Source organism: Rhizobium yanglingense (assembly GCF_977109285.1).
This window is the reverse complement of the sequence record NZ_CDSAWY010000005.1, coordinates 2054836-2109152: the sequence shown is the minus strand read 5'-3', so window position 1 is coordinate 2109152 and position 54317 is coordinate 2054836. Positions and strand designations below refer to the sequence as shown.

The 54317-nt window shown below is 62.4% G+C and carries 56 protein-coding genes and 10 pseudogenes (2 of these 66 only partly in view); 32 read left to right on the top strand and 34 right to left on the bottom strand.

Going from position 1 to position 54317, the window contains the following annotated elements; genetic code table 11:
* A pseudogene (locus ACW4PC_RS20290) lies at positions 1-637 on the bottom strand (phospholipase D-like domain-containing protein); its annotated part reaches 104 nt to the left of the window's first position; the annotation flags it as partial.
* Positions 638-1103: 466 nt separating this feature from the next.
* On the opposite strand from ACW4PC_RS20290, the gene ACW4PC_RS20285 reads away from it, so the two are divergent.
* Complete coding sequence (locus ACW4PC_RS20285; protein WP_455874961.1) at positions 1104-1598, top strand: N-acetyltransferase family protein; 495 nt, start codon at positions 1104-1106, stop codon at positions 1596-1598.
* Between the two features lie 34 nt (positions 1599-1632).
* A complete protein-coding gene (locus ACW4PC_RS20280; protein ID WP_183924932.1) occupies positions 1633-2211 on the top strand; it encodes a type 1 glutamine amidotransferase family protein in 579 nt (192 codons plus the stop codon).
* 3 nt (positions 2212-2214) lie between these two features.
* On the opposite strand, the gene ACW4PC_RS20275 is transcribed toward ACW4PC_RS20280, so the two are convergent.
* From ACW4PC_RS20275 to ACW4PC_RS20260, 4 genes are all read right to left on the bottom strand, one after another.
* Positions 2215-2547 (bottom strand): toxin-antitoxin system HicB family antitoxin, encoded by a 333-nt coding sequence (locus tag ACW4PC_RS20275; RefSeq protein ID WP_455874960.1) that lies wholly within the window; start codon positions 2545-2547, stop codon positions 2215-2217.
* A 76-nt stretch (positions 2548-2623) separates the two neighbouring features.
* Entirely contained in the window at positions 2624-3538 is a 915-nt protein-coding gene (locus tag ACW4PC_RS20270) for a c-type cytochrome (RefSeq protein ID WP_455874959.1), read from the bottom strand.
* Between the two features lie 102 nt (positions 3539-3640).
* A complete protein-coding gene (locus ACW4PC_RS20265) occupies positions 3641-4087 on the bottom strand; it encodes a c-type cytochrome (protein WP_455874958.1) in 447 nt (148 codons plus the stop codon).
* A 313-nt stretch (positions 4088-4400) separates the two neighbouring features.
* Positions 4401-5039: a LysE family translocator gene (locus ACW4PC_RS20260; RefSeq protein ID WP_455874957.1), complete on the bottom strand. Its 639-nt coding sequence runs from the start codon at positions 5037-5039 to the stop codon at positions 4401-4403.
* Positions 5040-5166: 127 nt separating this feature from the next.
* Between ACW4PC_RS20260 and ACW4PC_RS20255 the strand changes: the two genes are divergently transcribed.
* On the top strand, positions 5167-5868 hold the full coding sequence (locus ACW4PC_RS20255; RefSeq protein WP_455874956.1) for a helix-turn-helix transcriptional regulator: 702 nt from the start codon (positions 5167-5169) through the stop codon (positions 5866-5868).
* Between the two features lie 35 nt (positions 5869-5903).
* Here ACW4PC_RS20255 and ACW4PC_RS20250 read toward each other — a convergent pair whose 3' ends face one another.
* From ACW4PC_RS20250 to ACW4PC_RS20240, 3 genes are all read right to left on the bottom strand, one after another.
* Entirely contained in the window at positions 5904-6395 is a 492-nt protein-coding gene (locus ACW4PC_RS20250; protein ID WP_455874955.1) for an anthrone oxygenase family protein, read from the bottom strand.
* A gap of 80 nt (positions 6396-6475) precedes the next feature.
* The gene (locus ACW4PC_RS20245; RefSeq protein WP_455874954.1) at positions 6476-7321 is read right to left on the bottom strand and encodes a metallophosphoesterase; all 846 of its coding nucleotides are present in this window, start codon (positions 7319-7321) and stop codon (positions 6476-6478) included.
* Between the two features lie 104 nt (positions 7322-7425).
* On the bottom strand, positions 7426-8028 hold the full coding sequence (locus tag ACW4PC_RS20240) for a superoxide dismutase (RefSeq protein ID WP_022714481.1): 603 nt from the start codon (positions 8026-8028) through the stop codon (positions 7426-7428).
* 211 nt (positions 8029-8239) lie between these two features.
* Here ACW4PC_RS20240 and ACW4PC_RS20235 point away from each other — a divergent pair, with 211 nt between their 5' ends.
* The 3 genes from ACW4PC_RS20235 to ACW4PC_RS20225 all read left to right on the top strand — a co-directional run bounded on the left by ACW4PC_RS20235 (position 8240) and on the right by ACW4PC_RS20225 (position 10787).
* Complete coding sequence (locus ACW4PC_RS20235; protein WP_455874953.1) at positions 8240-8569, top strand: hypothetical protein; 330 nt, start codon at positions 8240-8242, stop codon at positions 8567-8569.
* A gap of 116 nt (positions 8570-8685) precedes the next feature.
* Entirely contained in the window at positions 8686-9987 is a 1302-nt protein-coding gene (locus tag ACW4PC_RS20230; RefSeq protein ID WP_455874952.1) for a hypothetical protein, read from the top strand.
* The gene (locus tag ACW4PC_RS20225) at positions 9984-10787 is read left to right on the top strand and encodes a hypothetical protein (protein ID WP_455874951.1); all 804 of its coding nucleotides are present in this window, start codon (positions 9984-9986) and stop codon (positions 10785-10787) included. Before ACW4PC_RS20230 ends, ACW4PC_RS20225 begins: the two co-directional genes overlap by 4 nt.
* A 61-nt stretch (positions 10788-10848) precedes the next feature.
* On the opposite strand, the gene ACW4PC_RS20220 is transcribed toward ACW4PC_RS20225, so the two are convergent.
* The 3 genes from ACW4PC_RS20220 to ACW4PC_RS20210 all read right to left on the bottom strand — a co-directional run bounded on the left by ACW4PC_RS20220 (position 10849) and on the right by ACW4PC_RS20210 (position 11826).
* The gene (locus ACW4PC_RS20220) at positions 10849-11169 is read right to left on the bottom strand and encodes a GCG_CRPN prefix-to-repeats domain-containing protein (protein WP_039844293.1); all 321 of its coding nucleotides are present in this window, start codon (positions 11167-11169) and stop codon (positions 10849-10851) included.
* A 74-nt stretch (positions 11170-11243) separates the two neighbouring features.
* A complete protein-coding gene (locus ACW4PC_RS20215) occupies positions 11244-11393 on the bottom strand; it encodes a hypothetical protein (RefSeq protein ID WP_022714476.1) in 150 nt (49 codons plus the stop codon).
* Positions 11394-11652: 259 nt separating this feature from the next.
* The gene (locus ACW4PC_RS20210; RefSeq protein ID WP_455874950.1) at positions 11653-11826 is read right to left on the bottom strand and encodes a hypothetical protein; all 174 of its coding nucleotides are present in this window, start codon (positions 11824-11826) and stop codon (positions 11653-11655) included.
* 290 nt (positions 11827-12116) lie between these two features.
* Here ACW4PC_RS20210 and ACW4PC_RS20205 point away from each other — a divergent pair, with 290 nt between their 5' ends.
* The gene (locus ACW4PC_RS20205; protein ID WP_455874949.1) at positions 12117-12848 is read left to right on the top strand and encodes a sulfite exporter TauE/SafE family protein; all 732 of its coding nucleotides are present in this window, start codon (positions 12117-12119) and stop codon (positions 12846-12848) included.
* Positions 12849-13197: 349 nt separating this feature from the next.
* On the opposite strand, the gene ACW4PC_RS20200 is transcribed toward ACW4PC_RS20205, so the two are convergent.
* Positions 13198-13539 carry a nuclear transport factor 2 family protein gene (locus ACW4PC_RS20200; RefSeq protein WP_455874948.1) on the bottom strand — a complete coding sequence of 114 codons (342 nt, stop codon included), beginning with the start codon at positions 13537-13539 and terminating at the stop codon, positions 13198-13200.
* A gap of 167 nt (positions 13540-13706) precedes the next feature.
* Here ACW4PC_RS20200 and ACW4PC_RS20195 point away from each other — a divergent pair, with 167 nt between their 5' ends.
* Complete coding sequence (locus tag ACW4PC_RS20195) at positions 13707-14936, top strand: multidrug efflux MFS transporter (RefSeq protein WP_455874947.1); 1230 nt, start codon at positions 13707-13709, stop codon at positions 14934-14936.
* A gap of 153 nt (positions 14937-15089) precedes the next feature.
* Here the strand turns inward: ACW4PC_RS20195 and ACW4PC_RS20190 are convergent, their stop codons facing one another.
* Complete coding sequence (locus ACW4PC_RS20190; protein ID WP_455874946.1) at positions 15090-17183, bottom strand: catalase; 2094 nt, start codon at positions 17181-17183, stop codon at positions 15090-15092.
* A gap of 446 nt (positions 17184-17629) precedes the next feature.
* Between ACW4PC_RS20190 and ACW4PC_RS20185 the strand changes: the two genes are divergently transcribed.
* Together ACW4PC_RS20185 and ACW4PC_RS20180 are read left to right on the top strand one after the other, a co-directional pair.
* Complete coding sequence (locus ACW4PC_RS20185) at positions 17630-18913, top strand: adenylate/guanylate cyclase domain-containing protein (RefSeq protein ID WP_455874945.1); 1284 nt, start codon at positions 17630-17632, stop codon at positions 18911-18913.
* A 24-nt stretch (positions 18914-18937) separates the two neighbouring features.
* The gene (locus tag ACW4PC_RS20180) at positions 18938-19516 is read left to right on the top strand and encodes a hypothetical protein (protein ID WP_455874944.1); all 579 of its coding nucleotides are present in this window, start codon (positions 18938-18940) and stop codon (positions 19514-19516) included.
* Between the two features lie 37 nt (positions 19517-19553).
* Here ACW4PC_RS20180 and ACW4PC_RS20175 read toward each other — a convergent pair whose 3' ends face one another.
* Entirely contained in the window at positions 19554-20447 is an 894-nt protein-coding gene (locus tag ACW4PC_RS20175; RefSeq protein ID WP_455874943.1) for a branched-chain amino acid aminotransferase, read from the bottom strand.
* A 250-nt stretch (positions 20448-20697) separates the two neighbouring features.
* Between ACW4PC_RS20175 and ACW4PC_RS20170 the strand changes: the two genes are divergently transcribed.
* The 3 genes from ACW4PC_RS20170 (at position 20698) to ACW4PC_RS20160 (ending at position 22847) form a co-directional block, all read left to right on the top strand.
* Positions 20698-21738, top strand: coding sequence for a zinc-dependent alcohol dehydrogenase family protein (locus tag ACW4PC_RS20170; protein WP_455874942.1), 1041 nt, complete (start codon positions 20698-20700; stop codon positions 21736-21738).
* Between the two features lie 13 nt (positions 21739-21751).
* Positions 21752-22483: a phosphodiesterase gene (locus tag ACW4PC_RS20165; protein WP_455874941.1), complete on the top strand. Its 732-nt coding sequence runs from the start codon at positions 21752-21754 to the stop codon at positions 22481-22483.
* A gap of 142 nt (positions 22484-22625) precedes the next feature.
* Positions 22626-22847: a hypothetical protein gene (locus tag ACW4PC_RS20160; protein WP_455874940.1), complete on the top strand. Its 222-nt coding sequence runs from the start codon at positions 22626-22628 to the stop codon at positions 22845-22847.
* A 24-nt stretch (positions 22848-22871) separates the two neighbouring features.
* Here ACW4PC_RS20160 and ACW4PC_RS20155 read toward each other — a convergent pair whose 3' ends face one another.
* The gene (locus ACW4PC_RS20155) at positions 22872-23534 is read right to left on the bottom strand and encodes an EF-hand domain-containing protein (RefSeq protein ID WP_455874939.1); all 663 of its coding nucleotides are present in this window, start codon (positions 23532-23534) and stop codon (positions 22872-22874) included.
* Positions 23535-23695: 161 nt separating this feature from the next.
* Here ACW4PC_RS20155 and tam point away from each other — a divergent pair.
* From tam to ACW4PC_RS20130, 5 genes and pseudogenes are all read left to right on the top strand, one after another.
* A pseudogene (tam, locus tag ACW4PC_RS20150) lies at positions 23696-24472 on the top strand (trans-aconitate 2-methyltransferase).
* Between the two features lie 400 nt (positions 24473-24872).
* Positions 24873-25235 (top strand): annotated as a pseudogene (locus ACW4PC_RS20145) (glucose-6-phosphate dehydrogenase); the annotation flags it as partial.
* A gap of 240 nt (positions 25236-25475) precedes the next feature.
* The gene (locus tag ACW4PC_RS20140; protein ID WP_455874938.1) at positions 25476-25607 is read left to right on the top strand and encodes a hypothetical protein; all 132 of its coding nucleotides are present in this window, start codon (positions 25476-25478) and stop codon (positions 25605-25607) included.
* Positions 25546-25863: pseudogene (locus ACW4PC_RS20135) on the top strand (hypothetical protein); the annotation flags it as partial. The gene ACW4PC_RS20140 and the pseudogene ACW4PC_RS20135, both read left to right, overlap by 62 nt.
* A 58-nt stretch (positions 25864-25921) precedes the next feature.
* Positions 25922-26395, top strand: coding sequence for a hypothetical protein (locus ACW4PC_RS20130; RefSeq protein WP_455874937.1), 474 nt, complete (start codon positions 25922-25924; stop codon positions 26393-26395).
* Positions 26396-26450: 55 nt separating this feature from the next.
* Here the strand turns inward: ACW4PC_RS20130 and ACW4PC_RS20125 are convergent.
* Positions 26451-26847, bottom strand: a pseudogene (locus ACW4PC_RS20125) (hypothetical protein).
* Positions 26848-27202: 355 nt separating this feature from the next.
* Between ACW4PC_RS20125 and ACW4PC_RS20120 the strand changes: the two are divergent.
* The 4 genes and pseudogenes from ACW4PC_RS20120 to ACW4PC_RS20105 all read left to right on the top strand — a co-directional run bounded on the left by ACW4PC_RS20120 (position 27203) and on the right by ACW4PC_RS20105 (position 28775).
* The gene (locus ACW4PC_RS20120; RefSeq protein ID WP_455874936.1) at positions 27203-27655 is read left to right on the top strand and encodes a helicase HerA-like domain-containing protein; all 453 of its coding nucleotides are present in this window, start codon (positions 27203-27205) and stop codon (positions 27653-27655) included.
* Positions 27550-27777, top strand: coding sequence for a helicase HerA-like domain-containing protein (locus ACW4PC_RS20115; protein WP_455875074.1), 228 nt, complete (start codon positions 27550-27552; stop codon positions 27775-27777). The genes ACW4PC_RS20120 and ACW4PC_RS20115 overlap by 106 nt, the downstream gene beginning before the upstream one ends.
* Positions 27761-27820 (top strand): annotated as a pseudogene (locus ACW4PC_RS20110) (hypothetical protein); the annotation flags it as partial. The gene ACW4PC_RS20115 and the pseudogene ACW4PC_RS20110, both read left to right, overlap by 17 nt.
* 61 nt (positions 27821-27881) lie before the next feature.
* Positions 27882-28775, top strand: coding sequence for a helicase HerA-like domain-containing protein (locus ACW4PC_RS20105; RefSeq protein ID WP_455874935.1), 894 nt, complete (start codon positions 27882-27884; stop codon positions 28773-28775).
* 27 nt (positions 28776-28802) lie between these two features.
* Here the strand turns inward: ACW4PC_RS20105 and ACW4PC_RS20100 are convergent.
* Positions 28803-29104, bottom strand: a pseudogene (locus ACW4PC_RS20100) (alkylphosphonate utilization protein).
* Positions 29105-29527: 423 nt separating this feature from the next.
* On the opposite strand from ACW4PC_RS20100, the pseudogene ACW4PC_RS20095 reads away from it, so the two are divergent.
* The 3 genes and pseudogenes from ACW4PC_RS20095 to ACW4PC_RS20085 all read left to right on the top strand — a co-directional run bounded on the left by ACW4PC_RS20095 (position 29528) and on the right by ACW4PC_RS20085 (position 32853).
* Positions 29528-31090: pseudogene (locus tag ACW4PC_RS20095) on the top strand (ABC-F family ATP-binding cassette domain-containing protein).
* A gap of 243 nt (positions 31091-31333) precedes the next feature.
* Positions 31334-31831: a transglutaminase-like cysteine peptidase gene (locus ACW4PC_RS20090; protein WP_455874934.1), complete on the top strand. Its 498-nt coding sequence runs from the start codon at positions 31334-31336 to the stop codon at positions 31829-31831.
* Positions 31832-32241: 410 nt separating this feature from the next.
* Entirely contained in the window at positions 32242-32853 is a 612-nt protein-coding gene (locus tag ACW4PC_RS20085) for a GGDEF domain-containing protein (RefSeq protein WP_455874933.1), read from the top strand.
* 71 nt (positions 32854-32924) lie between these two features.
* Here the strand turns inward: ACW4PC_RS20085 and ACW4PC_RS20080 are convergent, their stop codons facing one another.
* The 4 genes from ACW4PC_RS20080 to ACW4PC_RS20065 all read right to left on the bottom strand — a co-directional run bounded on the left by ACW4PC_RS20080 (position 32925) and on the right by ACW4PC_RS20065 (position 35865).
* Positions 32925-33590 (bottom strand): calcium-binding protein, encoded by a 666-nt coding sequence (locus ACW4PC_RS20080; RefSeq protein ID WP_455874932.1) that lies wholly within the window; start codon positions 33588-33590, stop codon positions 32925-32927.
* 217 nt (positions 33591-33807) lie between these two features.
* Positions 33808-34596, bottom strand: a complete 789-nt coding sequence (locus tag ACW4PC_RS20075) for a VOC family protein (RefSeq protein ID WP_455874931.1) — start codon at positions 34594-34596, stop codon at positions 33808-33810.
* A gap of 44 nt (positions 34597-34640) precedes the next feature.
* The gene (locus tag ACW4PC_RS20070) at positions 34641-35108 is read right to left on the bottom strand and encodes a DUF1579 domain-containing protein (protein ID WP_455874930.1); all 468 of its coding nucleotides are present in this window, start codon (positions 35106-35108) and stop codon (positions 34641-34643) included.
* Positions 35109-35139: 31 nt separating this feature from the next.
* Positions 35140-35865: a DUF899 domain-containing protein gene (locus tag ACW4PC_RS20065; RefSeq protein WP_455874929.1), complete on the bottom strand. Its 726-nt coding sequence runs from the start codon at positions 35863-35865 to the stop codon at positions 35140-35142.
* A gap of 89 nt (positions 35866-35954) precedes the next feature.
* Between ACW4PC_RS20065 and ACW4PC_RS20060 the strand changes: the two genes are divergently transcribed.
* Positions 35955-36401, top strand: a complete 447-nt coding sequence (locus tag ACW4PC_RS20060) for a MarR family winged helix-turn-helix transcriptional regulator (RefSeq protein WP_455874928.1) — start codon at positions 35955-35957, stop codon at positions 36399-36401.
* Here the strand turns inward: ACW4PC_RS20060 and ACW4PC_RS20055 are convergent, their stop codons facing one another.
* From ACW4PC_RS20055 to ACW4PC_RS20045, 3 genes and pseudogenes are all read right to left on the bottom strand, one after another.
* Entirely contained in the window at positions 36402-37154 is a 753-nt protein-coding gene (locus ACW4PC_RS20055; RefSeq protein WP_455874927.1) for an RES family NAD+ phosphorylase, read from the bottom strand.
* Complete coding sequence (locus tag ACW4PC_RS20050) at positions 37114-37497, bottom strand: antitoxin Xre/MbcA/ParS toxin-binding domain-containing protein (protein WP_455874926.1); 384 nt, start codon at positions 37495-37497, stop codon at positions 37114-37116. Before ACW4PC_RS20050 ends, ACW4PC_RS20055 begins: the two co-directional genes overlap by 41 nt.
* Before the next feature lie 223 nt (positions 37498-37720).
* Positions 37721-38144: pseudogene (locus tag ACW4PC_RS20045) on the bottom strand (organic hydroperoxide resistance protein).
* Between the two features lie 125 nt (positions 38145-38269).
* Between ACW4PC_RS20045 and ACW4PC_RS20040 the strand changes: the two are divergent.
* Positions 38270-38737 carry a MarR family winged helix-turn-helix transcriptional regulator gene (locus ACW4PC_RS20040; protein WP_455874925.1) on the top strand — a complete coding sequence of 156 codons (468 nt, stop codon included), beginning with the start codon at positions 38270-38272 and terminating at the stop codon, positions 38735-38737.
* Between the two features lie 39 nt (positions 38738-38776).
* Here ACW4PC_RS20040 and ACW4PC_RS20035 read toward each other — a convergent pair whose 3' ends face one another.
* Positions 38777-40177, bottom strand: a complete 1401-nt coding sequence (locus tag ACW4PC_RS20035; RefSeq protein WP_455874924.1) for an MFS transporter — start codon at positions 40175-40177, stop codon at positions 38777-38779.
* 116 nt (positions 40178-40293) lie between these two features.
* Here ACW4PC_RS20035 and ACW4PC_RS20030 point away from each other — a divergent pair, with 116 nt between their 5' ends.
* Positions 40294-41259, top strand: coding sequence for a LysR family transcriptional regulator (locus ACW4PC_RS20030; RefSeq protein WP_455874923.1), 966 nt, complete (start codon positions 40294-40296; stop codon positions 41257-41259).
* A gap of 151 nt (positions 41260-41410) precedes the next feature.
* Positions 41411-42283: a cell wall hydrolase gene (locus tag ACW4PC_RS20025; protein WP_455874922.1), complete on the top strand. Its 873-nt coding sequence runs from the start codon at positions 41411-41413 to the stop codon at positions 42281-42283.
* 51 nt (positions 42284-42334) lie between these two features.
* On the opposite strand, the pseudogene ACW4PC_RS20020 reads toward ACW4PC_RS20025, so the two are convergent.
* The 6 genes and pseudogenes from ACW4PC_RS20020 to ACW4PC_RS19995 all read right to left on the bottom strand — a co-directional run bounded on the left by ACW4PC_RS20020 (position 42335) and on the right by ACW4PC_RS19995 (position 48313).
* Positions 42335-43049 (bottom strand): annotated as a pseudogene (locus tag ACW4PC_RS20020) (L,D-transpeptidase).
* A 176-nt stretch (positions 43050-43225) separates the two neighbouring features.
* Positions 43226-44032 carry a L,D-transpeptidase gene (locus ACW4PC_RS20015; protein WP_074066993.1) on the bottom strand — a complete coding sequence of 269 codons (807 nt, stop codon included), beginning with the start codon at positions 44030-44032 and terminating at the stop codon, positions 43226-43228.
* Between the two features lie 116 nt (positions 44033-44148).
* Positions 44149-44370: a hypothetical protein gene (locus ACW4PC_RS20010; RefSeq protein WP_039846664.1), complete on the bottom strand. Its 222-nt coding sequence runs from the start codon at positions 44368-44370 to the stop codon at positions 44149-44151.
* 41 nt (positions 44371-44411) lie between these two features.
* Positions 44412-45338 carry an alpha/beta hydrolase family protein gene (locus ACW4PC_RS20005; protein WP_455874921.1) on the bottom strand — a complete coding sequence of 309 codons (927 nt, stop codon included), beginning with the start codon at positions 45336-45338 and terminating at the stop codon, positions 44412-44414.
* Positions 45339-45431: 93 nt separating this feature from the next.
* Complete coding sequence (locus ACW4PC_RS20000) at positions 45432-47078, bottom strand: cisplatin damage response ATP-dependent DNA ligase (protein WP_455874920.1); 1647 nt, start codon at positions 47076-47078, stop codon at positions 45432-45434.
* Between the two features lie 224 nt (positions 47079-47302).
* Complete coding sequence (locus ACW4PC_RS19995) at positions 47303-48313, bottom strand: ligase-associated DNA damage response exonuclease (protein ID WP_455875073.1); 1011 nt, start codon at positions 48311-48313, stop codon at positions 47303-47305.
* Positions 48314-48448: 135 nt separating this feature from the next.
* On the opposite strand from ACW4PC_RS19995, the gene ACW4PC_RS19990 reads away from it, so the two are divergent.
* From ACW4PC_RS19990 to ACW4PC_RS19980, 3 genes are all read left to right on the top strand, one after another.
* Positions 48449-49423: a glycerophosphodiester phosphodiesterase family protein gene (locus ACW4PC_RS19990; protein WP_455874919.1), complete on the top strand. Its 975-nt coding sequence runs from the start codon at positions 48449-48451 to the stop codon at positions 49421-49423.
* Between the two features lie 92 nt (positions 49424-49515).
* Positions 49516-50841, top strand: a complete 1326-nt coding sequence (locus tag ACW4PC_RS19985; protein ID WP_455874918.1) for a TIGR03808 family TAT-translocated repetitive protein — start codon at positions 49516-49518, stop codon at positions 50839-50841.
* 96 nt (positions 50842-50937) lie between these two features.
* Positions 50938-51597 (top strand): glutathione S-transferase family protein, encoded by a 660-nt coding sequence (locus ACW4PC_RS19980; RefSeq protein WP_455874917.1) that lies wholly within the window; start codon positions 50938-50940, stop codon positions 51595-51597.
* Between the two features lie 21 nt (positions 51598-51618).
* On the opposite strand, the gene nadC is transcribed toward ACW4PC_RS19980, so the two are convergent.
* The 3 genes in view from nadC to nadA are tightly spaced (at most 1 nt apart) and all read right to left on the bottom strand, a layout consistent with a single transcriptional unit that may run on beyond the window.
* Positions 51619-52482: a carboxylating nicotinate-nucleotide diphosphorylase gene (gene nadC, locus ACW4PC_RS19975; RefSeq protein ID WP_455874916.1), complete on the bottom strand. Its 864-nt coding sequence runs from the start codon at positions 52480-52482 to the stop codon at positions 51619-51621.
* Between the two features lies 1 nt (position 52483).
* Positions 52484-54022, bottom strand: coding sequence for an L-aspartate oxidase (locus ACW4PC_RS19970; RefSeq protein WP_455874915.1), 1539 nt, complete (start codon positions 54020-54022; stop codon positions 52484-52486).
* Positions 54019-54317, bottom strand: partial view of a quinolinate synthase NadA gene (nadA, locus tag ACW4PC_RS19965; RefSeq protein WP_455874914.1) — the 3' end only. It continues 673 nt past the right edge of the window; only the last 299 of its 972 coding nucleotides appear in the window; its start codon lies beyond the right edge, outside the window; the stop codon is at positions 54019-54021. Before nadA ends, ACW4PC_RS19970 begins: the two co-directional genes overlap by 4 nt.

Genomic DNA, 54317 nt, shown 5'->3' with positions numbered 1-54317 from the left:
TGTTCGGATTGTTTTCGCGCCAGCGGGCAATCGCCGTCGCCGGAAGCCCGGCGTCTTTGACCATAGCCTTGTTGTCCTCGCGCGGAAAGCTCGGATGGAACTTTCCCTTGCTGTCGGTGCGTTCGTTGTTCTTCGCGTCGAGGACGAGCTTTACCACGACGCCGCGATCGATGGCGGCCTTCAGGCGCTCGGCGACAGGCAAATAGCGGAATTCGTAGAAGCATCCGAGGAGCGTGTCGCCGGCCTGCGCCTGATCGATGAACCTGAAAAGCGCCTCGTCGAGGTCGCGGCTCAGCCATTGCAACGCTTCAAGACGCTTCTCCGCCGGCTGCAGATCGTCAGGCTTTTCGTTGCCGAAGCGGCGTTGATAGGCCTGGCTGCTGGCAACGCCGCGGTTGAAGAAGATATCGTGCTCAAGCTCCGTAAAGAGCGGCTCAGTCCTGACCACGATCTTCACCGGCGGCGCGCTGCGGTCGATGTTCTTCGGCTTGCCTTTCAGCGGATAGAAGAAATACTCGTATCGCCGGTCCGGCTTTGCCGTGAAGTCGTCCCAGACGAAACTCTGCACCGGGTGATCGTAGGTCGTGACGACCGTTTTTTCGTCCGGCTGCGGGATGACGCTTGCGAAGACCTTCATGCCATGGACGAAATAGCGCTGGCTTTCCGTGGGGTCGCAGCGCTCGACCGCGAAACCGAGCAGGCCTTTCGTATCGGCATTTTGGTAATCGACGGCAAACGAGACGGTGTTGACACCGGTGACCGCGAAAATGCGATATCCTTCAACTTCCTTGGAAACGAAACGCATGATGCCCCTCCGTAAAAGCGTTCGTCTGGAATTATGGGATTTTCTACATAAGGCTGCAGCGCCACACTACGCAACTTAACAGATAGTATCCACGGAAGATGACGCCCCATTGACAAATCGCGCGTTCTGGAGAATCTATCGCGCATGATCAACAACGCGCACATCACCAGCACGTATTTTTGGCTGTACCTGTAAAGGGCGGCCGGACAGATCATATTGTCAACAAGCCGCCGTCAGGCGGCTTTGTTGTAATCGGCAGCGTCCTGACGGCAGAATACCAAACAAGGACGCGAAAGCCATGATTGCAATCGAAGACAGCGAAATTTCATTGATCCGTCCCCCGGTGGTGACGATCCGCACGGCGAAACCGCGGGACCTGCCGGCACTCAACGAGATGATCGCCCTGCTTGCCGCCCATCACGGCGATGCGGCGATCGCCACGCCCGAGCAGTTGGAACGCGACCTTTTCGGCCCGGTTCCATGGATCACGGCGCTAGTCGCCGAAACCGGCGACGGGCTGATCGGTTACGCCATCCTGGTGCCGCTCTACAGGGCGCAGGAAGGCAAGCGTGGCATGGACCTGCACCACCTCTTCGTGCGCGACGGCCATCGCGGCCACGGCATCGGTCATCACCTCGTCAACCGCGCCCGCGAAACCGCGAGGAATGCCGGTTGCGATTACCTTTCAGTGAGTGCGGCGACCGGAAACATCCAGGCACACCGTTTCTATCAACATATGGACTTCACCCCTCGCCCGGTCACCGGCATGCGCTATATGCAGGCGCTGGCTTGAGCGCCTGCCGCTCCAACGGACGAGGGAGAGACAAATGACACGGCTTGCTGTGGTTCTGACGGAGGCTTTCGCGGACTGGGAGGTCGGGCAGCTGACGGCTTCCGCCCGCACCGAATTCGGCTTCGACGTGGTGACGGCGGCGCCCGGTGGCGCCGAGGTGCGGTCCATGGGCGGCCTGCGCGTGACGCCTGATACGGCGGCCGAAGCACTGCGGGCGGAGGCGTTCGACGGTCTGGTGCTTTGCGGCGGCATGATCTGGGAGACTGAGAAGGCGCCGGATCTAAAGCCCGTCATCGACGATTTCATGGCCCGCGGCAAACTGGTTGCGGGGATCTGCGGCGCAACGCTGGCGCTTGCCAAGGCGGGCGCGCTGAACAATGCGGCGCATACCAGCAATGCCTTGCGTTTCATCGCCGACCTGCCCGGTTATTCCGGGCATGCGCATTACAAGGACGCGCCGGCGGCGGTGCGCGACGGGATGCTGGTCACCGCCCCCGGTTCCGCCCCGACCACCTTTGCCGCCGAAATCTACCGGGCGCTCGACTTCCGCAATGAGGATCTCGACCAGTATCTTTTGATGTTTGGCGCGGAGCACCAGCCGAAGGCTGCGTGAGGCTCAGGCGGCCAACTTTCCGGCCGCTCTCGACAGTATCACTTCCGCCCATTGGTCGAGGCTCTCGACGCGGAACATCGTTTTGCCGGAATATGACTTATGCGGTTTCTTGCCCGGCTTACGGCAGGTTTCGATATAGTCGTCGGCGGCCGGCGTGCGTCCTTGATCTGACCGCGCTTCGCCTCCTTCGCCAGATGCGGTCGATGGAAGAATGACAACTGACCGTCTTTCTCGAAGGGACGCGCGCGAACCGTTGCCTTCGATGACCACGCATCCGACTGCGACAGGTAGGCTCTCGGCATCGGCCAAGGCGATCGTGGCCAGGGACCAGGTCACGAAAGACCGCTTCCACGGTCTTGCGCTGGCGATCGTTCATGCTGGCATGACGAGATGCTATCACGTTTTGCAAGCATCATCGGCTCGGCACCGCCTTCAAATACGCGGCGATCGCTTCGAGATCGCCTTTCGGCAGATGCGCGAGACTCCGCTGGACCTCGGCCATCGAGCCGCCGGCGGTGTCGAAGTCCGGGGTGAAGCCGGTTTCGAGGTAGTTGGTGATATCGGCCTCGCTCCAGGAACTGATGTCCTTGGAGCCCGGGGTGATGTTCGGGATACGGCCACGACCTTCCGGATTCGGAGCGCCTGCGAGCCACATATTGGGCTCGAAGCCGCCGAGCGCGTCACGCGGCGTATGGCACTCGCCGCAATGGCCGGGGCCCTCGACGAGATACCGGCCGCGCTTCAGCTTGTCGTCGGCGTTGGCGAGCACGATACGGGGCGCGTCGTTGAAATAGAGGAGCTTCCAGCCGCCAAGTGCGAGCCGGATATCATAGGGGAACGGCAGTTGGTGCGGCGGCGCGACATTGCCGCTCTTGGGCAACGTCTTGATGTAGCCGAAAAGATCGTTGACGTCCTTGTCGCTCATGCGCGCATAGGAGCCATAGGGGAAGGACGGATAGAGGTGCTGGCCGGCGGGGGTGATGCCGCGCTTCATGGCATTGCCGAATTCGGCGAGCGTCCAGGAGCCGATGCCCGCCTTCTCGTCCGGCGAGATATTCGGAACATGGAAAATGCCGAAGGGGCTCTTCAGCGCAAGACCGCCGGATAGGGTGAGCTTGGCATCGCCTTCGGAACCGGGAGCGGCATGACAGCCGACGCAGCCGCCCGCCCAGAACACCGTTTCGCCGTTCTTGACATCCGGCGTGCCGAGGTTGGCCCAATGGCTTTCCGGCAGCGGGTTCGGCGCGGTGACAAGATAAAAGGCCGCACCGCCGAGGGCGACAATGCCGACAAGACAAAGCACAAACCGGATGAACCTGCGGACCATGCCGCTCCCCTTTTCAGCGACTGCAACGCTCTAGGATAAACCGGTCCACACCTACGGCAAGGCAGGCGCGGACCGATGGATTCGGATGGGGACGGCTAGCGCTTAATCCGTCTTTATGCGGTAATTCTCATGACAGCCGCCGCAATTGGTACCGAGCGTTTTCAACGCACCGCCGACACCGGCAGCGTCGGCCGGAAGCTGCGCGAGGATCTTCTCGGCGTCGCTACTCAGCTTTGCGGCGCGCGCCTTGAAGTCATCCATGTTTTCCCAGATCTTCGGGCTCGCCGCCTTGTCGCCGGTTTCCGTGCCCGGCTTGAACTGGTCGGGGAAGACCTTGGCGGTTTCAGAGATCGTCGTCAGCGCTGCCTTCACCACCTCGGCATCATAGGGCTTTTCGCCCTTGGCGATTGCCGTCATGGCGCCAGCCGAGCCGCCGACCTTCTTCATCAGCGCTTCGCGCGCTTCATGCGTGCCCTCCTGCTGGGCGAAGACCGCCGTCACCCCCATGCCGGCAACGAGCACAGCCGCCGCAATTGTTTTGAAATTCATATGTCCACTCCTCTCGATACCGAGGCCTCTCCGAGCCCGGCGCCTGATATTCGCGGCCGCATGATGGCAAAATTATACGGGGCGCGAAGTAACAAGTGGGTGATATGGCAAGGAATTCAAAATGGTAATGAACCCGCAATCCTCATCCCGGTGCCTGTCGCAGGGTTCCAGCAGCACCATGTCCATGGCGCGGGAAACTCATTTTAAGAAGGAGAGGTCATTCACGGCGCGTCCGCGCCGTGGCTGGACTTCCGTGACAGGCACAGGAATGAGATGCGATCGGTCAAGTCTCGCTACCTATCTGCTCCTCGCACTAGGCCACCGCCTTCCAGCCATGCCAGGCAGTCAGTAGCGAGACGGCGATCAACAGTGCTCCGGCGGCGCGGCCGACGATGATGGTAGCGCCGGGATTGGAGATCAGCAGCGTTCGACTTCGCGCAGCGGTGAGCGCCACTGCGCCGTAGATCGCGAATTGGGTCGCAAGCGTCATGGCGCCCATGATAAGGCCCTGCAGCCAGATCGGCCCGTAGACGGGTTTGAGGAACTGCGGATAGACAGCGAGCATGAAGAGGTAGGCCTTCGGATTGATGAGGCAGGTGATCGCGCCCTGCCGGAAGGCGCGCCAGCCGGAGCGCAGGCTCCCCTCGCCGACCGTATCCACGGTGATCGAGCTGCGGATCAGCGTGAAGCCGATCCAGATCATGTAGGCAGCGCCCAGGAAAAGCAGCGGGTTGAAGAGCGAGGGAAGCAGGCTCGCGAGGATGCCAACGCCGATTGCGCCGTAGAGCGAATGCACCGCGCCGCCCGCCATGATGCCTGCCGTTGCCGCCATGCCGCGGCTCCTGCCACCGGTCAGGGAATTGGCGAGCACGAAGAGCATGTCCATGCCCGGCACGATGATGATGCCGAAGAGAAGGGTGAAGTAGAGCCAGAGGTTTTCCGTGTAAGTCATGTCAGGTGTCTGCCTTCGAGCCGGCGGCCATTTTGGCGGACCGCCTTGGATTTCAATTCGATAGGCAGTGCTATACCAAAGCCCAACTGACAGTGTATTGTCAGGAGCCTTGGAGGAAACCGGCAAAATGCGCAAGGCATCACGCCTTTTCGAGATCATCCAGATCCTGCGGTTGGCAAAGAAACCGGTGACGGCGCAGGCGATGGCGGACGCTCTGGAAGTGACGGTGCGCTCCATCTATCGCGATATCGCCGCACTGCAGGGGATGCACGTGCCGATCGAGGGCGGGCGCGGCATCGGCTATATCATGCGCCCCGGTTTCGACCTGCCGCCGCTGATGTTTTCTATCGAGGAATTGGAGGCGGTCGTGTTGTCGCTCGCGCTTTTGGAGCGTACCGGCGACGCGGAGCTGAAGCAGGCGGCAAAGCGGGTGAATCAGAAGATCGCAGGCGCGGTGCCGGTACCGCTGCGACAGGCGATGGAGAACAAGGCGCTCTTTGCCTGGGGCACCGTCGCGCAGCCGCCTGCGGGCTTTGATCTCGGCATGGTGCGCCGGGCGATCCGCGACGAGCAGAAGCTGGCGCTTAACTACCGCGACGAACTGGGACGTGCCACCGAGCGCACCATCCGCCCGATCGCGCTGATCTACTATTCACACTACGCCAATATCGTCGGCTGGTGCGAACTGCGCCAGGCCATCCGCAATTTCCGCAGCGACCGCGTCGAGCATTGCGAAGCGGCCGGCGCCTTCTTCCGGGGCGAAGGCGACGGGTTGCGCGAAGAATGGATGAACGGCTGGGCGGAAAGACCGCTTGCCGTCTCATCCTAACGCTGAAACACGGCTGGGCTCTGCCGGGCGATGTGTCAGGCGGCGACGGCGGCGACGAGCAGGATCAGGCTGACCAGGCCGAAGGCGGCGCGCAGAAGGTGGGAGCGCTCCCAGCGGTCGCGCAGGACGGTCCAGTCCGGCGCTTCGGCGTCCCCATGGGACCTGAAGCTGAAAAAGCGTTTCCCAGCTCCTTCCGGCTGATTTTCCTTAAGCCAGAAATTGTTTACCGGATGCGTCACCATCCAATAGATCACGTGCATGGCGAGCAGCGCCACGAAAGCGCCGGCGGTCAGCCAGTAGGTGCCGCTGAAAGGCGGCATCATCACGATCAGCGCCAAGATCATGATCAGGCCGAGCGGCTCGGCGACGCCGCCGAAGGTAAAGCCGGGATAATAGATGGGCTGCACGGCAAGGTACTGCTCCTTCGACAGCCGCATCTTGCCCGGAAGCTCGAGCGCATGGGCAAGGGCCAGTGCCATCGCGACGGCGACGACGAGAACAGTCAGTATTTCAAGAGCCTGGAACATCGGTATGGCCTCCTGAAGGGTCTCATGCCTAACTTTTCAGGAGCAGCATCGGTTCCATCCGGGGGATAACCATGGCGGCTCTACAGCGCCAGCGTGCGGCTTTCCTCGCGGCCGAAACCGCGGATTTCGAGGCGGCCGTCGAAGACCTCGACGATGGCGAAGGTGTTTTCCGTTTCGGTGTCGACCATGCCCTTGAAATTGACGAAGTGGCAGCCGCCGGTCTTGCCGTAGTTCCCGACGTGGTTGTGACCGCAAAAATAGGCAACGGCGTTGTCATGGCCGGAAATGAGATCGATGATGCGTTCCCGGTCCCACATGTCGTGCTCGTTCGGCGGATAGACGGGATAGTGGTTCATCACGATCACACGCTCGCGTGCGGCTTCTGCCGCATCCAGTTGGGCCGCAAGCCATGCGAACTGCTCATCGCTCAGTGATGCATTCCAGCGATGGGCGTTGATCGCGCCAGTTGCCGCCAGCGCCGCCAGACGCTCGGTTGCGAGTTCGCGGTACGGATGCCCTTCCGGCGGCGCGGACGTGCTGACTTCGTTGCCGTTCAAAACGACGAAACGCCAGCCACGGCACGAGAAGGCGTAATAGGGCGACGGCAGACCGACGCGCGCGGAAACAGAGGCAAGATGCTCCGCCGGGACCGCGAAATCGTGATTGCCGAGCAGGAAGAGGTTCTCGTGGCGGAGCTTTTCGTAGACCGGCAGGATATCGTCGAAGCTCTCCCAAATCCCGTCGATGAGATCGCCGAGCGTCATCACGAAGCTCAGCTCCTCGCCGTTGAAAACCTCGATCGCTTCGGCGAGCTTCGCGAGGCTGTTGGCATAATAGCGGTCCATCGCGGCATTCGGCGCGATCGCTGCATATTGCGGGTCGGCAATGATGCCGAAGCGGAAAAGGAGAGTGTCCGAGGAAGGCATGGCGGTTGCTTTAGGAGCGTCGGATGACAGGGCTGTAGGGAGCGGAAACGAAAACACCCGGCGTTTCAAGGCGCCGGGTGCTGGATTTCAACGCGATAGACCGCTTACTTAGTGGCGGCTTCGTAGCGCTCCAGAACGTAGTCCCAGTTGATCAGGCTGTCGATGAAGGCTTCCAGGTACTTCGGGCGGGCGTTGCGGTAGTCGATGTAGTAGGAATGTTCCCAGACATCGACGCCGAGGATCGGGGTGGCGCCGTGCACGAGCGGGTTTTCACCGTTCGGGGTCTTGGAGATTTCGAGCTTGCCGTTCTTGACGGAAACCCAGGCCCAGCCCGAGCCGAACTGCGTGGCGCCGGCATTGGCGAAATCGGCCTTGAACTTGTCATAGCCGCCTAGGTCGGAGTTGAACGCCGCTTCCAGCTTGCCCGGCAGCTTGTTGCCACCGCCGCCCTTCTTCATCCACTTCCAGAAATGGACGTGGTTGTAGTGCTGGGCCGCGTTGTTGAAGAGGCCGGCATTGGTGCCGAAGGACTTCTTCACGACCTCTTCGAGCGAGAGATCGGCCAGGCCTGCTTCAGCCGCCAGCTTGTTGCCGTTGTCGACGTAAGCCTTGTGGTGCTTGTCGTGGTGGAACTCCAGCGTCTCCTTCGACATGAAAGGTGCGAGAGCTTCGTAGTCGTACGGGAGTGCGGGCAATTCGAAAGCCATTGTAGATCTCCTCTTGGCAAAAGATTGCGGGATCGGCAGGTGAGGCGGAACATAGGAGCGGAAACGTAGGGAGGCAACGGTGGAAACATCAAAAATCGGCCGCCTGCGAGGAAAATTTGCCTCGCCGGCAGGCATGGCTTCGTTGACAAAAATCGCCCATCATCGGCATATAACCGCGCTTGCGGCAGACACCACGCCCAGGAAAACCACGATGCAGAGGAATAATATCCGCCTTTCCGCAACGATCCTCCTTTTTATGACGGCAGGTAGTGCACTCGCATCCTCCGACGAGGCATGGAAGGAATTTGCCGCGGATGTGGAGGCCAAGTGCAGGCAAGCGGCGGCCGCATCCATCGCGGATGCAAGGGCGGTCGTCGATCCGATCGGCAGCGCGCATTATGGGCTGGCGCTGGTCACCGGCAGGCCGAAAGGCGCCAACGGCTTCGTCACCCATATCTGTGTCTATGACAAGCAATCGAAAGGCGCGGAAATCGGCAGTGAACTGGACACGCAGACGCTCAACCTGCTGCCGGAAGAGTAAGGTGCGGGCCTGCCCGGGCATACCTCCTGCGGCGTAAGCGATCCGCTGCTTTTGCGGGCCTTGTTTTCGCCGGGATTTTAATGGTTTCTTAAGAGGATACCACCGGGAGGAAACCCATGGCGCTCGGCGCATCCCATCGCCTGCAGGACGGCATCGACGCCGTCGAAACAATGACGCGTTTCGCGCTCGCCGTTCTGGCGCTCGCGTCGGGCGTCTACACCTATCTCGGCGTGCGCAGCATCCTCGACGGTTCGGCAACGGCCGTGTTCTTCGCCGCCCTCATCTATTCCAGCGCGGTCTCGGTGGCGATCTATGCCTTCTGGACCTATATGGCGCGCTTCTATCCGCATGTGACGGGTGCGGCAGGACGCGGCGCGATGCTCGCCGTCATGGCGCTCGGTTGCGCGATGATCATCGCCATGTCGAGCTGGCTGAATGCGGCTGCCCTTGCAGGATCGGCCGCACTCGAACAGCATCTTGCCGAGACGCTGGAGGATTACACCGCCGACCTCGACAAGGCGCATCAGAACGCACTTGCGGCCCAGAGCCTGCTGCCGGACATCCAGCGCACGCAGGAGCGCTTCGAGCGGCTGGCCGACCAGGAGCGGGAAACCGGCGCGCTGACGGGCACGACCGGCGCAGGCAGCGTCGTGCAACTTCTCTCACAGATGGCCTCGCAGCTGACGGAGCTCGAAAACGGCATCAATGCCTCGCGCGAACGGGTCACCTCGCTCTTCGAGGTGGGCCGCAAGCACCTGGAAACGATGCGTACGCTGGTTTCGGCCCCCGGCGCGATCGATCCGCGCGCCGACCAATTCGCCGCCGAAGTCGTCGGGCTTTCCGGCGTCATTACCTCGCTGGAGCAGACCTCCATCGCCCCTTCGGTGAAGCGTGCGGCCGAAGACCTTTCGCTCGGCTTCATCGCCCCCGTCGCCGACGGCCGCGAGGCCGATCTCGCCAACCGGCAGGATCAGGTCATGGAGACGATCCGCTCCTCGGTTGCGGCGCAATCGAAGGTACTGTCGCAGGCAGCCGACCAGATCCTTTCGCGCGAACCGGTCGCCGAGCGGCGGTTCGTGCCCCTCTCCTCTGCCGAAGCGGTGTTGCGCTATGCTTCCGACTTCATCCCGAGCTGGGCCGGCGCAATCTCGATCGATATCCTGCCGGCGGTGCTGGTCTTCATGCTGTCGATCGTCCACTCGACGCTGCGGCGCCAGGAACAGCGCCTGCCGTTTGCCGAGCGGATCACCGCAGCAGAGCTTCTGCAGGCGCTGGAGGTGCAGCGGGCCGTCCAGCAGCGCGGCGTCGATCTCGAAGCCGCGCTCGCTCAAGCAGAGAAAACGGAAACGCCGGACCAATCGAACATTGCGAGCTTCGATCTTTCTGGCAAGGGACCGAGGAAGGGACCGCCCGTATGAGGCTGGCAACGGCAGGGCAGCGGCTGAAGGATTACGTGCTTTCCACAGAGGACGGCACGCTGATACGACACGCCTTCCACGCCCTGCTTGCCGCTACGATCGTGCTTGCGGTCATCGACTGGCGCGAGATCAGCGCCGCCAACGCCGAGCTGCCGGGCTTCGATCCGGCACAGCCGGAGACCATGCCGGTGCTGCCGCCGGCGCTGACGGAGGGTGGACCGCAGGCGCCACCTTCCGAGATCACGACCAGCATCGAGCTGCTCAAGCAGCCGATCCGTTTCGAGCTACAGCCGGGCGGTGTGCTCCTGGCGCAGGGGGCAATCGAGCTCGGCGCTGCCGCCCGCTTCCAACAGGAGATTGCGGCGCGCGGCGAATATGTAAAGACTGTTTCTTTGGATTCGCCGGGCGGCGCCGTCGGCGATGCGCTGGCGATTTCGGAGCTCATTCGCGAACGGAAGATCGGTACCAGGGTGGCAAGCGGCGCGCTCTGCGCCTCCTCCTGCCCGATCATCATGGCCGGCGGCGTGACCCGCGAGGCCGAGGACGGCGCCGTCATCGGCGTGCATCAGGTCTTCAACGGCTCGAAGGAGAAGCTTTCGCCGGAGCGCGCCATGTCGGAGGCGCAGCGCACGACCGCCGGCGTCACCCGCCATCTCGGCGACATGGGCATCAAGCCCGGCCTCTGGCTGCATGCGATGGAGACGCCACCCGACCGGCTCTACTATCTGACGCCGGAGGAAATCAAGAAATTCGCGCTAGCGACGACGCCGGAGAAGGTGGCAACCCGGAAAGCAAAATAAAGCCGGGGCGACATTTCGTCCCGGCTTCGTCAATCTCAGCGTTTACCGATCGCTGCGCCGCTCAAAAACTGCTGCGTTCGTAACGGTCATAACGGTCGTAGCGGCCCCAGTCGCGGTCGCGTCGATGGCGCGGGCGCTCCCAGCCCCAGCCCCAACGTGGCGACGGGCGATGCCAGTAGCGCGGCGGCGGCGGACGGTGGAAGCGCGGGCGGCATTCGCCCCAGCGGTTCAGGCGCCATCCAGGCCCGCAGGCATAATCGACTTTCGTGATCGCAGACGGGGCGGCGGTATCGGCACGCGCCGGCGCCATCGGCATCGCTTCGGCGGAAACTGCCGAAAGGCCTCCGATAACGAGCGCTGCTGCCAGCGAGATAATCTTCATTGCGAGTCTCCATAAATCCAGCCGAAGCGAGATTTAGCCGTGCGGTCCTGAACCGATAATGAACTGCCCGTTCATCAGCGCTCTGGCGCGGGCAGAACGCGCGAGGTCTTCGCCGGATGGATTTCCGGCCATTTCGAATTGTTCGGCGCCGGCTGACTGCCGATCGCCGATATCGATACGACGATCGCGGTTACGGCCGAGAAAAGCACGAGTGCATGGGTCATAGCTTCCGATCCTCAATGGTTGGTTCCCAGCCACCGGGCCGCAAACTGATGCGGGAGGATGAACGAAAGCCTAAGCGATATGGTTAAGCGCAAAATATTGTAGCAAATTGCCACAACGTCGAATCCGTGCGCCAAGGCAACTCATCTCGCGGCGTAAAAGAGAGCCTCTTCCTTCTATTTTCTGCAACAATTGCTGTTTTGATCTCGAACCCTCGGGGATGAACCCGCAATCAACGCGACTGGGTCATCACGTCGTCGGTTAACCGCAGCCAATGCTGGCCGCCGTCGATGCCAAATGCTTTTGCGACTGCGGCAGAGACCTCAAGCGATGCCGCGGCAGCGTCGGCGCATCCTGCCGGCCGGCGAGCTTCTTTTTGGCTTCGAGAATGAAGCAGTCGCGCTTGTAAAGATCGATGCGCTTACTGAAGACCAAACCCTCTTGGCCGGTTTCGCGGGATGACCCTTTCGAAGACGTAGCCGTTGCTTTCGGTGGCCGTGGTGGCGGGATCGCCATGCGGCAGGCCCAGACCGTAAAGATCCGTCAGGAAGAGCGGTCTTTGATGAACGCTTCGACCGCTTCAGCCACGCACGATTCTTCCATTGCTCCAAAGGCGTTATCGCGCGAAACTTGGTGCCTGAAGCAAGCGATTGCCGGACATTGCGAACGGAACCTTTCTCGCCTTTTGCGTGTTCCCTTGCGAAGCCGCCAGTTCGGGGAGTTCAATGACGCTTGATTTCTTCTTTTTCGTGCTGGTCGGTTTCTGCGCGCAAATCGTCGATGGCGCGCTCGGCATGGCGTTCGGGGTGCTTTCGACGACGAGCCTGCTGGCGCTTGGCGTGCCGGTTGCCAATGCCAGCGCGATGACACATGTGGCGGAGATCTTCACGACCGCAGCATCAGGCGCATCGCATGTCTATCACCGCAATGTCGACTGGAAACTCGTGGCGCGTCTGGCGCCTGCAGGGATGATCGGCGGGGCGGTCGGAGCCTATATCCTCGCCAATGTCGAAGGCAAGGCGATCGAGCCCTTCGTTTCGGCCTATCTGATCGCCATTGGCCTCGTCATCCTCTTCAAGGCATTCCAGCCGCACTGGCCGCGCGACGTCAAGGACTGGATCGTGCCGCCGGCCGGACTATGCGGCGGCGTGCTCGATGCGATCGGCGGCGGCGGTTGGGGGCCGATCGTCACCAGTACGCTGGTCAGTCGCGGGCACGATCCGAAGAAGGTAATCGGCTCTACCAGCCTTACGGAATTCGCGGTGACGCTCACCATCTCGGTTACCTTCGTTCTGACGCTCGGCTGGTCGGAACTGCGTTCGGCTGTCGGCCTCATCGTTGGCGGCGTGATCGCCGCGCCGCTCGGCGCGATGCTCGTCAAGCGCCTGCCGGTGATGCCCTTGATGATCGCCGTCTCGCTCGTCATCATCTCGACGTCGGCGATCCGGTTTTTCTAAGGACGAATGGCGCATGATCAACTACACGCCGGTCGGCACTTCCGATTTTGGCGCGAGCCCTCAGATTCTATGGGTCGCTGTTTGCCGAAATAGGCCTCGATCAATGCTAGAAAAACCTTCGAACTTTGCGCTCGGTTGGCGCCTGGCTCGGGCTGACAACGCGGCGCTACCAGGCAGGCCGTGTTGACTATAACGGCCATAACTTGCGACCGCAGATACAACCCGCTCCCGGGCACCGGAGCTCTGAAGAAACATTGCCGCTGAGGGATCTGTTTACGCCGCGTTGCCTGTCGTGCAACACGGGCGAGGCCGCCGACTGCCCAGCCCACCTTGACCAAGGCAAATGCGGTCAGGCAACCTCACGCCCGAAATAGACCTCCACCGACGCAAGCTTGCCGTCCTTGAAGCGCAGCGCCTCCATGTTACGGAAGGCGGTGCCGTCAGCTTTTTCGGCGCGGTAGCGGACGACGGCCTCGTCGCCGTCGATCGCCAGGAATTCGATCTCCATGCCGCGAAAGATCGGCGGTTCCGGCCAGCAGCGGTCGAAATAGGCGTTGCGGTCGATATGATCGTCACGCGGGCTCGAGAAGGTGAACTCCTCGCTCAGCATGCCGCGGACGATATCCTTACGGCCCTCGACATAGGCTTTGTAAAGGCCCCGGACGGTGTCTTCGCTGGTCGTTGCGGTCATTGCCGTTCTCCCTTTGAAATCCGATTGCAAATTGCAATCAGTTTATAGCAAGAAATAGGGCAGAACACAAATTGCCGGACGGTCCAAGCCCGATCCGTCCTTGGCACCGGAGCCGGCGGGGCGTAAGTTTCCGCTTCTTCCGAACCGGTACCCATAGAGATCCCGACATGACAGAGACGAAGATGGACGCGGCAGATGCGGCGGCCGGGTCCGCCTACTGGAAACGAAACCTCGCGATTTCGCTGACCGGCTCCTTCACCACCATCGTGGCAATGACGCTGCTGCTCCCTTTCCTGCCGCTCTATGTCGCCGAACTCGGCGTCACCGAGCATGCCGCGATCGTGCAGTGGTCGGGCATCGCCTATGGCGCGACCTTCTTTGCCGCCGCGCTCGTCGCGCCGCTCTGGGGCCGGCTCGGCGATATCTACGGGCGAAAGCTGATGCTGGTGCGCGCCAGCCTCGGCATGACGATCGCAATCTCGCTGATGGGCATGGCGGAGAACATCTGGCAGCTGGTGGCGCTCCGGCTCTTCGTCGGACTTGCAGGCGGCTACGCCTCGGGTTCCATGGTGCTAGTCGCGACGCAGACGCCGAAGGACCGCTCGGCCTGGGCGCTCGGCGTGCTGTCGTCGGGCATCATGGCGGGCAATCTCGTCGGGCCGCTGATCGGCGGGGCGCTGCCGCCCATCATCGGCATCCGCGGCACGTTCCTGGCGGCGGGCGGCGTCATCTTCCTCGCGTTCCTGGCGACCACCTTCCTGATCAAGGAGGAGAAGTCCCCTGCCCGCAGACAAGCGGCGAAGGCAGGCGGCGGCTGGCGCGCAATACCGGACAAGGGTCCGGTGGTCGCGATGCTGGCGACCGGCCTGCTTCTGATGCTCGCCAACATGTCGATCGAACCGATCATAACCGTCTACGTGGCGCAACTGGTCGAAGACCAGGGACGCGTAACGATGACCGCCGGAATCGTCATGTCCGCGACAGCACTCGGCAGTATCCTTTCGGCGTCGCGCCTCGGCAAGCTCGCCGACAGGATCGGGCATTGGCCGGTGATTGCGGGTGCGCTTGCTGTTGCGGCGCTGCTCCTGGTCCCGCAGGCCTTCGTCACCAATTCGTGGCAGCTGATTGCGCTGCGCTTCCTGATGGGAATTGCGCTCGGCGGGCTGTTGCCCTGCATCACCGCCGTCATCCGCCACGGCGTGCCGGACCGTGCCGCAGGCAGCATACTCGGCTACTCCATCTCGACGCAATATGTCGGCCAGGTCGCAGGCCCCGTGCTCGGCGGCTTCGTGGGCGGGCATATCGGCATGCGGGCGGTCTTTCTCGGCACCTGCGTGTTGCTGCTGGTGGGCGCTGCCTATGCGTGGATGGTGCGGCCGAGGGAAAAAACGAGCTAGCTCCATTGGCTGCTTGTGCGTCGCCTACCGTAACGCTCGAGGGAGCGGCCGCTCATCCGCACTTCGGGCACCTTCTCCCCCGGGGGAGAAGGTGATTTGACGTGGCGTCCCGTCACCTGTCCACAGCAGGAAGCGCTCCGCGGCGCGACACATCTATGCCAGCATGCGCACATTCGGCTCGCGGTACCAGTAGCGCTTGGCGGCGGCCTCGAAGAACGCGCCGTCCAACGCGACGACACCTTCGTCGGGTTCGACGCCGGCCCTGTGAAGCAGGGGCAAGGCTTCCGGCGTGTGGCCGATCGCCTTCAGATGCACGAAGGCATTCATCACCCATTGCACGGCGGCACCTTCCTTCAGCAGTATCCCGGTGCCCTCTCCAGACAGGAGAACCGCGACCGCATCGAATATCTGCGACGGGGAACCTGCGAGCTGGCCATCGGCCCTGATCGTGCTGCCGTCCGAGAGCCTCACCTTCCCGACCTTCGGAGCAACGACGAAAGCCGTGGCATTCGCATCCTCGATCGCGTTCACCAGGGATTGCAGGGCGTGAGCGTCACTGCCGTCGGCGATCAGGATGCCGATCTTGCGGCCCTCGATCGTCTGCTTCATGTTTTTCTGGATCGAGAGCGCCGGCGACGGGGCGATGTCGATCGGCTCGCGGGCGGCCGGGTTCTTCTCCGGCAGATCGATGCCGAGGCCTTCGGCGACACGTTTGGCAAGCTCCGGATCGACGTTCAGCAGGTTGCCGACCATGCGTGGTGGCACCTGCTTCAGGCTGACCTTGGAAAGCTCGAAGACGAAGGAAGAGGCGATATGGGCCTGTTCGGAGTGCGTCTGCGACTTCCAGAACAGCCGCGCCTGGCTGTAGTGGTCGGCAAAGAGCTCGGCGCGGATGCGCAGCTTGTCGCCCTGCTCCTCTTTTCCGGACGCGGAGCTGAATGTCGGGAAGCCGGTGACGGGACATTCGCGCGGCCCGCCTCCCTCGCCATGCGCGCCAAGGCTGTTCGGCTCGTAATTGGCCCGACCCGTCGGCACGTTCATCTGCATCTGCCCGTCACGCTGGAAGTTCATGACCGGGCATTTCGGCGCGTTGATCGGCAGCTGGTGGAAGTTAGCGGTGCCGAGGCGCGATTTCTGCGTATCGAGATAGCTGAAGAGGCGTCCCTGCAGTAGCGGGTCATTGGTGAAATCGATGCCGGGCACGATATTGGCGGGGCAATAGGCGACCTGCTCGGTTTCGGCAAAGAAATTGTCCGGGTTGCGGTCCAGCACGAGGCGGCCGACGATTTTCAGCGGCAGCACTTCTTCCGGAATGATTTTGGTGGCATCGAGCACGTCGTAAGGTTGCTTGCTGGCAAAGTTCTCGTCGAAAAGCTGCAGGCCGAGTTCCCATTCCGGGAAGTTTCCGGCTTCGATCGCCTCGTGAAGATCACGGCGATGGAAATCGTTGTCGGCCGCCTGCAGCTTCAGCGCCTCGTCCCAGACGGTCGATTGGAGGCCGAGCTTAGGCTTCCAGTGAAACTTCACGAAGGTCGATTTGCCCTCAGCGTTCACGAAGCGGAACGTATGGACGCCGAAGCCTTGCATCATCCGGAAAGAGCGCGGGATGGCGCGGTCGGACATCGCCCACATCAGCATGTGGGTGCTTTCGGGCATCAGGGATGCCCAGTCCCAAAAAGTGTCATGGGCGCTGGCGGCCTGCGGATAGGCGCGGTCCGCCTCCATCTTCACCGCATGGACGAGATCGGGAAACTTGATGGCATCCTGAATGAAGAAGACCGGGATGTTGTTGCCAACCAGATCCCAATTGCCTTCCTTCGTATAGAACTTGACCGCAAAGCCGCGCACGTCGCGCGGGGTGTCGACCGAACCGGCGCCGCCGGCGACCGTCGAGAAGCGCACGAAGACCGGCGTCTTCTCGCCCTTGCGCTGGAAGAGATCGGCCTTGGTGATGCCGGAAAGGCTTTCCGTCAGCTCGAAATAGCCGTGCGCTGCCGAACCACGGGCATGCACGATCCGCTCCGGAATGCGCTCGTGATCGAAATGGAAGATCTTCTCGCGCAGCACGAAGTCCTCGAGCAGAGTCGGGCCGCGTTCACCGGAGCGCAGGCTGTTCTGATTGTCGGAAATGCGGATGCCCTGATTGGTGGTCAGATGGTCGAGGCCCTCGTGCGGGCCTTTTTCCGGAATATGCTGATGCGTCTCGCCGCCATTGCCGCGGCTGGTGTCGAACGGGTTGTCGGACATGATACGTCCCTCATTTTGGGGTGATAGACGCCAAACGAGGACAGTGAGCTAATGTTCCTGAAATGACGGTCGGGTAAGGCAAAAGGCAGTCTAGCGGCTGGGCTCGGCCCATAGGTGGCGCTATCGCACCGTCCGCCTCCGCGCGAAGCGACACTTGGAACGAATGTGGGGTCGAGCTTGCCCCGCTTGCAGGAAGCGGCGAGACGCGCATGGTTGCGTCCGACCTAACTTGATCGCGATCGAAGGCGCTCAGCTTCTCGGGATAGCGGCCGGCGGCATTGATTAAGTGAGATAGCGAGAGTAAGTTTTGGGTGGCAGTAGGTGTGGGATGGGCGGCGTGAGCTGCTTCGCCACGGCAAGGCCCGAGAGCAACACCGGACCGATGATCGACAAGAGCGGAGCCGCGCCCCCGATCTGAACGGGCGGGCCATTTTTGGCTTCGCACAATGGAGGGCGCCGGCATGGACTTCCCTCTACCTGACAACGAGGCTGAACGCTTGGCCGCGGTACGGGCCTATGATGTTTACGGCACCGACCCGGAAGCCGGATTCGACGATCTCACCGATCTCGCCGCCCTGATCGCCAGTGCCCCGATCGCGATGGTCAACATCGTCGGCGACACCAAGATATGGCTCAAATCCCGTCACGGCGTTCCTCCCGGCATCGAAGAAGTGCCCCGCAGCGGCGTCTGCTGCGCCTATGCGCTCTGCCGCAGCGACATGCTGGTGGTTCCCGACACCCACGCCGACGATCGCTTCAAGGCACTGCAGTTCATCGCGACTGAACCCTTCTTCCGCTTTTATGCAGGCATGCCGCTGATCGATTCAGGCGGCCATGCGCTGGGCACGCTCTGCATCTTGGACCTCACCCCGCGCGAACTCGCCTTCGAGGCTGCCGAAGGCATCCGTCGCCTCGCGCGCCAGACCATCGCCCAGCTCGAACTGCGCCTGAGGATGGCCGAGGTGCTGCGCTCGCAGCAGGAACTGGCCGCTGAGAAGCAGCGCGCGGACAGCCTGCTCCTCAACATCCTGCCACGCAAGGTAGCTGCGGAATTGACAGAGAAGGGCTCGGTCGAGCCCCGCCACCACCCTTCCACGACGATCCTCTTTACGGACTTCGTCGACTTTACCAAATCAGCCGTTGAACTCTCCCCTCGGGAGTTGATCGATGACCTCGACATGTACTTCTCCGAGTTCGATAACATCGTCGCGCGGCATGGACTGGAAAAGCTCAAGACCATCGGTGACTCCTACATGTGCGCCGGCGGTCTGATACAGGGCCGCAAGGACCATGCGATCCGCAGCTGCCTTGCTGCTCTCGAGATTCGGCGCTTTGTCGTGGCGTCGAACCAGCGCTGGGCTGCGATCGGGCAGCGGCCCTGGCACCTCCGCATCGGCCTGCATACCGGCAGTGTGATGTCCGGCGTCGTTGGCCGGAAGAAGTTCGCCTACGACGTCTGGGGCGACGCGGTGAATATCGCGGCTCGTATGGAGAGCACGGACGAAGCAGACCAGGTGAACATCTCCGAAAGCACCTACCAACACGTAAAATCATATTTCGACTGCACCCCGCGAGGTGCCCTTGACGTGAAAAACAAGGGTAAGATGACGATGTATTTCCTCGACCGGCTGAAACCGGAATATGCCGCGGATGCTGCGGGCGTGGAGCCGAACGAGCATCTGAGGAAAACTCTCGCCGGTACTTCGGTCACCTGGTCGCTGCACGGATAGACCGCGCTCCCAGAGGAACTCACGATGACGCGTCACTTGCGAATCCTGGCTGCGTTGCTGACACTGTCACTCATCAGTGCCGGACCGGCTGACGACGGACGTTGGTATGGTGGGGATTATTCCTTCTCCGATGAGCTTGGCGGCTTCCGCATCCTGTCAGTTACAGGCTCAGGTACAAAAGCCGATCCAATCGAAATCAACGAGGAACTGAACTCGGCCAGCCCCGTCACTCTGGTGATTAGGGCCGCAAGGCCAATTCAACATCACGGGTTTCCTGAGGGCGCCTTCCACCTGCGCGTTGTCACTCTCAACAAGAGCGGATTGGCCTGGATCGAGTTCGAATTCGAACTTCAAGAGATTCTTGGCAAACCGAGCGACTTTTATGACGGTCTGTCATTTGATCAGACCAACCCCAATCCGGACCTCATTTCGTCCAACCGGTTTGCCCGTTTCGAGAACCACTTCGAGAAATTCGACCGGCTGCGCTTCGCCAGCGGCCACGTTGATCCCCTCGACCGACCGGCGTTTGGCTTTTTTATCACTGACGTCACGCCGGTTACCGAGTTCTACTTGGTGCAGGATCCGCGCGTACCTTTCTCGTGAGGCTGCAACCGGTTCGCACTCGCCTGCGCGCGGATCGCTACTCGCCGCTTTGGCTATGGCTGCGCCCGTTGGCCCAATCCATGTAGAGATCGAGCGCCTTGCGGGTGACCGGGCCGTCTTCGAAATCGCGGCCGTCGAGGCGGTTGACGCCGACGATCTTTGAATAGTTGCCGCTGGTGAATATCTCATCGGCACTCATGAAGTCTTCGACCGAGAGCGTCACCTCGCGCACGTCGAATCCTGCCTGGTCCAGCAACCCCATGACGCGGGCGCGGGTGATGCCGGCGAGGAAAGTGCGGTTGGCAATCGGCGTGAAGACCACGCCGTCCTTCACCATGAAGATGTTGGAGGATGCCGTTTCGGCGACATTGCCGTTCAGGTCCCGCATCAGGGCATTGTCGAAGCCGCGGCTTCGCGCCTCGGCGATCGCGCGGCCGCTGTTCGGGTAGAGCCCGCCCGCCTTGGCATCTGTCGTCGCCGTTTCCGGCGACGGGCGGCGGAAGGGCGAAACGGTCAGCGACGAACCGCTATGGCCGCCCATCGGCGCTTCGAAAAGGCAGAGCGCAAAGCGGGTCGATTCCGCATCGACGGAGACGACGCTGCCCGGCGAACCGTGCTCGCCCCAATACATCGGCTTGATATAGATCGGCGTCTTGCCATCGAACTTCTTGATGCCTTCCCAGGCGAGCGCCTCGATCTCCTCAGCCGTCTTGATGGGCTTCAGCCCCATATTGACGGCTGAGCGGTTGACACGCTGGCAGTGCAGGTCGAGGTCCGGCGCGATGCCATCAAACCAGCGGGCACCGTCGAAGACCATGGACGCGAGCCACATGGCATGCGAGGTCGGGCCGATCAGCGGCGGGTTGCCGGCAACCCACTCGCCCTCGACATGGGTCCAGGTGGTCGTGCGGGGCGATGTATCGACGGGCATGATCTTCTCCTTCCAAAGCCCGAGAAGCAAAATCCTTCCCGGCAGGCAGGGTCAAGCGGAAATTCGGCCGCTCAAGCGGGACGCAAGAAAAATGCCGCAACCGCCCATGCCACCGCAACAATCATGCGCGTTCGCCCGCATGAAGCGATGGGTCCATCAGCGAAAATGATCGAACGGAGTGTTGGAACCGCAGGCTCCCGCGTGGCATCATGGCGGCGGAATCTCAAACAAAAGAGCTGGAGGCCGTCCGATGAAAGCCATGTATTACGAAGCCTTCGAGCAGACCCCAGACATCCGCACGGTGCCCGACCCGACGCCGACCGAGGACGGCGTCGTCATCGCCATCGGCGCGACCGGCCTTTGCCGCAGCGACTGGCACGGTTGGATGGGACATGATCCGGACATCCGCCTGCCGCATGTGCCGGGACACGAGCTTGCAGGCAAGATCGTCGCCACAGGCAAGGGCGTGGTGCGCTTCAAGGCGGGCGACCGGGTGACCGTGCCGTTCGTTTCCGGCTGCGGCCATTGCAGCGAATGCCACTCCGGCAATCAGCAGGTCTGCCCGAACCAGTTCCAGCCCGGCTTCACGCATTGGGGCTCGTTCGCCGAATATGTCGCGATCGACTATGCCGACACCAATCTCGTGCATCTGCCCGACAGCATCGACGATGCGACGGCGGCGAGCCTCGGCTGCCGCTTCGCCACCTCCTTCCGCGCCGTTGCCGACCAGGCACGCACCCGCCCCGGCGAGTGGATCGCCATCCATGGCGCGGGCGGCGTCGGCCTCTCGGCGATCATGATCGCCAGCGCGCTCGGCGCCAATCCGATCGCGATCGACATTTCGGAGGAGAAGCTTGCCTTTGCGCGCGAATGCGGGGCAGTGGCGACGATTAACGCGGCCGCGGTTGCCGATGTCGCGGAAGCCGTGCGCGAGATCACCAAGGGCGGCGCGCATGTTTCGATCGACGCGCTCGGCCATCCCGTGACCTGCTTCAACTCGATCAAGAACTTGCGCCGCCGCGGCCGCCATGTGCAGATCGGCCTGATGCTCGGCGAATATGCAACGCCGCAAGTCCCGATGGCGCAGGTGATCGGCCATGAGCTGGAAATCTACGGCAGCCACGGCATGCAGGCATGGCGTTACGACGCCATGCTCTCCCTGCTTGCCGCCGGCAAGATCGCGCCGCAGAAACTGATCGGCCGGACAATCAGCCTGGAAGAGGCTGTGCCGGCGCTGATGGCGATGGACCGGGCGGAAGGAACCGGGATCAGCGTGATTACGCGGTTTTGAATGAGGTGGCGTCATGCTCATCGCCCAAATCAGCGATATCCACGCCAGCCCCGGCAATGACGGCCTTGCCCGGCTTAAGAGGGCAATTTCCTGGCTCGCCACGATGCAGCCGGCTATCGTCGTGGTGTCCGGGGATCTTGTCAACGGCGGCTGGCGGGAGGGCTACCGGCAGATCATTGCTGCGTTGCAAAGCCTCGCGTGCCGCACTTTGATCCTCCCCGGCAACGTGGACGACCGCACCGCCATGCGCGAGGCGATGCCCGAGGCCGGCCATTGGGGCGATGACGAGAAAATGCATTTTGCCGAACCCCATGGAGACGCTTTGATCGTCGGCCTTGACACATGCGTCGACGGACATGCCCACGGTGACGTTACGGAGCATCTTCCGTGGTTGCGGCAGACGCTGGCGAGCGGTCCATCGGGCATACCCTTGCTCTTCACGCATCACCATGTTTTCCACACTGGAATATCGCCTCTGGATGATGTCATGTGCAGGGGTGCAGATGCCTTGGGCGACCTGCTATCGAGTGGCATAAGGCGCCCCATCGCAATCTGCAGCGGCCACGTCCATCGGCCGATGTCGAGCCTGATCGCAGGCATTCCGGCCTACATATGCGGCTCGATCTGTCCCGCCAATCCTTTGCTGCTCGACCCCACACATGAACCGCCTGTCACCGATCCTCCAGCCCTTATGATCCATGATCTTCGCAATGGCCGGCTGGTCAGCAATCACGTTTCCTTCTGATAGAGAGATCTTGTGGATGACCAACCGCAGGCCCGGAGAGATCGAGGCATCCGCCAGCGTCTGCCTCATGCGCATAAGATCGGCTTAGAGCCTGTCCTTCGACACAGCGAATATCTCAGCCAAGCCATACCATACCGCGCGGATGCGCGGGGGCGTCAGCGCTGCGGCGCGTGCGGCACTCGATCTCGGCATCAAGGCGACCGTCATCGCATCCGCCGCCTTGAGCCGCGATCTACCGGATCCGCTCCGCTGCAGGATCCCGGCCGAGACCGTACATCGTACGGCGCTGGCGGAGATCGCCGACCGTTTCGCGACGGTCGTCCCGGATATAGCGGCGATTGTCAAACGGGCCGCAACGGCCTGACGGGCCGCAAGAAGCCGTCTGCCTCTACGGCTTCTCCCGCTTCTCCTGCTCTTCCCTAAATTGCCTGACGGTTGCGGCGCGCTCCGCCTTTTCGGCTTTCGAAAGAGCGCCGTCGCCGTTCTTGTCGTAGAAGGCGAAGGCGGAGACGAGGAGCGCCTTGAACTCATCCTGCGTCAGTTTGCCGTCCTTGTTGGGGTCGAGCGCCAGCAGGGCGGCGATGCGTTCCGTATCGCTCAGTCCGTAAGCGAGCGGCATGCGAGGCAGCGGCGGTGATTTCAGAGCTTCGTCGAGCGTCACGATACCGTCGCCGTTGCGATCGAAATTCGCAAAGCGCGCTTTCATGCCGAGTTCGGCCTCGTGGCGGCTTTCATAGAGGTTGGCGAGCTTGTACTCGTCGAGCGTCATGCGCCCGTCGGCATCGAGATCGCCGGTGAAGAACGGCATTGCGGCGGCGGCCCTTTGGCGTGCGGCATCGACCTGCCGGAGCCTGGCGATATCGTCTTCATCGAGGGCACGGTCGGCACCGCTGTAGACGGCAAAGGGCTCCAGATGGCTGGATACATACTGGTCGCGCGCATTGCCCATGTCTTCCACAAGGAAAATCGGCGGAGTGGCCGGCGTCTCGGCCCTTGCGGACATTGCGGCGACCGATAGGCAGACTGCGGCAAAGACGAAACCGGCTCTCATGAATTCCCCAACCCAGGAACGACATCAATAATGCAGCCCGCTCGTGCAGGCAATTCGAAGACAGCTGCAACACGCCGCATACAAGCGGCCGAGAATTGCTGCTAGCATGACGCGCTTTGGCTCATTGCCGTATCAGAACACGGGAAAGACAGGAGGTGCCCATGGCCTGGTCTGCCAGCCAGTATGTGAAGTTCGAGGATGAGCGGACGCGCCCGGCGCGCGATCTCCTGGCGCAGGTGCCACTGGAAAAAGCCAGAAAGGCGATCGATCTCGGGTTGCGGGCCGGGAAATTCGACCGAACTCATCATCGACCGCTACGGCAAGGATGGCGTGTCCGGCCTCGACAGCGACCTCAACATGCTGGAGGCGGCGCGCAAACGGCTTCCGGACACCACCTTCGACCGAGGGCTGACCTGTGCGCACCTGGCAGCCGAATGAGCCTGCCGATCTGCTCTTCGCCAATGCCGTCTTCCAATGGCTGCCCAACCATCTCGACATCTTCGACCGGCTGATGGACGGGCTTACCAGGGGCGGCGTGCTCGCCGTGCAGATGCCGGACAATCTCGGCGAGCCGCCGCATCTGCTGATGGAGGAAAGCGCCCATGCCGGACCATGGAAGACGGCCTTCGAAAAGAAGAGCGTGCGCCGCAATCCCCTTTCCCAGCCGTCGGCCTATTACAGCCGCCTGATCAGCAAATCCGCGCGCCTGGATATCTGGCACACGATCTACAACCACCCGATGGCGGATGCCGCGGCCATCGTCGAATGGGTGAAGGCAACGGGCCTGATGCCCTACCTCGCGGCTGCCGGCCAAGAGCATCGCGAGGCGTTTCTCGCGGATTATCTCGCGCGTGTCGAGACGGCCTATCCGAAGATGGCGGACGGGCGGGTGCTGCTCCGCTTCCCGCGGATGTTTCATGGTGGCGGTGAAGGGTTAAGCGCGACACGTTTCATGGAGTGCCACGCAGTCGCCGCGCCGTGCCCGGGGGATGGGTTGGCAAGGCAGCGACCACACATCTTTGTGCTTGTCACAGAGATCCAGCCACTGCGCGTTCGCGCCGTGAAGGACTCATTTGCCTTGAAGGGAGTCTCCTGCGCCCAAAGACCTGGGCGCGCTCGATTGCTGTGACAGGCACAGCAATGAGGGAAGGATAAATGACAGCGTCGAGGGCAAGCCCTTGCTTGCCGCAACCTTGCCTGAGATCGAGCGCTTGGAATGTTGCCCATCAACTGGCCTGATGAGGGTAGAAGTAGCAGACCTGGTGACAACAGGCCACGCTTGCGGTAGCGCCCGGCGGCCTTATATTCCGGCGCTGACAATCACGGAGAGCGACCCCTATGCCAGACGCCAAGCCAACGCCGCCCACCACTCTGGTCATCTTCGGGGCGACCGGCGACCTTACCCGGCGGCTTCTCGTTCCGGCGATCATCAATCTCACCCGCGGCGCCATGGTCGGCGACGATCTCGACATTCTCGGCATCGGCATCGAGCCCGGCGGCGACGAGATGCTGCTCAAACGGCTAGACGATTTCCTGGCCGGCCTCGGCGACGACGAACCGCTCGTCAAGGATCCGGCCTGGGCGCGGTTGCGGCAGCGGATTAGCTATATTTCCGGCGATTTCACCGGCGATGATATCTATCTGGAGATCGCCAAACGGCTCACTTCGGCGCCGGGCGGCAATGCGGCCTTCTATCTCGCCGTGCCGCCCCGCTTCTTCGGCGGTATCGTGGAGAAGCTCGCCGCTCACGGGCTGCCGCCGAGAGCGAAAATAGCTTCCGTCGCATCGCCATCGAAAAACCCTTTGGAACCGACCTCGCTTCGGCGCGTGCGCTGAACGCGCAGATCCTCGAACAAGGTCGGCGAGAGCCAGATCTACCGGCTCGACCATTTCCTCGGCAAGGAGACCGTCCAGAACCTGCTGACGGCGCGCTTTGCGAACATGATGATCAAATCGCTGTGGAACAGCCGCTATATCGACCATGTGCAGATCACCGCGGCCGAAACCGTCGATGTCGGCAGCCGCGGCACCTTCTACGACACGACCGGCGCGCTGCGCGACATGGTGCCGTAACCATTTGTTCCAGCTGCTCGCCATGATCGCCATGGAGCCGCCGAACAGCTTCGACGCCGAAGCGATCCGCAACGAGAAGAGCAAGGTGCTGAAGGCGCTGCGCGTCTTTACGCCCGAGGAGGCGGAACACACGGCGTTCGCGGCGTCTATTCCGGCGGGGACCCGCTGAACGGGGCGGAAATCCCCGGCCTATACGCAGATGCCGCAGGTGGTCGCTCGACAGCCAGGACCGAGACTCTTCGTGGCGCTGAAGCTTTATGCCGACACTTGGCGCTGGGCGGGCGTGCCCTTCTATCTGCGGACCGGCAAGGCGCATGACAGCGCGCGACACGGAAATCGTCGTCGAATTCCAGCCCGTGCCTTTCGCGCAGTTCCGCGAGACCGACGTCACGCGCCGGCTGCCTGCCGAACAGGCTGGTCATACAAGTGCAGCCGGACGAAGGCATGAGCCTGGAGATATCGTCATCAAATCGCCAGGGCTTTCGGTCGATACCGTGCCGGTTTCGCTCGACTTCCGCTATGCCGACCAGTTCGACATCGCCAAGATGACCGGCTACGAATCCCTCCTCTACGACCTCCTGATCGGCGACCAGACGCTGTTCCAGCGGGCCGACGGCATCAAGCCGGCTGGGCGGCGGTGCAGCCTTTCCTCGACCTATGGGCGAAGGGCGGCGAGCCAGACGCCTACGCCCCCGGCAGCATGGGGCCTGGCCCGCGCCGACGGCCTCATCGAACGCGACGGGCGGCGATGGCATGCGCTCGACGTGCTGCATGCGAAGCACAAATAAAAACCCCGTCCTCACATGGAAGCGGGGCTCTTTCGTTTCCGGCATGAAGGCCGGATCAAATGAACTGGCTCAAGCCCGGGACCGAGGCGACGACCTTCGTCGATCATCTTCGCCGGCATATTGCTTGGCACGGGCGCATGGTTTCCCTGGCGAGCGAGGTGATTTCGCCCATGCCGAGGCCCTGGCTCATGAGCTGCTGGCCGAGGCCCATGATCCCGCCGCCGCCGAGCGCGCCCATCAAACCGCCGAGCAGACCGCCGCCGCTGGCACCTTCGCCGTTATACTGGGCGACGAGATCGGCCGCCGCCGGAATGGCTTCTTGATCATCTTGGCGACCGCCGCGTCATCCCCTTCACGCTGCAGGAAGCCGAGCATCATGCCCAGCGCCTTCTCCGCCAGATTCGGGCGCGATCGCCCACGCGATCGGCAATCTGGGTCACGACTCCATTCATCGTCAGCCTCCTGTTATTTGACGTTGACGTCAACGTCATTCGAGTTTCGCGTCCGCAACTCAAGCCGCGCCGCCGAGAGCCGGCATTTTCCCCGGATTCGCTTTCAATGCAAGCAGCCGCTCCGCATCCGCGGTCCCTGCTTATGACCGGTGGACGATCGCAAGACGTAAATCGCGGCTCATCGCGATCTCCCGCATTTCAAACGCAAGCGGCGGGCATCGGCCGAAAGGAGAACTGCCTTCATGCTCGAGGAAGGCAAAGATTCTCCATCAGGCGCCAGGCCGGCCGATGCGGACGACAGCCCTTCAACAAGCCGGAAGATCCCGATTCGAAATTCGGCAACCGCCATGGCCTGGTGACGGGCGCGACCGGCACCGGCAAGACCGTAGCGCCCGCAGGTGCTGGCCGAAGGTTTTTCCAAGGCTGGCAGTCCCGGCTCTTCGCCGCCGACATCAAGGGCGATCTTTCCGGCATTGCCGCCAAGGGCGAAGGGGCAAAGGATTTCCTCACCAAGCGGGCCGAGCAGATCGGCTTTGCCGATTACGAATTCGACCAGTTCCCGGTGATCTTCTGGGACCTCTTCGGCGAGAAGGGCCACCGGGTCCGCACCACGATCGCCGAAATGGGGCCCCTGCTTCTGGCCCGCCTCATGGATGCCTCCAGGCCCGACAGGAAGAGGGCGTCATCAATATCGCCTTCAAGATCGCCGACCAGGCGGGCCTGCCGCTGCTCGACCTCAAGGATTTCTCCTCGCCGCCGAACTACATGGGCGAGAATGCGAGCGAGCTTTCCAGCCAGTTCGGCCTGATCTCCAAGGCGTCCATCGGCTCGATCCAGCGTGCGCTGCTCGTTCTCGAACAGCAGGGGGCCGAGCATTTCTTCTGGTCAACCGGCGCTGAAGGTCACCGATATCATGCGCACCAGCAATAACGGTTATGGCCAGATTTCGGTGCTTGCGGCCGACAAGCTGATGATCAACCCCAGGCTTTACGCCACCTTCCTGCTCTGGCTGCTTTCCCAAGCTTTTCGAAGAGTTGCCCGAAGTCGGCGGCTACCCGGACAAGCCGAAGCTCGTCTTCTTCTTCGACGAGGCGCATCTGCTCTTCGACGACGCGCCGCGCGTCTTGACCGAACGCGTCGAGCAGGTCGTGCGGCTGATCCGTTCTCAAGGGCGTCGGCGTCGTATTTTGTCAACGCAAAACCCGCTCGACGTGCCGGAAACGGTCCTCGCCCAGCTCGGCAACCGCGTGCAGCATGCGCTTCGCGCCTATTCGCCACGCGAGCAGAAGGCGGTCAGGACAGCCGCCGACACCCTCCGCCCCAACCCGGCCTTCGATTGCGCCACCGTGATCACCAATCTCGCGCACCGGCGCGAGGCGCTGGTTTCGACGCTGGAGACCAAGGGCGCGCCATCGATCGTCGAGCGCACGCTGATCCGCCCGCCATCCGGCCGCGTCGGCCCGGTGACGGAAGCAGAACGCCGTCAGATCATGGACCGAAGCCCGGTATCTTCGGATCTATGGCGAGGATGTCGACCGCGACTCTGCCTTCGAAATGCTCAACAGCCCGCGCGAAGAAGGCTGCCGAAAGCGGAAGCCGCCAAGCGGGCGCAGGAAGAGGCCGAAGCGCAGCAGACGAGTGCCGGCACGACCTCTGGCTGGACGCTGCCCGGTTTCGGCGGCAGCGACGACGAACAGCCAACCGCGGCCAATCGCGCGGGCGTTCGTCCGGCTATCAGCGGAGACGGTCGTCGAGGCGGCGATGAAAAGCGTGGGCGCGGACGGTTGCGACGCAGGTCGGCCGGGCGCCGGCGCGCGGCATTCGGGGAGTTTGAAGCGGTAGGTCGCGGAGGCAAGCTGAAGGGTGAGGTCATTCGCAGTCCTTATCCCCTGTGCCCTGCCGGGCAGATGGGATGCCAAGGGGTATAGCAGGTGGCTCGGCGAATATTCGTATCCTCAACGCTTGCGGACGAATTCCGTGCGCAGGACAAGGCCCTCGACGGCGTCGTGGCGGCAGTCGATCTCTTCCGGGTTGTCCGTCAACCGGATCGACCTTATGACCGTGCCCTGCTTCAGGGTCTGATTGGCCCCCTTGACCTTCAGATCCTTCATGAAGCGCTACGGAATCGCCGTCGTCGACAATATCTCCGGCAGCGTCGCTGACCTCGACGGCCGCCTCCGGGCGCAGCGAATTCCGAAGCCGGACGCCATTCGCCCGTCACTTCGTCATAGACGTATTCGTTGTCATCGCCCGCCATGGTCCGTCCTCCTAATCAAGAACTTCCCGGTCGGGCCGCTTATAACAGCCAGCCCGTCCGCGCAAGTTCGCCCACCAAGGGCAAGGGCCGTGTCGACCGCTTCTGGTTGCATTCCCTAGGCGCCTGGCCCACGGCGTATTTCATGCGTGCACTTTAAAAAGAAAAGGAGGATCACGCAATGCAATACTATTTCCGGTATCATCGCCAGCGTGGCCCCGTCAACGCCCTGCAAATGCGTTTGCAGGGCTGACCAGAGACCTTTCTCGCAAAACCTCTCTTCTGGTCTGCCCTTCGTGGCCTGCAGCGCCGAGCTTTCTGGCTTGAGCGTCTGCGATTTCTATTCCACCGCTCGAACGCATCGCATCGATGATGGCCGAGGACGCCCTCGATGGATGATCGCGCGGTCAAGACCAGAGAACGATCATGACCCTCATCAATATCCGCAATCTCGGCATCGACCTGGGTCGAGCCCTCTGTTTTCCAAGCTCAACCTCGTCGTCAATGCCGGCGACCGCATCGGCATCGTCGCCGCCAACGGCGGCGGGAAATCGACGCTGCTTCCGCTGCATCGCCGGCGCGCTGGAGCCGACCGAAGGCGACATCACCCGGGCGCGCGGGCTGACGCGTCGGCTATGTCGAGCAGAATGTGCCGCCTGCCCTGTTCGACAAGCCATTCTACGACGCCGTGCTCGATGCGCTGCTGCCGAGCAGGCGCGAAAGCGAGAGCTGGCGCGTCGATGTCGTGCTGGATCTCTGCCGACGTGCCGGAGGCGTTGCGCGAGCGGCCGTCTGAAGCAGCTGAGCGGCGGCTGGCAGCGGCTGGCGCATGCTGGCCCGTGTCTGGGTCGACCGAACCCGACGTGCTTGATGCTCGACGAGCCGACCAACCATCTCGACCTCGGCAAGATCGCGCAGCTGGAGGACTGGCTGAATGCGCTGCCGCGCGACGTGCCGGTGATCCTGGCCAGCCACGACCGCGCCTTCCTCGACGCCGTCGACCAACCGCACGCTCTTCCTGCGGCCGGAGCAATCGCCGATCTTCGCTTTGCCCTATTCGCCGGGCGCGCGCTGCGCTCGACGAGGTCGATGCCGCCGACGCGCGCCGCTACGAGCGCGACATGAAGGCGGCGCAGCAATTGCGCAAGCAGGCGGCCAAGCTCAACAACATCGGCATCAATTCCGGCAGCGACCTGCTGGTCGTCAAGACCAAGCAGCTGAAGCAGCGCGCCGAGAAGCTCGAGGATGCGGCACAACCCGGCGCATCTGCGAGCGTTCGGCCGGCGCCATCCGGCTTGCCAATCGCGGCACCGCATGCCAAGGTGCTGGTGACGCTGGACGATGCGGCGGTTGAGACGCCGGACGGCACGCTGCTGTTCAAGACCGGCAGGCAGTTCGTCTGCCAGGGCGACCGCATCGTGCTGCTCGGCGACAACGGCGCCGGCAAGACGCGGCTGATCGTCGATGCTCCGCAAGGCGATCGCGAACCCGGAGACGGCGCGGGAACGGCATCAAGGCCACGCCTTCGCTGGTGCTCGGCTACGGCGACCAGGCGCTTGCCGATCTGCGCGACGACCGACACGCCGATCGGCGACGATCATCCGCCGCTTCGACGTCGGCGACCAGCGGGCGCGCGGCACTGCTGGCCGGCGCCGGCATGTCGATCGAGATGCAGGGCCGACCGCATCGGCCAGCTTTCCGGCGGGCAGAAGGCGCGGCTCGGCATGCTGGTGCTGCGGCTCGACCAACCCGAACTTCTACCTGCTCGACGAACCCACCAACCATCTCGACATCGACGGGCAGGAAGCGCTGGAGGGCGAGCTGATGGCGCATCAGGCAAGCTGCCTGCTCGTCTCGCACGACCGCAGTTTCGTGCGCGCGGTCGGCAACCGGTTCTGGCTGATCGAGAAGCGGCGGCTGGTGGAAATGGAGAGCCCCGAGGGGTTCTTTGCGTCGGCAGCTGGTAGGGATGAATGGCCAAGGGGCTGACCAGCCAGGCTCGAACCAACGGTCTCGACCCGTCCTTCGGACCCCAACTGGGCAGAAGGGAGCGGAAACGATGCAACATATCCCTTCCCCTCGGAGAGAAAGGTGCCGGCAAAGGGGCGGCGTGCCGTTACTTCACTCTTCATTCCTCGGGCTCTTCAAAGGGATGAGTGGAAACCCCTCAGAATGCCTTCGGCGCAGCAACCAAGGCCCGCCGGGCCCTTCACGCGGATGATGCTGGCCGCGATGGCGACGGAGTCGGCAATAGCCAAGAGCGGGCAAGCTTCAATCCGCGACAAGTTGGATGCGGTGAACGTCGCGGTCAACCGCGCGATCCGCTACCGCCGGGACATGGACATCTATCAGGCGACGGACCACTGGGCAGCACCTTCCGAGACGCTGGCCCGCCAGCAGGGGGATTGCGAAGATTTGGCGATCCTGAAGATGGCAGCACTTCGCGCCGAGGGCGTCGACATGAAGGACATGTCGATCGTCGTGCTCTTCGACCAGAAACGCCACTTCTACCATGCGGTGCTTTCGGTCGCCGTCGATGGCAACTACTTCATCCTGGACAACATGCGCGACCAGGTGCTGCCCGACAGCCGCCTGCCCGACTACCAGCCGCTTTTTTCCATCACCGGCGGCAAGGGGTATCTGCACGGGCTGCGGGCCGGCAACAACAAGCAGGTCGCCTCCCGCATGCCGCTGGAAAAGGTCGCACCGGGCGAAGGCGCAGCACACTGAGACAGGCCAAAACGCATGACGTTCAAAGCGGTCGCATGATGCGGCCGCTTTTTTCGTTTCATACGTCGGTGAGTAGCGGGAAATATAAGTCAGTAGCATTAAGTTATCAACACTCCAACAGGCCCTAGCCACCTTCCTGCGAAGACAGTCAACTCCTGAGGTTTCCACCCCTAAAGCAACAATTTTACAGGATTTTTTAACCGGTACTTGTTGTGCTCACGGTTAGCTTGACACTCATCCCCAGTGAGCTCCGACCCCATGATTTTTATTAACCGTTACTCCCCAGCCACAGTAAAACCCGCCTTGTTTCGCGCCGCGATCGGCGCATCATGCTGCATGGCAGGATCGCTCGGTCTTTTACTTATCGTTTAAACCTTCTAATCCCGAATAAACCATTTTTGGTAGGGTTTGTGAGCATCCCTCCAATTTCGTTTCTTGTTGCATTTCCGCTGCTCCTGGCGCTGCAGCTGCAAAAGTCGGAGCTTGCGGCGCTGCGCGCCAAGATGAACCACGCCACCCGGCATGATCCGGTGACGAATGCACTCAACGGCACCGCCTTTGCCGCTGCGATGCAGAATTATTCCGACCGCCGCCGGAAGATCGCGACGGATACCGGCGGCATCATGATCGCCGTCGTCATCGAGACGCTCGATGCAATCAGCCGCCGCTACGGCCCACAATGGGCCGACACGGTGATGTTATCGCTGGCCGACATCATCAAGAGTTCGGTCAGAAGCGGCGACCTCGTCGCCCGGCTCGCCTCCAACGAGCTCGGCATCTTCCTGCCCGGCGCCACCCCCGAAAACGCCCAGGACATCGGCGCCCGCATCCGCAGGCGCGTCTCGCAGGCCGCCTTCGAGACCGAGGAAGCGCCGCTTGACCTCAAGATCAAGCTCGGCGGCGCCCTCTTCGAGGGGCCGGAGGATTTCAACCGGATCCGGCAACTTGCAGATGAGATGGCGTTCGAGAGCGCGACCGAGGATGGCGAGCCGATCGTGATTGCCAGGCTGCCCGCAGCGTGAGGTAGAAGGCAGAAAAGGCGCCGAAGCGCCTTTTCCAGGTTCAACTCTTCCAAGACCGAAACGTGAGCCGGTCAAGCGATCGGCGTCGTGGTCGAGTGATGGTCGTCATCGTAGATGGTCTTCACCGTCGACACGTAGTTCTGAAGCACCGCGACATCGTGCCAGGTGCCGTTGTCATTGACGCTGATCGTCGTATTGCCTCCGGCAACCGTGCCCTTGACGTTTGCAAGCGCCTCCGCCTCACTCGCCTCGTGACCGAGGAGCGAGTTGAGGAGGTTGGAAACGTCAAGCGTGTCACCCTGGCTATTCTTGAAGTCCGTGGTGAGGTCGGCGAGGTTGACTTCCTTCAAGGCGGCTGCATCGATGACGAAGGTGTCGCTGCTGCCGCCGCCGGTCATCGTATTGAGACCGGAGCCGCCGACAAGAATGTCGTCACCGTCACCGCCGACGAGGATATCGTTGCCGGCTCCGCCGAGGAGAACATCATTTCCATTTTCGCCGTAGAGACTGTCATTTCCGTCTCCACCGTCAATGAAGTCTGTGGAATTGCCGCCATATAGCGTGTCGCCGCCGCCCATGCCATACAGCGCGTCATTACCGGAGCCGCCGTTTACCGTCTCGGCATTGCCGGAGCCGATCACCACGTCGTGACCCCCACCTGCATTCAGGGCGCCATTGAGACTGCTGTTAATGAAAATCAGATCGCCGTCGACGTTAAATGTGGCTCCCGTAACCACGCAGATATAGCCGATTATGCATCCACCCAAAAATGTTCAGGAAGGGTTAACCTTGCGGGGCGTTTTCTTGGCCGGAACGATAAAATGTGAATAAAATTAAGAGATTAGCGGGACGGATTTTGCCGCTCAAATGAAAAGGGGGCGGCCCGCTTCCAAGGGGCCGCCGCCGATCACTTTCCGTATCTCGATTTCCCGTATCCGGGATGTTGCTGCGAGGTCAGCGGCCCGGCGCGACGAGGCAGAAGAAAGCGCCCTGCGGGTCCGTCGCATTGATGATCCAGCTGCCGCCGGGCACTTCCATCGGACCGACGATTACCTTGCCGCCGCCCGCATTGACGCGTTCGATGGCACTGTCGATCGCCGGCACGTTGAAGTAATAGCCCCAATAGCACATCGGCACACCGGCGGGTTTGCTCATCATGCCGCCGATCTGTTTTCCATGTTCAGCGAAGATGCGATAAGCGCCCATCTCGCCCATGTCGAAATCGTGGTCCTTGGTCCAGCCGAAGACCTTCGAGTAGAAGGCGAAGGCTTCCTCCATGTTGCCGGCCATCAGTTCGTGCCAGCCGATATGGCCGGGCGTACCCATTTCCGGCTCCCAGCCGCTATCGCCCTCCATCGGCAGCGGCGTCATGATGCAGAGGACGGCCCCGTGCGGGTCGGCGACGACGGCAAAGCGGCCGATGGTCGGGATGTCTTCGGGGGGGCGGCGGATCTGGCCGCCGTTCGCCTCGAAATCCTTCGCGGATTGGTCGACATCGTCGACACAGACATAGCCTGTCCAGTTCGGCGGAATGCCCTGCCCTTCGAGCTCGGCCGGAAAGGTCATCATGCCGGCGACGCCGCGGCCGTCCGCCTCGAAGATGGTATAGGGGGAGGGAAGGTCCTCCATCGGCATCTCTTTCGTCGTCCAGCCGACGACAGAGCTGTAGAAGCCGGCGGCGGCCGTGGTATCCGTCGTCATCAGTTCGCACCAGATGAATTTTCCATGCGTGTCGGAAGCCATGATCTTTTCCTTTTCGTGCCTATGGAATCGGGTTTGGTTCGAGATCACGGCTTGCGCGTGTAATGCGCCTCCATAAACTGCTTCCAGCTGCCGTCCGGCTGCTTGGCCGCCGAGTTGAAGGTGCGGTGATCGTCATCGGCGAAGATGATCTGCTCGCGGTAGTCCTGCTCGGCGCCTTGGTTCTGGAAATCGGGGCCACGGGTATAGAGGCTGAGCACCTTGCCGTCGGTCGATACATCACCCTCGTAGACCCACATGTGATCCATCATCGAGCCGATCCAGCTGCCGACATATTTGCCCTTGGCCGCATTGTAGCCGAGGGTGAGCATGGTGGTTGCAGCCCCGCCGCCCGGCATCTCGCCATTGCCTTCGGCAACGAACCAGATGCCGTGCAGCGAGCGCACGATCTCCGTCCATTGCTGGTCACCGGTCATTTCGGATGCCGTGACATCCCATACGCCCACCAGCCTCTCAAGGAAGCGGTGTTCCTCCAACGCTTTTGCAGTTTCCATCATCCTTCTCCCTTGGCGATGTTCGCAGATTTCAGTGACGGGATTGCGTCTGCCGAGCGCCCTCATATTCGTCGTGACGCTTGACGAAATCCATCGTGCCTTCTTCGTTGCGGCCCTTCGGCGCGCGGTCGAGGATCATCAGCGTGCCGATCAGTTCCTCCGGCCCACGGGCATAGCTAGAGTAGGTATGGAAGATTTCACCCCGCTCGTTCTTGTAGAAGGAACTCAGCCCCGGCAGTTCATCATGGGCCTCGGCGGGTTCAATCGCGGTGAAATTGTAGAAAACCTTATCCTTGGCGAGATCTTCCGGGCTGAAGGAAACGTGGTAGTCGAAATTGAAATCGCTGCCGAAGGACGAAACCCAGGGGAACTTCCAGCCCATGCGCTTCTTGTAGGCGTCGATCTTGGCGAGCGGCGCGCGCGAAACCGCGACCCAGGTGACGTCGTGATGGTTGAGATGCGGCAGCGCGCCATCCACGTGATCGGAAAGGAACGAGCAGCCGGTGCAACCGGCCTCCCAATCCGGACCGAGCATGAAATGGTAGATCATCAGCTGGCTGCGGCCATCGAAGAGATCGGATAGGCCCTTCTTTCCCTGCGGCGTGTCGAAGACATAGTCCTTGTCGACCTTGACCCAGGGCATGGCCAGGCGCTCGGCATTGATCCTGTCTCTGAGATGCGTTGCTTCCTTCTCCTTCAAAAGCAGCGCCCGGCGGGCCTCCAGCCATTGTTCACGGGAAACGACTTGATTCTGCATCGCGAGCGCCCTCCTCCGGCGCCGCCGGCAAGACCGGCATTCGTTCTCATTCGCTTGACTAAATACATTGATATCAATAGAAATAGGGCATGTCAAACGCGATAGAAATACCCTTTTCGACGACACTGCTGGTACGGGACACCTGCCTGTGCCTGCATGTTCAGCGCGCCGCGCGAGCACTCGCACGGCTTTTCGACGATGCGCTTCGTCCGGTCGGGCTCACCAACGGGCAGTTCTCGCTGATGATGTCCCTCAATCGGCCCGAGCCGCCGCCGATGGGCCCCGTGGCCAATGTCCTCGCCATGGACCAGACGACGCTGACGGCGGCGCTGAAACCGCTGCAACGCCGTGGCTGGGTAAATGTAACGCAAAATCCGAAAGATAAGCGGAGGCGGCTGCTCAGCCTGACGCCGGAGGGCAAGGCGGTGCTCTCCGCAGCGCTGCCAATCTGGGAAAGGACGCATGCAGCGCTGGAAAGGAATTTGCCTGGCGGCAGCGCCGAGCGGCTGCGAAGCGAGCTGCAGGCGCTCGCCTGATCAACGGGCGATGCGTGGATCGTTGCCGAAATCGCTCCTGGCAAAGCCGATCCGCATCTTCGGAAATTCGCACAGCGCCTGAACGCCTGCCGGCGACAGGCGAATGCGCCATGTCTGGCGCTCGGCCGGTTCGCGGGCGCTGAAGGCCTTGGCCGTCAGCAGCGCGATATTCTTGCCGTGATGCGGATCGCGGACGGATTCATAAAGGATCGCTTCGGCGCCGATCGCGCGGGCGGTATCGGCAAGCGCCTGGCAGGGTTCGCAATTCATGGGATCGGTCCATTTCGGGCGATCGCGGTTGAGAGGCGGCAAAGTCAAATCGAGCGCGGCCTTCGTCGCGACGAGAGCCGCAAAGGCGGTGTATTCGGCCGCATTCGCAGGCAGTGGCGTCTCAGGAGAATCCGCGAAGAAGAGCAGGCGGTAGAAGGCCATCTCGGCAAGCGCCGTCTCCACCTTTTCCGAAGCGTAGAAAACGCCGAGCGTGCGCCCTGCCCTGCGAAAGCGAGAGCCATGCGGGTAGACGGCGCCGTAGCGGAAGGGCGTGGCGAGCAGATAGTCGAGACCGGCGCATTCGGGCGGCAGCGCCGGCTTGCTCTTCTCGAGCAGCGTTTCGAGCAGCGCCTGCTCTTCCAGCGTATCGACAAGCTTCAGCGTCGAGATATGATGCTGCGCCTCCACCAGCCGCCAGAAACTGCCGGATATCGCGCGCGCCTCAGACGAGAGCGCGGCGGGCGTCCAGATAGGCAAGGACATCGGTCAATCCGGAAATGCTGGCGATCTTTTCGAGCGGTGCGGCACCGAGCGCGGTATTGGCATTGCGCAACCATTGCCTGGCAACCGCCTCGTCGCCGCCGACGATCGCATCCAGCGAGCGGAAGAGGCGGACAAGCAGGACAGCGAGCTCAAAGGACTTGCTGCCAGGCTCCAGAAGATGATCCTGCCGCTTCATGCGCGAGATAGTGGCTTCCGACACGCCGAGAACGACGGCAAGCACGCGGGCGCTGATGCCAAGCCGGTCCGCGGCATTGACCGCCGCCTTGGTGATCACCGCGGCTTCGGATGTCCGGCGGCTGTCCTGAAGATGCAACGAGGTCATCGGCATATCCTTTCCTTGGAAATAATATAGCGATTATATTTCAGATGAAAAGGGTGCCGCTTTGTTTCCTCCCCAGCTGGGAGAAGTGCCGGAGCGAAGCCGAGGCCATGAGGACGCAATGAGGGAGCGTCTTAGGCAAAAGCGAAGACGACATTTGCCGTGTCGTTCCCTCATCCCGGCCCTTCGGGCCACCTTCTCCCCGGCGGGAGAAGGTGGTGCCGCATCAGGCCACCGTGACCGGAACTTCGGTCGAGGTGCGCATGGCGTGGCTGTAGGGGCAGACGATGTGGGCGGCGGCGGCGAGCTTTTCAGCCTCGGCCTTATCCAGGCCGGGGATATTGACGGTGAGCGCCACGTCGATGCCGAAGCCCGTTCCGTCTTCACGCGGGCCGATGCCGACCTTGGCGGAAACCGTCGTGTCTTCCGGAAATCTTGACCTTCTGCTGGCCCGCGACAAATTTCAAGGCACCGAGGAAGCACGCGGAATAGCCGGCCGCGAAGAGCTGTTCGGGATTGGTGCCGGTGGCGCCATCGCCGCCGAGTTCCTTCGGAACAGTCAACGTCACGTCGAGAACGCCGTTTTCGGAAACGGCGCGGCCTGCGCGGCCACCGGTAGCGGAAGCTTGGGTCGTATAGAGGATAGGCATGTCAGTCTCCTTTTGCGTTGGGGCTGGATTTCATATATTGCACAATTAAATTGTACGCAAGTGAATTTCGCAAATTGCATTCGGAATCTGAAAAGAGGAGAATTGCACCTCAAAGGAACAGGACCATGAAAGCGCAGATGGCAAAGACGATGGAAATCCCGCAAGAGGAGAGACGGCTGGAGAAACAGCTCTGTTTCGCGGTCTACGCGACGGCGCATGCCTTCACGCGCGCCTACAAGCCGATCCTCGACAAGGTCGGCCTCACCTATCCGCAATATCTGGTGATGCTCGTGCTCTGGGAAAAAGCCGAACTTCCGGTGAAGACGATCGGCGAGCAGCTCGATCTCGATTTGGGCACGCTCTCGCCGCTGCTCAAGCGGCTGGAGCAGACCGGGCTGATCAAGCGCACCCGGGACGCACGCGACGAGCGGCAGGTGATCGTTTCGCTGACGCCGAAGGGCCGTTCGATGAAGAGCGAGGCGGCGACGATCATGACGGCCATCGGCCAGGCGGCCGGCTGCACGCTCGAGGAAATGGCGGAAATCCGCGGATCTTTGCAGAAGCTGCGCGGGAACCTGAATGCAGCCGTGTGAGAAATCGCCCGCGCCTTTAAGCGCGGGCGTTCGCAGATTTTACCCGGCCGCCTGATAGGCTGCGGCTCGCAAGTGCGACGTCCTCGGACCGAGGGCGGCGAGAAGCACGACCGCGACGGCAAGCAACGCCGTGAAGGCGACGCCTGCCACATAAGGGTCCCAGCCGAAGGACGGCGCCGCGCCGAAGACCGCGGAGGCGGCCGCAAGCACGATGCCGCCGCCGATCTGGAAGGCGGCAAAGAGCATGCCGGAGGCCAGGCCCGATTTGTCTTCCTCGACATCAGCGAGTGCCGCGACCTGAACGGAGGGATAGGTCAGCGCGTAACCGAGGCCGAGCGGGACCTGCGACAGGACGACGAGCAGGATCGGATTGATGTCACCGACAGCCGCGACCCAGAAGATATAGCTTGCTGCCTGAAGCGCCACGCCGAGCGCCATGAGGCCTGTGGTGCCGCGGTTCTGTGCGATCGCGGCAAAGCGTGGCGCCAGGAACATGACGAAGACACCGCCTAGAGCGAAGCAGAAGCCGGTGCTGAAGGCCGACCAGCCGAGCTCGTTCTGGTAATAGAGCGTCGCGATGAACTGGAAGCCGACATAGACGCCCTGAAAAAGGGCGGCGACGGCATTGGCATGGCTGAGTTTTGCCCGGCGGAACATCGCAAGCGGCACCATCGGATCGGCATGCCGGGCCTCAACGGCAAGGAAGAGCAGGATCAGGACGGCCGCCGCAGTCAGTGCGCCCCAGGTGGGAAAGGCGCTCCAGCCGTTGGCTGCGGCGTTGGTGATGCCGAAGACGAAGAGCAGCAGGCCGGGGGTGATGGTCAAGGCGCCTGCCCAGTCAAAGCGCAGACGGTCGGCTCCCCGGCGCTCGTCTGCGGGCAGGACGAATGGTGCGATCGCCAGCGTGAGGATCGCCACCGGAGCGCCCATGACGAGCGTCGCCCGCCAGCTGAAAATGGTGGCCGCACCGCCGAGCACCATGCCAAGCACGAAGCCGGCGGCGCCGGTGGAGGAGAAGACCCCGAGCGCCTTGGCGCGGGCGCTGCCCTCCCCGAAGACGGAAAGCAGAAGCGACAAAGCGGCCGGTGCAGTGAAGGCCGCGGCGATGCCCTTGATCAGACGGGCGGCAATCAGCGTCGGCCCGCTGTCGACAAAGCCGCCCGCGATACTCGCAGCTGCAAAGACGGCAAGCGACCAGAGAAAGACGCGGCGGTGGCCGAAAACGTCGGCAACGCGGCCGCCGAGCAGTAGGAAGCCGCCGTAGCCGAGGACATAGGCACTGACGGCCCATTGCAGCGAAGTTGCCTGCATGCCGAGTTCGGCCTGAATGGCGGGAAGTGCGACGCCGATGGTCGAAACGTCCATGGCGTCAAGGAAATTGGCGGCGCAGAGCAATAGCAATGCCAGCCCCGCCCCTCTTCGAGATTGTGTGAGAGTCATCGAGATCGTTCCTTTTGCTGCCGCGCTGGTTGGGAGGAAGCGGCAGAGGAACGAGAAAATGATCATCTCCGAAACCTATTGCAAATTGATAGTAACCATGCCAGGTATTACTGATAATGATGAATGACGCGATCCTTCGGAAAATCGACCTGAACCTCCTGCTGGCCTTTTCGGTGCTGATGCAAGAACGCAATGTCAGCCGCGCGGCCGAGCGGCTGCTGCTTGGCCAGCCGGGACTTTCGGCGGCGCTGCGGCGGCTGCGCGAAGCACTCGACGACGAATTGTTCGTCCGCGTCGGACGCGGCCTGCAGCCGACGCCGCGCGCGCTTGCCATCGCGCCGGCAATCGAGGATGCGCTTTCCGGCATCGAGCGGGCCATCCGCCCGCCCGCCGCCTTTGACCCCGCCAGCTGGAAGGGCGAATTCCGCATCGGCCTGTGCGACAATCTCGAATCAGCCTTCTTCGGTCCGCTCGCGGCGCGCCTGCGGGAACTGGCGCCGGGCGCCCGGCTGGTCGGTGTGGCCTTCCACAAACGCGACGCCGCACGCCGGCTCGATGAGGGCGCTTATGATTTCAGCGTCTCGATCCACGACGAGCCCGCCTCCTGGCATATCCGCGATCCGCTCTTCGACCAGTGTTCGATCTCTATCTACGATCAGAAGCAGCTCAGGTTGAAGACCCCGCTGACCCTTGAGGACTTCGCCAAGGCAGACCATGTCGGCGTCTCGTTCGAAGGCAGCAATGGCTCGACCAATGTCGATATCGCGCTTGCCCGCCTGGGGCACAGCAGGCAGGTGGTGGCCACCGTGCCCCGCTTTTCCGCCTTGCCGACGGCTCTGCGGGCCATGCCGGCGATCGCGACGATACCGGAATTGATCGCCCGCTGCATGGCGCAATTGCATGGGCTAACAGTTTCAGTGCCGCCAATCCCGCTGCCTGCCGAACCGGTCACGATGCTTTACCGCCGCGTCGACCGGGCGGACGGACGCTCCGTCTGGTTCCGCCGGCTCTTCATCGACGTTGCCAGTGCCGCACTCGAAGCATCCGGCTGCCGGATAGGCATTTCCAGGGCGGCCGCCTAGCGAATTAGCCGATAGAGACCTCATCTTCCTTTTGAAATATAAGGCTTTTTTCGTAATTCACGAAATGTGTTTGGAATATTTACGAACGTGAGGTAAAAACGTTTTCGCGACGTGATTTGGGCTGGACTATCACAATAGGAGGCACCGGCCGTTGAGGGCGCGATACGCATTGGGCAAAACCATCTCCGGGATTTTCTTCGCCGGACTGGCTGCAACAGGGTGCACGACGGCCGCCAAGGCGCCATCGCCGACTGCACGTCCTTCTTCCACCGCGAAAGCAGCATCAGCCAAAGTGACTTATAATTACACGGCACGGGACCGCGATTGTCTGAAGCGCGCCATGTACTTCGAATCCGAACACTCGGATCGCGATGGCTATATGGCGGTCGGAACCGTGGTCATGAACCGGCTCACATCGCCCGCCTATCCCGACACGATTTGCGAGGTCGTAGCGCAGGAAAAGCAGTTCGCACCCGGCGTCATGACCAGGGTCGTCGACCCGAAGGCCGGACCGGAACTTGATTCCGCCGTGGAGGGAATCTTGCGCGGGGAACGGCATCCCGGCGTGCAGAACGCCATGTTCTTCCACACCGACGGCCTGAAATTCCCCTATCGCAACATGCATTATGTCGTCGAGGCCGGCGGCAACGTCTTTTATGAAAAGCGCGGCAGGGACGGAGCCTTGCAAACGCCGGCACCTCTGCCGGCCTATGAAGTCGCAATGAACTACGTTTCCGACCCGCGGCTATCAGGTCCGGTTCAGTTCGCAGGCGTGCAGCCGTTCGCGACGTCCACACAAATCGACGTGTTGCTCCCGGAGAAGGGGCCAATCCCGAGGGCCATGCCCGATGTGGCATCGATACCGGATGCCACCACGACCTCCGCCATTCCGGCCGCTCCCCCGGCATCGACGGCCCCAGGCACGGTCATGCCGCCCGAAGGATCGCCAATCGCACTGCCGACGCCCCGCCCCGCCTACAACAGCGCAGGACTGGCTGCCGGCCATCTGCCGGCGGGCGGCTGAGGCCGATCAGAAAGACTTCCTTCCGAAGCGGAAGGAAGTCGAGTTCATTCATCACTGCCAGACGACGATCGGCGTCTTGTTCGGCACGCGGTCGTAGAGATCGATGATATCCTGGTTCAGCAGGCGGACGCAGCCGGACGAAACGGCCTTGCCGATCGACCGCCATTCCGGATTGCCGTGCAGGCGATAGAGCGTATCCTCGCCATTCGAGAAGATATAGAGCGCGCGCGCGCCGAGCGGGTTCAGGAGGCCAGGCTCCATGCCGCCGCGTTCGATCGAATACTTTGCGAGTTCCGGCTGGCGGGCAACCATCTCATTCGGCGGCTTCCAGCGCGGCCACTTCTGCTTCCATTGGATGACGCCCGTTGCCAGACCAGGCAAAGCCTTGGCGTCCGATGCCGACGCCGTAGCGCATCGCTGTCCCGCCCGGCTGGACGAGATAAAGGAAGCGCGACGGCGTATCGACGACGATCGTGCCTGGACGCTCGCCTGTCGGGTCGATGACCTGCTGGCGATAGTAGCGCGGATCGATCTGCTGGTAGGGGACGGCGGGGATCAGGAAGCCGCCGTCCTCGATGGGACCGTATATCACCTCAAGCTCGGCATCCGTGGGAGCGGGCGTCGTCTCGAAAGGGCGTGGGAAACGGAAACCGACGGGCTGGACGCTCGGTGCCGAAGTGGAAGCGCAGCCGGCGAGCGCGGAGGCCGCCGTCAAAGCCGAAAAGGAGAGAAAGTTGCGGCGGGAGAGAGATTTTTCGAGACTCATGCGCGGGACGGATTTCCTTCTGTCGCGGGGAGAGCCGGCATGCGGCACGCAACCCCGGTTGGTTCATTCAACGCCGGTGACGAGTTCGGAAATCTATCTGCCGCTGCCAAATAAACCATACCCTCACGAAGTCGTGTCCCCATGCGGACAGACGATATCGCCGCCCTGTTGCGCCGCTACATCACAACGATCTCGGCCTTGGCCGGAACGCGGTCGTAAAGGTCGACGACGTCCTGGTTGAGCATGCGCACGCAGCCCGACGAGGTCGCCTTGCCGATCGATTGCCAATCCGGTGTGCCGTGCACGCGATAGAGCGTATCCTGGCCGTCGTTGAAGATGTACATGGCGCGGGCGCCAAGCGGATTTCCGAGGCCAGGATTCATGCCGCCGTTTTCGGCCGAGAAGGGGCGGATATCCGGCTGGCGCGAGACCATTTCGGCAGGCGGCGTCCAGCGCGGCCATTTCTGCTTCCACTGGATGACGCCGCGGCCCGACCAGGCGAAGCCTTCCCGGCCGATGCCGACGCCGTAGCGGATCGCCTTGCCGTTCGGCTCGACGAGATAGAGATGGCGGGCGCGCGTATCGACGATGACAGTGCCCGGCTTTTCCTGCGTCGGGTAGTCGACTTCCTGACGGAGATACTCGGGGCTGACGCGGCTGACCGGAATGGCCGGCAAAAGGAAATCGCCATCGCGAAGCTCGCCGTACAAGGCGGCGTTCACCGGATTGGTGACCGGCAGGCCGTAGGTCTGGTTGAATTGCGTCGAGTAGAGATCGCGCACCTGCGGCACCGGCGGATCGGGGATCGCCCTTACCTTGCGCGGATCAACGCCCGGCGGCTCATAGAAAACCGGCGAAGTCTCCTGCACGAAGCGGGCCGGATCGGTCGCGCCCGTATCAGGAACAAGAACGTTGCAGCCGCTGAGGCCAAGGACCGCCACGGCAAGGCCGGCAAAGGGAAACACCCGGCGCGAAAAATCCATAAACCCACCCTTTATCCATTGTCAGCGCAGCGATATCTGGCGGGAGGATGGCATTTGCGGCTGGCGTGAAGCTGGCGTCAGCACCGGAAAACTTGCCGGCTTCACGAGACTGGACATCACACGAGCACAACGCCGTGGCCGTAGACGCTCGCCAATTCGCGCACAAGCTGCGCTTCATGTTCGGTGAGCTTGCGAACATCCACAAAGCGCCAGTTGCGCTCATAAAGGGCGAAGGCTTCCTTTGCGGAAATGGCGCATAGAGGATCGCGATCCATCAGGAGCGATTTCAGCTCCGGGAAGTCGTTCGGAATGATCTCGTCTGCCATTTGCGCCATCATGCGTCCAATATAGACCGTCGCGGCGAAAATTGAAGACGCGTTCAAGCGGCCACCCCACGGAAAAAACGGATGCTTTGCTCAATCTCGGCCGGCAGCGCGGAGGTGTGGTTGCCGGCCACCCTATCGGTCTCGATGCGGATACCGGCCGCACGGGCGCGGGCGGCGAGCAGGCCGGCACGGTCGTTGAATTGATCCTCTTGCGTGCCGTGAACGACGTGGACGGGGCACTTGAAGCTTTGCGCGTAGCAGAGCGCCGAGCGGACCTCGAATTCGTGCTTGTTGCCGTCGTCGAAGCGGATGTCCTGCGGGTAGCGATTGAAGAAGCGGAAGGCGTCCGGATTGCCGGAAATCGGGGCGGCGGCGCGGAAACGGTGCGTGCTCATGGCGGCAAGCATAGTCAGCGTGCCGCCGATGCTGTGGCCCGCCACAAACAGCCGGCTTGGGTCGACACCCGGCAGATGCGCCAGCCGGTCGGCGGCGGCAAGAACGTCGTCCACCTCGTCGTAGAAGCCGGAAAAATTGCCCATCTGGCCATTTTCACCGCGGACAGACGGCATCAGCACCACGAAACCTGCCTCGGCATAGGGTTTCAGGAGTTGCCACTGGCCAGCACCCATGGCATTGCCGCCATGAAGGAAAAGCACGCCGGGCTTTGCGTGGTGCCCGCGCTTGTATTTGCTGACCCAGGCCGCCAGTTCGAGCTCGCCGCCAGCGCCCGAGCGGTAGAATATCTGCTCGCCATCCTGCGGCGTGGCCAATGCCTCGTATTTGTCCGGCGCTGGCCCCTTCTGCAGCAGCTTCGTGCGGAAGCGGCGGCGAACCTTGGCATAGTCGTGGGTGATCAGGCGCGGCTGATCCGGAACGTTAAAGGCGGAGGCGGCGCGGGGAAGCATGATGGCACCCGCGATACCGGCGAGGACAGCGCGCCGTTGGCGGAAAAAGGCATTTCGATCGTCGTCAAAGGACATAACACAGCACCCGATAGCCCCCCGGGGCACTCAAATATCTGCACCAGAACGGCATTTCGGCCAATACACATTGCGTTGAAATCCGGCCCTGCGTCATTGTCGCGCAGGCGGGCCTATTCCACGGCTTTCATCGATCATCGCGACCAGCGTTTCGAGGCGGTCTGCCTCATAGGAAGGCTTGTCCGGCCGGAGCCGGGAGATGCGCGGAAAGCGCATCGCCACACCGGACTTGTGCCGCGTCGAGCGGTTGATGCCTTCGAAGGCGACCTCGACGACGAAGCCGAACTCCCGATCTGCGCGCACGGCACGAACAGGACCGAAACGCTCGATGGTGTTGTTGCGGACGAATTTATCGAGCAGCTCCAATTCCTGATCGGTGAAACCGAAATAGGCCTTGCCGACAGGCACCAGCTGTTCGCCGTCCGGCGTCTCGGCCCAGACACCAAAGGTGAAATCGGAATAGTAGCTCGAGCGCTTGCCATGGCCACGCTGGGCATACATCAAGACGGCGTCGACGTTGTAAGGATTGCGCTTCCACTTGAACCACGGGCCCTTCATGCGGCCCGCCTGATAGATGCTGTCCCGCCGTTTGATCATCACGCCCTCGATCACCGGGTCGGGCGGCGACGTCCGCAGCTCGTCCAGTTCCTCCCATGTCGAAAAGGCGACGAGCGGCGAGAGGTCGAACCGATCGTGCGGCGCCTGCTCGATAATCTCCGAGAGCCGGTCGCGGCGGTCGATGAAGCTATGGCCGCGCACATCCTCTTCGCCGTCGAACAGCAGGTCGTAGGCACGGATGAAGGCCGGGTATTCGTCGAGCATCTTCGCCGTCACCGTCTTGCGGTTCAAGCGCTGCTGAAGGTCGGAAAAGGTTCTCGTCGGGTTGTTCGAGCGTGCGGTCCCGCCGACGAGCAGTTCGCCGTCGAGCACGCCGTTGAAGCTGATGGACTCCAGAATATCCGGGAAGGCATTGGAGATGTCGTCGCCGGAGCGTGAATAGATCTTGCGCGTTTCGCCGGAGCGGGAAAACTGGACCCGGATACCATCCCACTTCCATTCCGCCGCATAATCCGCCGGGTCGAGGCTGGTGAGATCGTTGTCTTCCACCGGATGGGCGAGCATGACGGAATGGAAGATCGCGGGCGTCGCGAGCACTGGCTTGCCGCCCCTGCCCTCGAGCCATTCGAAAAGTGATTCATAGGGCGGCTCCAGACCGTGCCACAGCGTCTCGATCTCGATCACGTCCTTTTTACCGAGATCGGACAGCGCCTGCTTGGCAAGCCGTGCCGAGACGCCGATGCGCATGGCGCCGGTGGCAAGCTTGATGAAGGCGAAGCGGCCAGACGGATCCAGCCGGTCCAGCGTATCGCGCACGAAACTGCGAACCTCGGTGCGGCCGAGCGAATTCATGCGGGTGATGACCTCGCCGAGGCGCGGCTGGACGAAGGCGGAACGCTCGATGTCCTTTTCGTTGTCCCAGACGAGCGAAATCGTTTCGGCGAGGTCGCCGACATAGTCGTAGGAGTAGCGGAACAGCACCTCGTCCATCCGCTCAAGCGTCAGATCGCGGAGCATGGCAGGCTTGACGTTGCGCACTTCGAGCGTGCCGGCGATCGCCGCAAGGCCATAGCCGCGGTCCGGGTCGGGTGTGTCGCGGAAATAGTCGGTCAGGAGCTTCAGCTTGCCGTTGCGGCTGGGCGTCAGGACGAGACGGTCGAGGAGGTCGGCGAAGGGTTTCATGGGGCCGCTCCGACCGGTCGAGAAGCCATTTCTTCTGAAGACCCCTCCCCAACCCCTCCCAACAAGGAGGAGGGACTTAGACGCCGTGCCCACCGCGTTCCATTCGCAACGATGCAGCATGAAGCGACGCTGTATTGGGGCGAAAGAGTGCCGCATCGTAACCCCTGCCCCTTGTGGTCAGGGGTTGGGGGAGGGGGCGTTGCGAATAGTCCCACACATGTTCCTCAATCCCCCTCGTCCTCATAACCCACCAGATGCAGCGGCCTCGCCTTGATGCCCTGCAGTTCGCACCAGCGCACGAGCGCTTCCTCGCGGCCGTGGGTGACCCAGACTTCGGCGGGGCTGAGTTCGGTAATCGTCTCGGTGAGTTCGGGCCAGTCGCAATGGTCGGAGATGACGAGCGGCAGCTCGACACCCTGCTGCTTGGCGCGCTGGCGCACCATCATCCAGCCGGAGGCGAAGGCGGGGAGCGGTTCGTTGAAGCGGCGCGCCCAGCGATCGGCGAAGGCTGACGACGGACCGACGACGACGGCGCCTTTGAAGGCGGATTTGTCGCGGCTTTCAACGGTGGCCGGCAGCAGGTTGCCGAGGTCGATGCCCTGCCCGACATAATATTCGCAGAGCCGTTCCATGGCCCCGTGGATATAGATCGGCTCGCCGTAACCGGCATCGCGCAGCAGACGGATGACGCGCTGGGCCTTGCCAAGCGCATAGGCACCGATCAGATGCGTGCGCTCCGGAAACTGCCGGAGCGAGGCAAGCAGCTTGCCGATCTCCTCCATCGGATCGGGATGATGGAACACCGGCAGTCCGAAGGTCGCTTCGGTGATGAAGACATCGCAGGGCACCGGCACATAGGCCGCACATGTCGGGTCCGGACGGCGCTTGTAATCGCCGGAAACGACAATGCGGGTGCCGCTCTTTTCAATCGCGATCTGAGCAGAGCCGAGGACATGGCCTGCCGGATGGAAGCTTACCTTGACGCCGTTCAAATCCAGCTCTTCGCCGAAGCCGACGGCCTGCTCGCTGCCACAGAACCCGTCGCCGCAGCGCAGGCGCATGATGTCGAGCGTCTGGCGCGTTGCGAGAACATGCCGGTGGCCCGGGCGGGCATGATCGGAATGGCCATGAGTAACGAGCGCCTGCTCCACCGGTCGTACCGGATCGACATAGAATCCGCCCTGCGGGCAATAAAGCCCTTCGGGAGCCGGAAAAAGAAGAGCATCGGGTCGCATCATCAACGGGAAGATAGCGGGAAATGGGCGGAGAGCCAGTAGCTTACCGCAATTCCGTCTGCCTGCCGCCGGCTGCCGCAGATCGACCCGAATCTCGCCTTAGCGATTCGCCACATTCGTTGGGAGGGAACCGTTTTGAGAAAGAAATTGCGTTATAGCATAGCGGCAACCGCCGTCTTCGCCGCAGCCGTTTATCTGAACAATACCAATCTTTTGGCATCGCACCGGGAGGCCAAGCCGGTGCTGCTGGCACATCGCGGGATCGCGCAGCGTTTCGACGAGCGCAATTTGACGAACGACACCTGCACGGCGGCGCGCATGCTGCCGCCGAAGCACGACTATCTGGAAAATACCATCCGCTCGATGCGCGCAGGCTTCGATCTGGGTGCGGATATCGTCGAGGTCGATGTCCATCCGACGACGGATGGGGAATTCGCGATCTTCCACGACTGGACGCTCGACTGCCGCACGAACGGGCACGGCGTCACCCGCGAGCACGCGATGGCGGAAATGAAGGCGCTCGATATCGGCTACGGCTATACGGCCGACGGCGGGAAGACCTTTCCTTTCCGAGGGACCGGCATCGGCCAGATGCCGACGCTTGCCGAGGTGCTTCAGACGTTTCCGGACAGGCGGCTGCTGATCAATGTCAAAAGCCGGGATCCGTCCGAGGGCGAGAAACTGGCTGCCGTCCTCAACGCCCTGCCCGCCGAGCGCCGGGAACTGATCATGGTCTATGGCGGCGACGAGCCCGTCGAAACCATCCGCCGCCTGGCGCCGGACATCAAGACGGCATCGCGCGCAAGCCTCAAAGCCTGCCTGCTCGGCTATATCGGCTACGGCTGGACGGGGATGGTGCCGCAAGCCTGCAAGAACACGATGATGCTGGTGCCGGTCAATATCGCTCCGTGGCTCTGGGGCTGGCCGGACCGTTTCCTCAATCGCATGGAGGCTGGAAACAGCGTGGTCTTTGCGCTCGGCCCTTATCGCGGCGGCGATTTTTCGACGGGGATCGATACGCCCGAAATGCTGGCAAAGCTACCTGCCGATTATTCCGGCGGCATCTGGACGAACGAGATCGAGGCGATCGCCAGGCTCAGGGAAAATTAGGCTCCCCAAGATACTTCGCGGCAAGGATTCTGTGTCAGAACATATATTCGTTTGGCACGAATGATGTCCTATGGACGGCGAAAGGCTCCTTGATGTATCTGCGGCGCGATATGCTCGGCTTTGTCGGTGCGGCTTTGGTCCTGCCGATGGCCGGTCGCGCCTTCGCTACGTCAAAACCGCCCGCACTGCGCGGGGCGCTGGATGCATCCGGCGCGGCAAGGAGCGGGCTGCAGGCTCTGATTGACGAGGCGGCACGCAGCGACACGCCGCTTTATCTTCCGGCCGGGACGTATGAAGCTTCGAACCTCGTGCTACCGGACAATGCCCGCATTATCGGCGTTCCGGGTGCGTCGCGGATTCGTCATCAAGGCAGCGTCAATTCGGCGGAAGGCGCCCGGCGGATCGAGCTCTCCGGCATCGTCATCGAGGGTAGCGGCGGGATGAGCGGCGAGGACAATAGCGGCCTCGTGCAGTTGACCGGCATTGCCGACGTGCAGATCGACAACTGCGAAATTGCCGAGGCCGGCAAGCATGGCCTGCGCCTGGAGCGCTGCGGCGGCCGGATCGAACGCAGCCGTATTTCAGGGGTGGCGCAGGCCGGTATCTTCGCAGTCGATTCCACCGGGCTTGCGATCACCGGAAACACGGTTGCCGATTGCGGCAATGGCGGCATCCTCGTGCACCGCTGGGAAAAGGGCGAGGATAGCACCGTCGTTACCGGCAACCGCGTTACGCGCATTAGGGCGGATGACAGCGGCACGGGGCAGAACGGCAACGGCATCAATGTCTTCCGCGCCGGAGGCGTGATGGTGGCAAATAACCAGATTGCCGATTGCGCCTTTAGCGCCGTGCGGGCCAATTCCGGCGACAACGTGCAGATCACCGGCAATCAATGCCTGCGCTCCGGCGAGACGGCGATCTATGCAGAATTCGATTTTCAAGGCGCCGTCTTATCCGCCAACCTCGTCGATGGTGCTGCGAACGGCATCTCGATCGCCAATTTCAACGAAGGCGGAAGGTTAGCCACCGTCATCGGCAATATCGTGCGGAACCTGCGGCGCGACGGCCCTTACAAATCCGAGGTCGGCTTCGGCATCGGAATTGCCGCCGAAGCCGACACGACCATCTCGGGCAATATCATCGAAGAAGCGCCGCTCTGGGCGATGCAGCTCGGCTGGGGGCCGTATCTGCGCAATCTCGTTGTCACCGGAAATGTCGTACGCAAGACGCCTGTCGGCTGTGCGGTCTCGGTGGCGGAGGGTTCAGGCACGGCGGTGATCACCGACAACGTGTTCCAGGAAATGACCGAGGGCGCAGTCTTAGGCTTCGAATGGGAAAAAAAGGTGTCCGGGGATCTTACGCAAGCGGGGAGCGAGCGATACCCGCATCTCACCATCGAACGGAACCGCATCAGCTAGGACGCATCAAAACCTTTCATTGATCCATCAGGACCAGCCGCTTTCGCTTCGCCCGGCCGCGCTCTAATTTGCGCGCAACGTTCAAGGGGGACAAGCATGCTGACAATCTACGGCGTTTACCGTTCGCGCGCTGCGCGCGTCTACTGGACGGCAGAGGAACTCGGCATCGCCTTCACCTCCGTTCCGGTGATCCAGGCGAAGCGGCTTGCCAATCCGCTGGCGCCGGACGCACCGATCAATACGCTCTCGCCCGAATTCATCGCCATCAATCCGATGGCGCGGATTCCCTCGATCAAGGACGGCGAGCTGGCGATGCACGAGTCGCTGGCGATCAATCTCTATCTCGTGCGCAAGCACGGCGGTCCGATTTCCGGCAAAACCGTCGAGGAGGACGGTTTGCTGACGATGTGGACCGTCTGGGCGCTGGCCGAACTCGAGCCGCATACGGTAAAGATCGTCGTGACCTATGACAACGAGCACGAAAACACCGAGGCCGGAATGGCCACGATCGACGTCGCCTGCCGCTCCATGAAGCGCCCCCTCGCCGTGCTGGAAAAGCACCTCGCCACCAAGGAATGGATCGTCGGCGACCGCTTCACCGTTGCCGATCTCAACGTTGCGGAAGTGCTGCGCTATGGCCAGACGGAACAGGCGCTGTTCGACGCTCATCCGAAGATTAACGCCTGGCTGAAGCGCTGCCAGTCCCGCCCGGCCTATCTCGCCATGCAGGCGATACGCTCGAAAGAGCCGGTCTGAACCAACGACAGGTCGATCACCCTATTCCGATTGGCTGGATTTCCAATCGAGCCCGATGTCCAGCGTCGGCGCGCTGTGCGTCAGCCAGCCGACCGAGATCAGATCGACGCCGGAAGCGGCAATCGCACCTGCGGTTTCCGGTGTCACCCGCCCGGAAGCTTCGGTGATCGCACGGCCGGCGACGATTTCAACCGCCCGGCGAAGCTGGTCCGGGGTCATATTGTCGAGCAGGACGGCATCCACGCCGGTCTCCATCGCTTCACGCAACTGGTCGAGCGTATCGACCTCGACTTCGATCTTCACCATATGACCGGCACCGGCCTTGGCCCGGCAAATGGCCTCGGCGGCGCCGCCGGCAATGGCGACATGATTGTCCTTGATCAGCACGGCATCGGAAAGCGCGAAGCGATGGTTGACGCCGCCACCGGCGCGCACGGCATATTTCTCCAGGGCGCGCAGTCCCGGCGTCGTCTTGCGGGTGCAGGCGACCGAGGCATTCGTACCGCCGATCGCGGCCACGATCCCGGCCGTCACCGTGGCGATGCCCGAAAGATGGCCGAGAAAGTTCAGCGCCGTCCGCTCTCCGGTCAAAATGGCGCGCGAGCGACCTTCGATCGTGGCGATGACGTCCCCGGGTTTCACCGCCGCGCCGTCCTCGACATGAGGGGTCATGATGATCGCGGGATCGACAAGCTCAAACGCCAGCGCGGCGGCGTCGAGCCCGGCGATCACGCCCGGCTGGCGGGCCACCATGACGACCGTGGAGCGGTGATCCTGCGGAATGACGGCAGCCGAGGTGATATCGCCAGCAAGGCCGAGATCTTCCAGCAGCGCATTGCGGACGGGCGGCTCGATCAGCAGCCGCGGCAGGGGAACAAGCGTCATGTCAGGCACTCCTGGCAAGGGGGTCGGATGCAACGGCCCGCGCAAAGCTTAAAACATGAGGAAAATTCATCTTTTGGCGCTTGGCATGCACGTGCTTGAGCGGAAAATCGGTTCGGGCATGGGCGCCGCGCGACTCCGTCCGCAGCGCCGCAAAGGCGGCAATCAACAGCGCGACAATGGCAGGATCCGTTGCCGGCCCCTCCTTCTCGACGAAGGGCAGGAGCGCGCCGATCGCGCCATGGATCGTACCACCGTTCCGCAGCACGCCCAGATGGGCGGAGACAATCCGCCGGATCGGCGATGCGTCGGGTTGCGGCGGCAGCGGTTCGATCACTGTTGGCCGCAGGGATACGGTCGTGTCGGCGATATCCCGGGCCGATCGCATGCCCATGACTGCGGCCTCGAGCAGCGAATTGCTGGCAAGGCGGTTGGCGCCGTGCAGGCCAGTCGATGCTGCTTCGCCGGCGACCCAGAGGCTATGGACGGAACTGCGGCCGTTCTTGTCCGTGGCGACACCGCCCATGTGGTAATGCACGGCCGGTGCAACCGGGATCAGCTGCCGCGCCGGATCGACGCCAGCTTCGCGGCAGAGAGTATCGATCACCGGAAAGCGGCTTGAAAAGCGAGTGCCGAGGGCCTCGCGCGCATCGAGATAGACCTTGCCGCCGCGGGCGATCTCGGCGCTGATCGCGCGCGCCACCACGTCGCGCGGTGCAAGTTCCTGAGCAGGCTGACCCGCCATGAAGCGCTCGCCGCGCTCGTTGACCAGCATAGCCCCTTCGCCGCGCACCGCTTCGCTGACGAGCGCCAGCGGCCGGCGCTTCGAGCGGAGTGCCGTCGGGTGGAATTGCACGAATTCCATATCTGCAAGCACGGCGCCTGCCCTTGCAGCGAGGACGATTCCCTGGCCGAAATTGATGACCGGATTGGTCGTCGCCTCGTAGAGGCCGCCGAGGCCGCCGGTTGCCAAGAGGACATACGGCGTCGGCACGATGAAAGCCTTGCCGCCGGACGCGCAAAGGACGCCGCCGATCGCACCGTCTGCGAGCGCCAGACGCCGGACTTCGAAATTGGCAAGCACGGTGATCGACGGCGTGGCCGAGACGGCTCGTACCAGCGCGCCAATGATGGCGGCACCCGAGCCGTCGCCTTCGGCATGTACAATGCGCGGGCAGGAATGAGCGGCCTCCAGCCCGAGCGCTAGCCGACCTTCGGCATTCCTATCAAAGCGGACGCCTAATTTCTCAAGCGCCGCGATCACTGCTGGCGCTTCGCTCACGATTCCGGCGGCGGTCTCAGGATCACATAGGCCGTCACCGGCAGCAAGCGTATCGGCAAGGTGCAGGTCGGCGCTGTCATCCGTGCCGATGCTTGCTGCGATGCCTCCCTGGGCCCAGGCGCTCGAGGTCTCGGCGCCCAGGGCGGCTTGCGTGATCAAAACGACCGGCTGCGGCGCCAGCGTGAGCGCCGCCATCAGCCCGGCAATGCCGCTGCCGACGATGACCGGGCGGCCGGCAAGATGGGTGAGGATTTCGGTCATATCGCCAGCATCCTTTCCACGGCACGCCGCGCGGCAACCGCAATGGCGGGCTCGACGGTGACTTCGTGGCGGTTTTCCTGAAGCGCCGTGCGGATGTTCGAAAGCGTGATCCGCTTCATGTGCGGGCAGAGATTGCAGGGCCGGATGAATTCGACATCCGGATGGTGCACGGCGACGTTGTCGCTCATCGAACATTCGGTGAGCAGTACGACACGCGCCGGTCGCTTCTTCCCGACATAGTCGGACATGATGGCGGTGGAGCCGGCGAAATCCGCTTCGGCGACGACATCCGGCG

Bases quoted from the DNA above. Each gene is read 5' to 3' on its own strand.
- ACW4PC_RS20285 (WP_455874961.1), top strand. From the start codon at position 1,104: ATGATTGCAATCGAAGACAGCGAAATTTCATTGATCCGTCCCCCGGTG.
- ACW4PC_RS20280 (WP_183924932.1), top strand. From the start codon at position 1,633: ATGACACGGCTTGCTGTGGTTCTGACGGAGGCTTTCGCGGACTGGGAG.
- ACW4PC_RS20270 (WP_455874959.1), bottom strand. From the start codon at position 3,538: ATGGTCCGCAGGTTCATCCGGTTTGTGCTTTGTCTTGTCGGCATTGTC.
- ACW4PC_RS20265 (WP_455874958.1), bottom strand. From the start codon at position 4,087: ATGAATTTCAAAACAATTGCGGCGGCTGTGCTCGTTGCCGGCATGGGG.
- ACW4PC_RS20260 (WP_455874957.1), bottom strand. From the start codon at position 5,039: ATGACTTACACGGAAAACCTCTGGCTCTACTTCACCCTTCTCTTCGGC.
- ACW4PC_RS20255 (WP_455874956.1), top strand. From the start codon at position 5,167: ATGCGCAAGGCATCACGCCTTTTCGAGATCATCCAGATCCTGCGGTTG.
- ACW4PC_RS20250 (WP_455874955.1), bottom strand. From the start codon at position 6,395: ATGTTCCAGGCTCTTGAAATACTGACTGTTCTCGTCGTCGCCGTCGCG.
- ACW4PC_RS20245 (WP_455874954.1), bottom strand. From the start codon at position 7,321: ATGCCTTCCTCGGACACTCTCCTTTTCCGCTTCGGCATCATTGCCGAC.
- ACW4PC_RS20240 (WP_022714481.1), bottom strand. From the start codon at position 8,028: ATGGCTTTCGAATTGCCCGCACTCCCGTACGACTACGAAGCTCTCGCA.
- ACW4PC_RS20235 (WP_455874953.1), top strand. From the start codon at position 8,240: ATGCAGAGGAATAATATCCGCCTTTCCGCAACGATCCTCCTTTTTATG.
- ACW4PC_RS20230 (WP_455874952.1), top strand. From the start codon at position 8,686: ATGGCGCTCGGCGCATCCCATCGCCTGCAGGACGGCATCGACGCCGTC.
- ACW4PC_RS20225 (WP_455874951.1), top strand. From the start codon at position 9,984: ATGAGGCTGGCAACGGCAGGGCAGCGGCTGAAGGATTACGTGCTTTCC.
- ACW4PC_RS20220 (WP_039844293.1), bottom strand. From the start codon at position 11,169: ATGAAGATTATCTCGCTGGCAGCAGCGCTCGTTATCGGAGGCCTTTCG.
- ACW4PC_RS20215 (WP_022714476.1), bottom strand. From the start codon at position 11,393: ATGACCCATGCACTCGTGCTTTTCTCGGCCGTAACCGCGATCGTCGTA.
- ACW4PC_RS20205 (WP_455874949.1), top strand. From the start codon at position 12,117: ATGACGCTTGATTTCTTCTTTTTCGTGCTGGTCGGTTTCTGCGCGCAA.
- ACW4PC_RS20200 (WP_455874948.1), bottom strand. From the start codon at position 13,539: ATGACCGCAACGACCAGCGAAGACACCGTCCGGGGCCTTTACAAAGCC.
- ACW4PC_RS20195 (WP_455874947.1), top strand. From the start codon at position 13,707: ATGACAGAGACGAAGATGGACGCGGCAGATGCGGCGGCCGGGTCCGCC.
- ACW4PC_RS20190 (WP_455874946.1), bottom strand. From the start codon at position 17,183: ATGTCCGACAACCCGTTCGACACCAGCCGCGGCAATGGCGGCGAGACG.
- ACW4PC_RS20185 (WP_455874945.1), top strand. From the start codon at position 17,630: ATGGAGGGCGCCGGCATGGACTTCCCTCTACCTGACAACGAGGCTGAA.
- ACW4PC_RS20180 (WP_455874944.1), top strand. From the start codon at position 18,938: ATGACGCGTCACTTGCGAATCCTGGCTGCGTTGCTGACACTGTCACTC.
- ACW4PC_RS20175 (WP_455874943.1), bottom strand. From the start codon at position 20,447: ATGCCCGTCGATACATCGCCCCGCACGACCACCTGGACCCATGTCGAG.
- ACW4PC_RS20170 (WP_455874942.1), top strand. From the start codon at position 20,698: ATGAAAGCCATGTATTACGAAGCCTTCGAGCAGACCCCAGACATCCGC.
- ACW4PC_RS20165 (WP_455874941.1), top strand. From the start codon at position 21,752: ATGCTCATCGCCCAAATCAGCGATATCCACGCCAGCCCCGGCAATGAC.
- ACW4PC_RS20160 (WP_455874940.1), top strand. From the start codon at position 22,626: ATGCGCGGGGGCGTCAGCGCTGCGGCGCGTGCGGCACTCGATCTCGGC.
- ACW4PC_RS20155 (WP_455874939.1), bottom strand. From the start codon at position 23,534: ATGAGAGCCGGTTTCGTCTTTGCCGCAGTCTGCCTATCGGTCGCCGCA.
- ACW4PC_RS20140 (WP_455874938.1), top strand. From the start codon at position 25,476: ATGATGATCAAATCGCTGTGGAACAGCCGCTATATCGACCATGTGCAG.
- ACW4PC_RS20130 (WP_455874937.1), top strand. From the start codon at position 25,922: ATGACAGCGCGCGACACGGAAATCGTCGTCGAATTCCAGCCCGTGCCT.
- ACW4PC_RS20090 (WP_455874934.1), top strand. From the start codon at position 31,334: ATGGCGACGGAGTCGGCAATAGCCAAGAGCGGGCAAGCTTCAATCCGC.
- ACW4PC_RS20075 (WP_455874931.1), bottom strand. From the start codon at position 34,596: ATGGCTTCCGACACGCATGGAAAATTCATCTGGTGCGAACTGATGACG.
- ACW4PC_RS20070 (WP_455874930.1), bottom strand. From the start codon at position 35,108: ATGGAAACTGCAAAAGCGTTGGAGGAACACCGCTTCCTTGAGAGGCTG.
- ACW4PC_RS20065 (WP_455874929.1), bottom strand. From the start codon at position 35,865: ATGCAGAATCAAGTCGTTTCCCGTGAACAATGGCTGGAGGCCCGCCGG.
- ACW4PC_RS20060 (WP_455874928.1), top strand. From the start codon at position 35,955: ATGTCAAACGCGATAGAAATACCCTTTTCGACGACACTGCTGGTACGG.
- ACW4PC_RS20055 (WP_455874927.1), bottom strand. From the start codon at position 37,154: ATGTCCTTGCCTATCTGGACGCCCGCCGCGCTCTCGTCTGAGGCGCGC.
- ACW4PC_RS20050 (WP_455874926.1), bottom strand. From the start codon at position 37,497: ATGACCTCGTTGCATCTTCAGGACAGCCGCCGGACATCCGAAGCCGCG.
- ACW4PC_RS20040 (WP_455874925.1), top strand. From the start codon at position 38,270: ATGAAAGCGCAGATGGCAAAGACGATGGAAATCCCGCAAGAGGAGAGA.
- ACW4PC_RS20035 (WP_455874924.1), bottom strand. From the start codon at position 40,177: ATGACTCTCACACAATCTCGAAGAGGGGCGGGGCTGGCATTGCTATTG.
- ACW4PC_RS20030 (WP_455874923.1), top strand. From the start codon at position 40,294: ATGATGAATGACGCGATCCTTCGGAAAATCGACCTGAACCTCCTGCTG.
- ACW4PC_RS20015 (WP_074066993.1), bottom strand. From the start codon at position 44,032: ATGGATTTTTCGCGCCGGGTGTTTCCCTTTGCCGGCCTTGCCGTGGCG.
- ACW4PC_RS20010 (WP_039846664.1), bottom strand. From the start codon at position 44,370: ATGATGGCGCAAATGGCAGACGAGATCATTCCGAACGACTTCCCGGAG.
- ACW4PC_RS20005 (WP_455874921.1), bottom strand. From the start codon at position 45,338: ATGTCCTTTGACGACGATCGAAATGCCTTTTTCCGCCAACGGCGCGCT.
- ACW4PC_RS20000 (WP_455874920.1), bottom strand. From the start codon at position 47,078: ATGAAACCCTTCGCCGACCTCCTCGACCGTCTCGTCCTGACGCCCAGC.
- ACW4PC_RS19995 (WP_455875073.1), bottom strand. From the start codon at position 48,313: ATGCGACCCGATGCTCTTCTTTTTCCGGCTCCCGAAGGGCTTTATTGC.
- ACW4PC_RS19985 (WP_455874918.1), top strand. From the start codon at position 49,516: ATGTATCTGCGGCGCGATATGCTCGGCTTTGTCGGTGCGGCTTTGGTC.
- ACW4PC_RS19980 (WP_455874917.1), top strand. From the start codon at position 50,938: ATGCTGACAATCTACGGCGTTTACCGTTCGCGCGCTGCGCGCGTCTAC.
- nadC (WP_455874916.1), bottom strand. From the start codon at position 52,482: ATGACGCTTGTTCCCCTGCCGCGGCTGCTGATCGAGCCGCCCGTCCGC.
- ACW4PC_RS19970 (WP_455874915.1), bottom strand. From the start codon at position 54,022: ATGACCGAAATCCTCACCCATCTTGCCGGCCGCCCGGTCATCGTCGGC.